Source organism: Streptomyces sp. NBC_01142 (genome assembly GCF_026341125.1).
Taxonomy (GTDB): Bacteria; Actinomycetota; Actinomycetes; order Streptomycetales; family Streptomycetaceae; genus Streptomyces.
The window spans coordinates 915,176-972,846 of record NZ_JAPEOR010000002.1 but is presented as its reverse complement, the minus strand read 5'-3'; the positions used below and the strand labels follow the sequence as shown (position 1 = coordinate 972,846).

Sequence of the window (57,671 nt, the reverse complement as noted above, 5' to 3'; positions counted from 1 at the left end):
AGCGGGTCAGTTCGCACAGCCCGAAGGGGTCGCTCAGCCGCAGTTGCAGCGGCCCGAGCGGATAGCGCCCGCGCAGATCGGAACGGACCCGGTACGACACCTCGCGCCGCCCGCCCGCCTCCACCCGGTCCAGGACGAACCGGGGCCGCGGCCCCAGCACGTACGGCACATGGTCCTGGAGCATCAGCAGTCCGGTGGGCAGCCGCGAGACGTTGTCCATACGCAGATGCACCCGTGCCTCGGACCCGGCGGGCACCCGCGAGGGCGACAGACGACGGCTGCCGGCGACCCGGTAGCGGGTGCGGTACAGCACGGCCACACAGGCCAGCGGCAGTACGGCGAGGAGCAGCCCGACCCGGAGCAGGTCACCCTGCCCCAGGACGTACGCGCACACCGCCGCCGCCACTCCGGCGGCCAGGAACGAACGGCCGCGTGTGGTCAGCCCGCCCAGGGCCGCCCGCACCCCGCTCGCGTCCTTGCCTTCCGCGGCGGAGGGGCCCCCGGCGGACATCACAACCGCCGGGCGCCGGGCTGCTGGCCGTAGAGCGGCGGCTGCGCCGGCCGGCCCGGGACGTGGCCGCCGTCGGAGCTCCCGGTCGTGGGCACGGGCGTGCGCTGAATGATCTCCAGCACGACCTGCTCGGCCGTACGGCGGTTCAACTGCGCCTGCGCGGTGGGCAGCAGCCGGTGCGCGAGCACCTGCACCGCCAGGCCCTGGACATCGTCGGGCAGGGCGTAGTCACGACCGCTGAGCGCTGCCGAGGCCTTCGCGGCCCGCAGCAGATGCAGCGTGGCGCGCGGTGAGGCGCCGAGTCTGAGATCGGGGTGGCTGCGGGTGGCCGCCACCAGCTGCACCGCGTAGCGCCGTACGGACTCGGCGACATGGACCGTACGCACCGCGTCGATCAGCTTCACGATGTCGTGGGCGTGCGCCACCGGCTGGAGGTCGTCGAGCGGCGAGATGCCGCCGTGCACATCGAGCATCTGGAGCTCGGCCTCCGCGCTGGGGTAGCCGATCGACACCCGCGCCATGAAACGGTCGCGCTGCGCCTCGGGCAGCGGGTAGGTGCCCTCCATCTCCACCGGGTTCTGCGTCGCCACGACCATGAAGGGGCTGGGCAGTTCGTAGGTGTGCCCGTCGATGGTGACCTGGCGCTCCTCCATGGACTCGAGGAGCGCGGACTGCGTCTTGGGCGAAGCGCGGTTGATCTCGTCGCCGATCACGATCTGGGCGAAGATCGCGCCCGGCTTGAACTCGAAGTCACGCCGCTGCTGGTCGTAGATCGACACACCGGTGATGTCGGACGGCAGCAGGTCCGGCGTGAACTGGATACGCCGTACCGAACAGTCGATGGATTGCGCCAGTGCCTTGGCCAGCATTGTCTTGCCCACGCCCGGCACATCTTCGATGAGCAGATGCCCCTCGGCGAGTAGCACGGTCAGCGAAAGCCGTACGACCTCAGGCTTGCCCTCGATCACACCCTCCACCGACCTGCGGACACGCTCCGCTGTGGTGGTCAGATCTGTGAGGCTCGCTCGATCGTCATAGGTCGTCACCCGGCCCTCCTCGGCCCGTTCTACGGGCCGACGCTCTTCAGACGGCCCGGCCCACCCCAAAACACGAACACCGTCTCCGGAAGGTTCCGGAAGGGTGCCACACATGCATTCTTGTTGCCGTTACCGCTTCGTGTCACTCGCCTGTGGATAAAGGGGTGGGATATGGAGGTTTTGCCTTGTTTTCTCGGGCGTCCGACCGCTCATGCATGGGGCGTCCGACCGCTCATACAACCGGGTCGATCTCCCGCAGCAGACCCTGGGTGACATCGAAGACGAAGCCTCGGACATCGTCGGTGTGCGGCAGGAACGGCGAGGTGCGCACCCGCTGCATCGACTGCCGTACGTCCTGGTCGACATCCCGGAACGCCTCGACCGCCCAGGCGGGCCGCTGCCCGACCTCGTCCTCCAGCTCGTGCCGGAAGTCCTCGGTGATCTTCTCCAGACCGCAATTGGTGTGGTGGATCAGGATGACGGTTCGGGTCCCCAGCGCCCGCTGGCTGATGGTCAGCGACCGGATCACATCGTCCGTGACCACACCGCCGGCGTTCCGGATGGTGTGACAGTCGCCCAGCTCCAGGCCGAGCGCGTCGTGCAGGTCGAGCCGGGCGTCCATACAGGCCACCACGGCGACATGCAGTACGGGACGCGCGTCCATGCCCGGATCCCGGAAGCCGGCGGCATAGCGCAGGTTCGCCTCGACGAGACGATCGGTGACCGTGCCGCCGGAACGTGTTGCGTCGGCGGGGTGGTGCGCGGAAGTCGACATGAGGATGACGGTAATGGGCACAGGGAGTCCCGGCCTGCTGTGAGAGGGGACAAAGAACGTCAATGAGGCTTGTTGTGAGGTAACCCACACGCGTGCCAGGACGTCGCCCGTACGGGTGACGTGGCCGCTCCCGCGCCCCCTTCCCGGACGCCCCGTGCGACGCGCTGGCCGGTTGATTGACCGGAAGGGCCCGTGGACTAAAGTGACGCGAAGTCCGATGACGCGAAGTTCACGGACACAATCCTGAACATTTCCAGACTCCCCCCGCGTGTGCGGCGTACGTACGGCTCGGCCTCCTCCCGCTCGCCGGTCGGCCGACGCCACTTCCAAGGCGCCGGCGGACCACCTCCCCTTCTGAGCGGGCGGGGACCCGGCAGTACATACGCCCGCGCCGGACCTGAGAGGGCGCATGAGCGAGCGCAGCGAGCGAATCATCGGAAGCCGTGCGCACGGCGAATGGCGCCACGAGCCCTGCGAGGGGCGCGCATGAGCCAGAGCCGACACGTCCCGGTGATGCTCCAGCGGTGCCTGGACCTGCTGGCGCCGGCGCTGGAACGCCCCGGCGCCGTGGTCGTCGACTGCACCCTCGGTCTCGGCGGGCACAGCGAGGCACTGCTCACACGGTTTCCCGAGGCACACCTGGTCGCGCTCGACCGGGACAAGGAAGCGTTGCGGCTGTCCGGCGAGCGGCTCGCCCCGTTCGGCGAGCGGGCCACCCTGGTGCACGCCGTCTACGACGAGCTGCCCGAGGTCCTTCAGCGGCTGGGCATCCCGCGCGTCCAGGGCATCCTCTTCGACCTCGGTGTCTCCTCCATGCAGCTGGACGAGGCCGACCGCGGATTCGCGTACGCCCAGGACGCCCCGCTCGACATGCGCATGGACCAGACGACCGGCGTCAGCGCCGCCGAGGTCCTCAACACCTACCCGCCGGGCGAACTGGTGCGGATCCTGCGCGCGTACGGCGAGGAGAAGCAGGCCAAGCGGATCGTCTCGGCCGTCGTGCGGGAGCGGGAGAAGGAGCCCTTCTCCAACAGCGCCCGGCTCGTCGAGCTGATCCGGGACGCTCTGCCGCAGGCCGCCAAACGCACCGGCGGCAACCCCGCCAAGCGCACCTTCCAGGCGCTGCGCATCGAGGTGAACGGCGAGCTGACCGTCCTGGAGAGGGCGATCCCGGCCGCGGTGGCGGCACTCGCCGTCGGCGGGCGGATCGGTGTCCTTTCGTACCACTCGCTCGAGGACCGGCTGGTCAAACAGGTCTTCGCGGCCGGCGCCGCCAACACCGCGCCGCCCGGCCTGCCCGTCGTACCGGAGCAGTACCAGCCGCGGCTGAAGCTGCTGACCCGCGGCGCGGAACTCCCGACGGAGGAAGAGATCGCCGAGAACCGCCGCGCGGCGCCCGCGCGGTTCAGGGGAGCGCAGCGCATCCGGGAGGACGTGTGAGCACAGCGGCCAAGCAGCTGAAGGGCCGGGCCGCGCGGCTCGCGCGGCTGATGCCGTCCGGGCCGAGCACCGCCGCCCGTGCCCCCTTCGTCCTGCTGGTCGTGCTGCTCCTCGGCGGCGGGCTGATCACGCTGCTGCTGCTGAACTCCGCTCTCAACCAGGGCTCGTTCAAGCTGAGCGAGCTCAAGAAGCAGACCACCGAGCTCACCGACGAGGAGCAGGCGCTGCAGCGGGACGTGGACAGCTACTCCGCCCCCGGCGCACTGGAGCGGCGGGCCCGCGAGCTCGGCATGGTCCCCGGCGGCAGCCCCGCCTTCCTCGACCCGGACGGCAGAGTGCGGGGCGTCCCGGGACGGGTCACCACGCAGCTGTCCCGGGACCCGTCCCCGATGGCGGCCCGGCGGCCGGTGGCCCGGCCGCCCGCGGCCGCGCACGCGCCCTCGGCCGCGCACGCGCCCTCGGCCCCCGTCTCTGCCTCACCGTCGGCACAGGCCCGGCCCTCGGCCCCTTCCGCTCCGGCCCCCTCCGTACCCTCTCCGGCCGCTCCGGCCCCCTCCGTGTCGGCCCCGGCCTCCCCGGCCCCCCCGTCCGTTTCCGCGCGGCCGCAGCAGGCCGCGCCCCGGCCGCCCAGCACGCCCGTGCCCCCCAAGGCCCCGGCGCCCTCACGCACACCCGCGAAGCCGACCCCGACGACCCCCGGCAGGTGACGCAGTGCCCCCCAAGGAACCACCGCGCCGCCGAGTGCCAGGACCCGCCCGGCGGCTGTCCGCGCGTCCCGCCTCCCGTCGTCCGCGACCGGCGCCGCGCGCGACGGCGCGCCCGATCCGGCTGGGCAGCCCCCGGCCCCGGCTGCGGCTCATCAGCCTCGGTCTGACCCTGGTGATGCTGGCGTTCGTCGTCCGGCTGCTCCAGGTGCAGGCCGTCGATGCGAGCGCATACGCCGCCAAGGCCGAGAAGAATCGCTACCTCAGCCACAAGCTCACCGCGGAGCGCGGCGAGATCACCGACCGGGCCGGTATCGCCCTGGCCACCAGCGTCGACGCGCACGACATCACCGCCGACCCGAAGATGTTCACGCCGGAGGAGAGCAAGGCCCCCGACGCGCCGGAACAGGCGGCCGCGCTGCTCGCCCCGATCCTCGGCAAGGACGCCGCGGTGCTGGCCAAGCAGCTCAGGACACCCGAGTCGCGCTACACCGTGCTGGCCCGCCGCCAGACCCCGCAGGTCTGGAACCAGATCGAGGATCTCAAGAGCGTCTTCGCCGAGAAGGCCAGGGCCGACAAGCGCAAGGGCGGACCGGGCGCCAATGTGCTGTCCGGCGTCTTCCAGGAGCCGAGCAGCAAACGCGTGTACCCCAACGGCGATCTCGCCGCCGGGATACTGGGTTACGTCAACGCCGACGGCAGGGGAGGCGGTGGCGTGGAGTCCATGCTCGACAAGGACCTCGCCGGCCAGGACGGGCAGATCACCTACGCCCAGTCCGGCGGCCGGCGCGTCCCCACCGCGGGCTCCCGCGAGGTCCCGGCGGTCCCCGGGTCCGACATCGAGCTGACCATCGACCGGGACATCCAGTGGGCCGCCCAGCGGGCCATCAGCGACCAGGTGGAGAAGTCCAGGGCGGATCGCGGCTACGTGATAGTGCAGAACGCCCGCACCGGCGAGGTCCTCGCCATGGCCAACGCGCCCGGCTTCGACCCCAACGACCTCTCCGCGGCCAACTCGGCCGCCATGGGGAACGCCGCGCTTCAGGACGCGTACGAACCGGGCTCCACCGCCAAGGTGATGTCGATGGCCGCCGTGCTCGAGGAGAAGGCCGCCACGCCCGGCACCCATGTCGTCGTCCCCAACCGGCTGCACCGCGGCGACCGGCTCTTCAAGGACGACATCGACCACCCCACCTGGTACCTCACGCTCAACGGCGTACTGGCCAAGTCCAGCAACATCGGCACCATCCTGGCGACCGGCCAGCTCGGCAGGTCCCAGCGCGAGGCCAACCGGGTGCTCTACTCCTACCTGCGGAAATTCGGCCTGGGCAGCCCGACCGGGCTCGGGTATCCGGGCGAGACTCCCGGCATTCTCGCCAAGCCGCAGGCATGGTCCACCTCGCAGCAGTACACGATCCCCTTCGGCCAGGGCCTCTCGATCAACGCCATGCAGGCGGCCTCCGTCTACTCGACGATCGCCAACGGCGGCGTACGCATCGAACCCACCCTGATCCGCGGCACCAAGGGCCCCGACGGGCGCTTCACCGCGGCCCCCGCCCCCAGGAAGACCCGGGTGGTCGGCGAGCAGACCGCCAAGACCCTGGCCACCATGCTGGAGTCGGTCGTCGGCAACGAGGAGGGCACGGGCACCAAGGCCCGTATCCCCGGCTACCGCGTCGCGGGCAAGACCGGCACGGCCAACCGCGTCGACCCGGAGCTGGGCCGCTACAAGGGCTACACCGCCTCCTTCGCCGGCTTCGCGCCCGCCGACAAACCGGAGATCACCGTCTACTGCGCCATCCAGAACCCCACCAGTGGCAGCTACTTCGGCGGCCAGATCTGCGGCCCGATCTACCAGAAGGTCATGGAGTTCTCCCTCAAGACCCTGCAGGTAGCACCGACCGGCAGCGAGCCCGCCCGGCTGCCCGTCTCCTTCACATCCGGCGAGTGACCCCGGAGGAACCACCAGTGACATCCATCACCTCCGATTCCGGGAACCGGCCGGAGAACCCCGCCGCCGCGGCCCCCTCTCCCTCCCCTCTCCCACCACCACCGTTGCCGGACCGCGCTGTGCCCAAGGCCCCCTCATTTAGCCCCGGGCCGGGTACGCCCGGTACGCTCACCGCCGTGTCACACGCTGATCAGTACCGAACCACCCAGAAGGACGCCCCCGCGAATCACCCGGGTGCGCCCCGTCCGGAACGGCCCCGCCCGACCTCGCTCGGGGAACTGGCCGCACGGCTGGGTGCGAAGACCCCCGGTCCCGACGGGGTCGCTGGTGAAATCACGGGCATCACCCACGACTCGCGGGCGGTACGCCCCGGTGACGTGTACGCGGCCCTGCCGGGTGCGCGCTTCCACGGTGCCGACTTCGCCGCGCAGGCCGCGGACCTCGGGGCGGCCGCGATCCTCACCGACCCGGCGGGCGCCGAGCGCGCCGCCGCGACCGGCGTGCCGGTCCTGGTCACCGAGAACCCGCGCGGCCGCATGGGCGAGCTCGCCACGGAGATCTACGGACACCCCGGCGCCGACCTGCTCCAGATCGGCATCACCGGCACCTCCGGCAAGACCACCACGGCGTACCTCATCGAGGGCGGGCTGCGGGCGGCCGGCCGCGCGACCGGGCTGATCGGCACGGTCGAGATGCGGATCGGCGACGAGCGCATCAAGTCCGAGCGCACCACCCCCGAAGCCACCGACCTCCAGGCCCTGTTCGCCGTCATGCGTGAGCGCGGTGTCGAGGCGGTCGCCATGGAGGTCTCCAGCCACGCCCTCGTGCTCGGCCGGGTCGACGGCTGCGTCTTCGACGTCGCGGTCTTCAACAACCTCAGCCCCGAGCACATGGAATTCCACTCCGGCATGGAGGACTACTTCCAGGCGAAGGCGCAGTTGTTCACCCCGAAGCGCAGCAAGGTCGGGGTCGTCAACTTCGACGACGAGTACGGCCGCAGGCTGGTCAAGGAGGCGTCCGTCCCGGTCACCACCTTCTCCGCCGAGGGCCACCCGGACGCCGACTGGCGGGCCGAGGAGGTCGAAGTCGGCTCCCACGGCTCCACATTCACCGCGGTCGGCCCGAACGGCGAGCGGATCCGTGCCGAGGCCCCGCTGCCGGGCCCCTTCAACGTCGCCAACACCCTGGCCGCCGTCGTCACCCTCGCCGTGGCCGGCCTCGACCCGCAGACCGCGGCCGACGGCGTCGCCGCCGTCCCCGGAGTACCTGGCCGCCTGGAGCGCGTGGAGGCGGGCCAGCCGTACCTCGCCGTCGTCGACTACGCCCACAAGACGGACGCCGTCGAATCGGTCCTGCGCTCCCTGCGCAAGGTCACCGAGGGCAAGGTGCACATCGTGCTCGGCTGCGGCGGCGACCGCGACGAGAGCAAGCGCGGCCCGATGGGCGCCGCTGCCGCACGCCTCGCCGACACTGCCGTACTGACCTCCGACAACCCCCGCTCCGAGGACCCCCTCGCGATCCTCGCCGCGATGCTCGCGGGCGCCGCCGAGGTGCCGATCCACGAGCGCGGCGACGTCCTGGTCGAAGCCGACCGGGCGGCGGCCATCGCCGCGGTGGTCGCCCGCGCACAGCCCGGTGACACTGTGCTGATCGCCGGCAAGGGCCATGAGCAGGGCCAGGACATCGCCGGAGTGGTCCGCCCCTTCGACGACCGTCAGGTCCTTCGCGCAGCAATCCAGAACAGTCAGGGATGACCAAGTGATCGCCCTCTCCCTCGCCGAGATCGCCGAAATCGTCGGCGGGCAGTCGTACGACATACCGGATCCCGCCGTACGGGTCACCGGTGACGTCGTGATCGACTCCCGCGCCGTACGGCCCGGCTCTCTCTTCGCCGCCTTCGCGGGCGAACACGTCGACGGCCACGACTACGCAGAGCGCGCCGTGGCCGCGGGAGCGGCAGCGGTACTGGCAGCCCGCCCCGTCGGTGTCCCCGCGATCGTCGTGCCCGACGTCACCGCCGCGCTCGGCGCCCTGGCGCGCTCCGTCGTCGAACGGCTCGGCACCACCACCGTCGCGCTCACCGGTTCGGCCGGCAAGACGAGCACCAAGGACCTGATCGCCCAGCTCCTCGAGCGCAAGGGACCCACGGTCTACCCGGCGGGCAACCTCAACAACGAGATCGGACTGCCGCTGACCGCGCTGCGCGCCGGCGACGACACCGAGCACCTCGTCCTCGAAATGGGCGCCCGCTACATCGGCGACATCCGCTACCTCACCGGCCTCGTCCCGCCGAAGGTCGGTCTCGTACTGAACGTCGGCACCGCCCACATCGGCGAGTTCGGCGGCCGTGAGCAGATCGCCGAGGCCAAGGGCGAGATGGTGGAGTGTCTGCCGCCGGCCGAAGCGGGCGGTGTGGCCGTGCTCAACGCCGACGACCCTCTCGTACGCGCCATGTCCACCCGTACCAAGGCCCGGGTTGTCCTGTTCGGAGAGGCCAAGGACGCCGGCGTACGTGCCGAGAATGTCCGCCTCACCGGCCTGGGGCAGCCCGCGTTCACGCTCCACACACCCACCGGGTGCAGTGACGTGACCATGCGGCTGTACGGTGAGCACCACGTGTCGAACGCGCTCGCCGCGGCCGCCGTCGCCCATGAGCTGGGCATGTCCGTCGACGAGATCGCCCGTGCGCTCTCCGAGGCGGGCACCCTCTCCCGCTGGCGCATGGAGGTCACCGAGCGTCCGGACGGCGTGACGATCGTCAACGACGCCTACAACGCGAACCCCGAGTCCATGAGAGCAGCGCTGCGTGCGCTGGCCGCCATGGGCAGCGCCTCACGGGCACAGGGGGGAAGGACGTGGGCGGTGCTCGGCCAGATGGCCGAGCTCGGCGACGAAGCGCTCGCCGAGCACGACGCTGTCGGACGGCTCGCCGTCCGGCTCAACGTCAGCAAGCTCGTCGCAGTCGGGGGCAGGGAAGCGTCCTGGTTGCAACTGGGCGCATATAACGAGGGTTCGTGGGGTGAGGAGTCGGTGCACGTGTCCGACGCGCAGGCGGCGGTCGACCTGTTGCGCAGTGAACTGCGTCCGGGAGACGTCGTGCTGGTGAAGGCATCCAGGTCGGTCGGGCTCGAGCGGGTCGCCCAGGCGCTGCTCGAGAGCACGGCAGCGTCCTCGGAAGGGCAGGTTGCCGGCCGATGAGGCAGATCCTCTTCGCGGGGGCCATCGGGCTCTTCCTGACCCTGGTCGGTACCCCGCTGCTGATCAAGCTCCTGGCCCGCAAGGGATACGGGCAGTTCATCCGGGACGACGGTCCGCGCAGCCACGGCAGCAAGCAGGGCACGCCCACCATGGGCGGCATCTCCTTCATCCTGGCCACTCTTGTCGCGTACGCGCTCGCCAAGGTCATCACCGGTGAGGACCCGACCTTCTCGGGTGTGCTGGTGCTCTTCCTGATGGCGGGCATGGGCCTGGTCGGCTTCCTGGACGACTACATCAAGATCGTCAAGCAGCGTTCGCTCGGCCTGCGGGCCAAGGCGAAGATGGCCGGCCAGCTGATCGTCGGCATCGCCTTCGCGGTGCTCTCGCTGCAGTTCGCCGACAAACGCGACAACACCCCCGCCTCCACCAAGCTGTCGTTCATCACGGACTTCGGCTGGTCGATCGGCCCGGTGCTGTTCGTCGTCTGGGCGCTGTTCATGATTCTCGCCATGTCGAACGGCGTGAACCTGACGGACGGTCTGGACGGCCTGGCCACCGGCGCGTCGGTGATGGTCTTCGGCGCGTACACCTTCATCGGGCTCTGGCAGTTCCAGGAGTCCTGCGCCAACGCGGTGACGCTGACCAACCCCAACGCCTGCTTCGAGGTACGCGATCCACTCGACCTCGCGGTCGTCGCCTCCGCGCTGATGGGCGCCTGCTTCGGCTTCCTGTGGTGGAACACCTCACCCGCCAAGATCTTCATGGGTGACACCGGTTCACTCGCCCTCGGCGGCGCGCTCGCGGGTCTGGCGATCTGCTCCCGTACAGAGCTCCTGCTGGCCCTCCTCGGCGGCCTCTTCGTGATGATCACCATGTCGGTGGTCATCCAGGTCGGCTCGTTCAAGATGACCGGTAAGCGCGTCTTCCGGATGGCGCCCCTCCAGCACCACTTCGAACTCAAGGGGTGGTCCGAAGTCCTTGTGGTGGTCCGCTTCTGGATCATCCAGGGCATGTGCGTGATCGTGGGTCTGGGCCTCTTCTACGCGGGATGGGCAGCCGACAAGTGAGCACCTGGCAGGGCAAGAAGGTCACCGTCGCGGGGCTCGGGGTCTCCGGGATCCCGGCGGCCCGGGTGCTGCACGGCCTGGGCGCCGTCGTCACGGTCGTCAACGACGGGGACGACGAGCGTTCCCGTACGCAGGCCGCCGAGCTGGAGGCGCAGGGGATCACCGTGCGCCTCGGCGACGGGGCCACCTTGCCCGCCGGTACCGAGCTCATCGTCACCACGCCCGGCTGGAAGCCGGACAAGCCGCTCTTCCTGGCCGCCGCCGAGGCGGGCGTCCCCGTGTGGGGCGATGTCGAACTGGCGTGGCGGCTGCGCGGGCGGGACGGCAGGAAAGCGGCGCCCTGGCTCGCGGTCACCGGCACCAACGGCAAGACCACGACCGTACGGATGCTCGCCTCGATCCTCGAGGCCGCGGGCCTGCGCACGGCGGCCGTCGGCAACATCGGGGTCTCGCTGCTCGACGCGGTCCTCGGCGACGAGACGTATGACGTCCTCGCCGTCGAACTCTCCAGCTACCAGCTGCACTGGGCGCCCTCACTGCGCGCCCACTCCGCGGCCGTGCTCAACCTGGCGCCGGACCATCTCGACTGGCACGGCTCCATGGAGGCGTACGTCGCCGACAAGGGCCATATCTACGAAGGCAATCAGATCGCCTGCGTCTACAACGCCGCCGACAAGGCGACCGAGGACCTGGTGCGCGGGGCCGACGTGGAGGAGGGCTGCCGGGCGATCGGCTTCACCCTCGGAACGCCGGGACCCTCCCAACTCGGAATCGTCGAGGGAATCCTGGTCGACCGCGCCTTCGTGGACAACCGGGACAAGCAGGCCCAGGAGCTCGCCGAGGTCGCCGACGTCAACCCGCCGGCTCCGCACAACATCGCCAACGCCCTCGCGGCGGCCGCGCTGGCCCGTGCCTTCGGTGTACCGCCCGTCGCCGTACGCGACGGACTGCGCAACTTCCGCCCCGACGCCCACCGCATCGAGCATGTCCTGGACGTGGCGGGCGTCGCGTACATCGACGACTCCAAGGCCACCAACACACATGCGACGGAGGCCTCACTGGCCGCCTACGACCCCATCGTGTGGATCGCCGGGGGCCTCGCCAAGGGTGCGACCTTCGACGAACTCGTCGAGAAGTCGGCAAAGCGACTGCGCGGAGCCGTACTGATCGGTGCGGACCGCGCCCTGATCCGGGAAGCCCTCGCGCGACACGCCCCCGAGGTACCGGTCGTCGACCTCGACCGGACCGACACTGGGGCGATGTCGGCGGCGGTCCACGAAGCAGCCCGACTCGCCAGGCCGGGAGACACGGTTCTGCTGGCCCCGGCCTGCGCCTCGATGGACATGTACGCCAACTACAACAAGCGAGGCGAGGCGTTCGCGGACGCGGTCCGCGCACTCGCCGCCGAGGGCGCCTGACCGGCCCGACCCCCGCGCCGTGCCGGCGACCCCGGGGCCGCCCCGGGATCCCGGCAGCCGCGCCAGGCACGAGTGGAGGGGACAGCGAACATGCCGGCCGATGACACCGCCCCCGCACCGGGGGGCTCCGTCCCCACACCCTCCGTCCTCGATCACCGGACGGGCTGGATCTTCCAGCCCGGCCGATTGAGGCGCGGGATCCGGGGCGGTGCCCCGGTCGGCATCGCGCTGCGCAACCGGGCCGGGGACGCCGTACGCCGGCCACCCGCCGCGCGCGGCACCGCCGGCGGGCCCAGCGCGCCGCGCCGGCCCCGTGGCGGCGGCGTGCGGCGGATGTACGAGCAGGCGCGGCGGGCCTGGGACCGCCCGCTGACCGCGTACTACCTGATCCTCGGCAGCAGCCTCCTCATCACCGTGCTCGGCCTGGTGATGGTGTACTCCGCGTCGATGATCAAGGCGCTGGAGCTCTCGCTCCCGGCGTCGTACTTCTTCCGCAAGCAGTTCCTCGCCGCGGCCATCGGCACCGGTCTGCTGCTGCTCGCCTCCCGGATGCCCGGCAAGCTCCACCGGGCCCTGTCCTACCCGCTCCTGGTGGGCGCCGTCTTTCTGATGACGCTCGTGCAGATCCCGGGGATAGGGCACGAGGTCAACGGCAACCAGAACTGGATCTACCTGGGCGGCCCGTTCCAGCTCCAGCCCAGTGAGTTCGGCAAACTGGCACTGATCCTGTGGGGCGCGGACCTCCTCGCCCGCAAACAGGACAGGCGGCTGCTGACCCAGTGGAAGCACATGCTGGTGCCGCTCGTCCCCGTCGCCTTCCTGCTGCTCGGCCTGATCATGCTCGGCGGCGACATGGGTACGGCGATTATTCTCACCGCGATCCTCTTCGGGCTGCTGTGGCTGGCCGGCGCCCCCACCCGGCTCTTCGCGGGCGTCCTCGCCGTGGCCGGCCTCGTCGGCTTTGTGCTCATCAAGACCAACGAGAACCGGATGTCCCGGCTCTCCTGTATCGGTGCGATCGACCTGGGACCCCAAGGCGAGTGCTGGCAGGCCGTCCACGGCATCTATGCTCTTGCCTCCGGCGGATGGTTCGGTTCCGGCCTCGGTGCAAGTGTGGAAAAATGGGGTCAACTCCCCGAACCGCACACCGATTTCATCTTCGCCATCGCCGGTGAGGAACTGGGCCTTGCAGGGACGCTGTCGGTGCTCGCCCTCTTCGCGGCTCTAGGCTATGCGGGTATCCGCGTGGCCGGACGCACGGAGGACCCCTTCGTGAGGTACGCAGCGGGAGGTGTGACCACGTGGATCACGGCCCAGGCCGTGGTCAACATCGGTGCGGTGCTCGGCCTGCTGCCGATCGCCGGTGTCCCGCTCCCGCTGTTCTCCTACGGAGGATCGGCCCTGCTGCCGACCATGTTCGCTATCGGGCTGCTGATCGCCTTTGCGCGAGAGGATCCCGCCGCGAGAGCGGCCCTGGCCATGCGGAGGCCCGGGGTGAGATGGAAGACGATGAGACGGCGCGTCAAGAAGCGTCCGTCCGGAGAGCGGTGAATTTCGGTGCATGTCGTACTCGCCGGTGGGGGGACCGCCGGCCACATCGAGCCCGCGCTCGCCCTCGCGGACGCCCTGCGCAGGCAGGACCCGAGCGTGGGAATCACGGCCCTCGGCACGGAGAAGGGGCTCGAGACCAGGCTCGTGCCCGAGCGGGGCTACGAGTTGGCGCTCATCCCCGCCGTTCCACTGCCGCGCAGGCCCACCCCTGAGCTGATCACCGTCCCCGGGCGGCTGCGCGGGACCATCAAGGCCGCCGAGCAGATCCTGGAGCGCACGAGGGCGGACTGTGTCGTCGGCTTCGGCGGCTATGTCGCGCTGCCCGGCTATCTGGCCGCCAAGCGGCTCGGGGTGCCGATCATCGTCCACGAGGCCAATGCCCGCCCCGGCCTGGCCAACAAGATCGGTTCGCGGTACGCCGCCGGGGTGGCCGTCGCCACGCCCGACAGCAAGCTGCGCAACTCCCGCTACATCGGCATCCCGCTGCGCCACACCATCGCCACCCTCGACCGTGCGCGGGTACGGCCCGAGGCGCGTGCTGCCTTCGGCCTGGACCCCAATCTGCCGACGCTGCTGGTCTCCGGAGGCTCGCAGGGCGCCCGCCGCCTCAACGAGGTGATCCAGCAGATCGCGCCGGTGCTGCAGCGCTCCGGCATCCAGATCCTGCACGCGGTCGGTCCGAAGAACGAACTGCCGCGCGTGGACAACATGCCCGGTATGCCGCCCTACATCCCGGTACCGTACGTGGACCGGATGGATCTCGCGTACGCCGCGGCCGACATGATGCTCTGCCGCGCGGGCGCGATGACCGTCGCCGAACTCTCCGCCGTGGGCCTGCCCGCCGCGTACGTACCGCTGCCGATCGGCAACGGCGAACAGCGGCTCAACGCCCAGCCGGTGGTGAAGGCCGGCGGCGGACTGCTGGTCGACGACGCCGAACTGACCCCCGAATGGGTCCAGGGCAATGTCCTTCCGGTGCTCGCCGATCCGCACCGGCTGTACGAGATGTCCCGTGCGGCCGCCGAGTTCGGTCGCAGGGATGCCGACGACCTGCTCGTCGGCATGGTGTACGAGGCGATTGCCGCGCGCCGCCAGGCGTGAGGCTGTGCCGTCCCGGGGGCAGCCCCGGGACCCAGCCGGAAGGAGACCGGGAGCGTGGCCGGACCGACCACCGCCGACCGGGGGCCCCGCACCCCTGGCCGACCCGCCGGGCCCGGCGGGTCGGCCCGCCCGTCCCGCCCGGGCTCCCCGGCCCGCCGTCGGCGGCTCCCCGGCCGTCGCGCCCTGCTGATCGCCCTTGCCGCGATCGTGATCCTCGTGTGCGGAATCTGGGTGTTCTACGGCTCCGAATGGCTGCGCGTGGAGCGCGTGACAACCACCGGGACCGAGGTTCTGACGCCGGGTGAGGTGGACGCGGCGGCGGACGTCCCGATCGGGTCGCCGCTGATTTCCGTCGATACGGATGCCATTGAGGCCCGGCTGAGGCATAAGCTGCCCCGTATCGACGCGGTGGATGTGGAGCGGTCATGGCCGGACGGGATCGGTCTGAAAGTGACCGAGCGAAAGCCGGTCCTGCTTATCGAAAAGGGCGCAAAGTTCATCGAAGTGGACGCGAAGGGCGTCCGGTTCGCCACGGTGAACAAGGCACCCCGGGGTGTTCCCCTGCTGGAATTGACCGCGGAGCGGTCTCCGAGTCTGCGACGATTCGGCGAGGGACGGCTCCTTGTGGAGGCGGTCCGGGTCAGGGGTGCACTCCCCGGGAAAGTCGCGGCGGACACCAGAGTCGTCACCGTGAGCTCGTACGACTTCATCTCTTTGGAGTTGAGCGGGGACCGCACGGTGGTCTGGGGCAGTGGTGAGGACGGAGAGGCGAAGGCGCGCGCACTCACCGCACTGATGAAAGCCGCGCCAAAGGCCCGGCACTTCGATGTGAGCGCACCCACCGCGCCTGCCTCGTCAGGGAGTTGACGCGCATTTGTGCTGGCCAGCACCCTGGTTGGTCATCGCTATGGGTGATCACATAGGGTGAAAAGAAAAACGGGAGGTTCGGCGTGTTCGTTGAACGTGCGCCACTTGTCGACTTAGTGTCCTGTTCGGAGAGTCCAAGAAGCAGACACACTGGTAACCCTGAACTTCAACGTTAGGGTTTGGGTCGGCGTTCGGACCGTCCCATCGGCATCCGTCGTCGCGACGCGGCAACCGCGAAGCGACGACACGTAACTCGAGGCGAGAGGCCTTCGACGTGGCAGCACCGCAGAACTACCTCGCAGTCATCAAGGTCATCGGTGTCGGCGGCGGTGGTGTCAATGCCATCAACCGAATGATCGAGGTCGGTCTCAAGGGCGTCGAGTTCATCGCGATCAACACTGATGCGCAAGCCCTGTTGATGAGCGACGCCGACGTCAAGCTCGACGTCGGTCGTGAACTCACCCGCGGCCTGGGGGCCGGAGCCAACCCCGCAGTCGGTCGCAAAGCGGCAGAGGACCACCGTGAGGAGATCGAGGAGGTCCTCAAGGGGGCCGACATGGTCTTCGTCACCGCCGGAGAGGGCGGCGGCACCGGCACCGGCGGCGCACCCGTCGTCGCCAACATCGCGCGCTCGCTCGGCGCCCTGACGATCGGTGTGGTCACCCGGCCATTCACCTTCGAGGGCCGCCGTCGCGCCAACCAGGCGGAGGACGGCATTGCCGAGCTCCGCGAAGAGGTCGACACCCTCATCGTCATCCCGAACGACCGCCTGCTGTCCATCTCGGACCGTCAGGTCAGCGTGCTGGACGCGTTCAAGTCCGCGGACCAGGTACTGCTGTCGGGTGTCCAGGGCATCACCGACCTCATCACCACCCCCGGCCTGATCAACCTCGACTTCGCCGACGTCAAGTCTGTGATGTCCGAGGCAGGGTCGGCGCTCATGGGTATCGGCTCGGCGCGCGGCGACGACCGCGCGGTGGCCGCCGCCGAGATGGCGATCTCCTCGCCGCTCCTGGAGGCGTCGATCGATGGCGCCCGCGGTGTGCTGCTCTCCATCTCCGGCGGTTCGGATCTCGGCCTGTTCGAGATCAACGAGGCCGCCCAGCTGGTGAGCGAGGCCGCCCACCCCGAGGCCAACATCATCTTCGGTGCGGTCATCGACGACGCCCTGGGCGACGAGGTGCGGGTCACGGTCATCGCGGCCGGCTTCGACGGCGGCCAGCCGCCGACCCGCCGGGAGAACGTGATCGGCTCCAGCTCCGCCAAGCGCGAGGAGCAGCCGGCCACCCCGTCGCGGTCCACGGAGACCTCGCGTCCGTCCGGCGGACTCGGCACCGTACCTACGCGCGACGAGCCCTCGGCGGCCCCGGTCGAACCCGCTCCGGTCGCCAACGACCTGGGCGGATCCGCACAGGTCCCGCCGGCCCGTCCGTACCAGGACAGCCAGGCCGAAGAGCTGGATGTCCCGGACTTCTTGAAGTGACCGTGCAGCACGACGCGATACACGAGAGCGGCGCGCACTTCGCCTTCACCGACCGGTGGGGCGGGGTGAGCGCCGTTCCGTACGAGCAGCTCAACCTCGGCGGAGCGGTCGGCGACGACGCCGGGGCCGTACTGGCCAACCGGGCGATTGCCGCGAAGGAACTGGGGCTCGACCCGGACGCGGTCGTCTGGATGAACCAGGTCCACGGCAAGGATGTGGCCGAGGTGACGGGGCCGTGGGCCGACGGGCCGGTCCCGCAGGTGGACGCCGTGGTCACCGCGCGGCGCGGACTCGCCCTCGCCGTACTCACCGCGGACTGCACTCCCGTACTGCTGGCCGACCCGGTCGCGGGCGTCGTGGCCGCCGCGCACGCCGGCCGGCCGGGGATGATCGCGGGGATCGTGCCCGCCGCCGTCGAGGTGATGAAGTCGCTCGGCGCGCAGCCGGCCCGCATCGTCGCCCGTACCGGACCCGCCGTCTGCGGACGCTGCTACGAGGTTCCCGAGCAGATGCGGGCGGAGGTGGCCGCGGTCGAACCGGCGGCCTGGGCCGAGACCAGTTGGGGCACCCCGGCCGTCGATGTCACGGCCGGGGTCCATGCCCAGCTCGAAGCGCTCGGGGTACGGGACCGGCAGGCTTCGCCGGTCTGCACCCTTGAATCACGCGACCACTACTCGTACCGCCGCGACCGCATCACTGGGCGGCTCGCCGGATATGTCTGGCTTGGGGTACCTTCCGGCCGAAGGCTGGAGGAGGACGGCAATGTCTGACCGTGGAACCGAACTCGCCCGCAACCTGGCGACGGTGAAGGAACGTATCGCCTCCGCCTGCGCGGCCGCCGGCCGCAAGCAGGAGGAGGTGACCCTGATCGTGGTCACCAAGACCTATCCCGCCAGTGACGTCCGGCTGCTCCATGAGCTCGGCGTCCGTCATGTCGCCGAGAACCGGGACCAGGACGCGGCTCCGAAGGCCGCCGCCTGCTCGGATCTGGACCTCATCTGGCACTTCGTCGGACAGTTGCAGACCAACAAGGTCCGTTCTGTGGCGAGTTATGCCGGTGTAGTGCAGTCCGTCGACCGTCTCAAGCTCGTTTCCTCACTGTCCGCTGCCGCGGTGCGCGCGGAGCGTGAACTCGGGTGCCTGATCCAGGTCGCGCTCGACGCGGAGTCGGGCGAGCGCGGGGACCGGGGCGGCATCGCGCCGGACGGTATTGAGGAATTGGCCGCGGCGGTGGCCGGGGCGCCAGGGCTGCGGCTCGACGGACTGATGACCGTCGCGCCGCTCGCCGGCCCGTACGCGGGACGGCAACAGGAGGCGTTCGAGCGGCTGATGGAATTTTCATCCAGCCTGCGCGCCGGGCATCCGGCTGCGAACATGGTTTCAGCAGGGATGAGTGCGGACCTCGAACAGGCAGTGGCGGCGGGAGCGACACATGTACGCGTCGGCACTGCGGTACTCGGAGACCGACCCCGGCTCGGGTAACGTCGCGAAGCAAGTCGGACCACAGTAGAAAATATGGTCATTCCCGCACATAGCGGGACGGACCGAGTGGATCGCGGGCACTTGGTGACGAATGCCGATCCACCACAGAGCGGAGGACTCAGAGAATGGCCGGCGCGATGCGCAAGATGGCGGTCTACCTCGGCCTCGTGGAGGACGATGGGTACGACGGCCGGGGTTTCGATCCCGATGACGATTTCGAACCCGAGCCGGAGCCCGAGCGGGACCACCGGCGGCACCAGCCCCCGCACCAGGTGGAGCGGGAAGAGCCGGTGCGGGTGGTGCAGCCGCCCGCGCAGCGCGAGCCGGTTCCGCTTCCCGCTGAAAGCGGACGTCCGGCACGAATCGCCCCCGTGGCATCCATCACACCTGAACGTCCGAGCCTGGAGAAGAACGCACCGGTGATCATGCCCAAGGTTGTGTCCGAGCGGGAGCCCTACCGCATCACCACTCTGCACCCGCGGACCTACAACGAGGCCCGTACCATCGGGGAACACTTCCGTGAGGGCACCCCTGTGATCATGAATCTCACGGAGATGGACGACACCGATGCAAAGCGACTTGTCGACTTTGCCGCGGGACTTGTCTTCGGTCTGCATGGCAGCATTGAACGAGTGACGCAGAAGGTGTTCCTGTTGTCGCCTGCTAACGTCGATGTCACGGCGGAGGACAAGGCCCGCATCGCAGAGGGCGGATTCTTCAACCAGAGCTGAGAACACGACACCGGGAACAACCCGGCCGCGAGGCCGGATTCACGAGAGCCAGGGGAGAGGGAAGCGCGGGATGGGCGTAGCGCTACAGGTGGTCTACATCGCGCTGATGTGCTTCCTCATCGTGCTGATTTTCCGGCTGGTCATGGACTACGTCTTCCAGTTCGCCCGCTCATGGCAACCTGGCAAGGCGATGGTGGTCGTTCTGGAGGCCACCTACACTGTCACCGATCCACCGCTCAAGCTTCTGCGGCGGTTCATTCCGCCGCTGCGTCTCGGGGGCGTGGCACTCGACCTGTCCTTCTTCGTTCTGATGATCATCGTCTACATCCTGATCTCCATCGTGAACAGCTTTGCGAGCCGGATGTGAACGATACGGTCTTGCCGACTGCCGACGACTACGTAGAGGTGAAGAAGAGATGCCGCTGACCCCCGAGGACGTGCGGAACAAGCAGTTCACGACCGTCCGCCTCCGAGAAGGCTATGACGAGGACGAGGTCGATGCCTTCCTCGACGAGGTCGAGTCCGAGCTGACCCGCCTGCTCCGCGAGAACGAGGACCTGCGCGCCAAGCTCGCCGCAGCGACCCGTGCGGCCGCGCAGAACCAGCAGCAGCAGGGCATGCGCAAGCCGCCGGAGCAGCAGGACGGCCGAGGTCCCGGCGCGCCGGTGCCCGCCGCCATATCTGGTCCGCCGGTCCAGCAGCAGCAGCCCCCGCAGATGGGTCCGCCCCAGCTGCCCGGTGGCGCGCCGCAGCTGCCCGCCGGTCCCAGCCACGGCGGTCCGCAGGGTCCCGGTGGCCCGATGGGCCCGGGTCCGATGCAGGGCGGTCCCATGGGTGGTCCTATGGGCGGCCCCATGGGCGGTCACGGTCCGCAGATGCCGCAGCCCGGTCAGGGTCCCGGCGGCGACAGTGCCGCGCGTGTGCTCTCGCTTGCGCAGCAGACCGCCGACCAGGCGATCGCGGAGGCCCGTTCCGAGGCCAACAAGATCGTCGGCGAGGCGCGCAGCCGCGCCGAGGGCCTGGAGCGCGACGCGCGCGCCAAGGCGGACGCCCTTGAGCGGGACGCTCAGGAGAAGCACCGCGTAGCGATGGGCTCGCTGGAGTCCGCGCGCGCGACGCTGGAGCGCAAGGTCGAGGACCTGCGAGGCTTCGAGCGCGAGTACCGGACCCGTCTGAAGTCCTACCTGGAGAGTCAGCTGCGTCAGCTGGAGACCCAGGCGGACGACTCGCTGGCTCCGCCGCGTACCCCGTCCGCTCCGTCGCTGCCGTCGGCCCAGTCGATGGCTCCGGCCGGCGCGGGTGCGATGGGTCACACCATGGGCGGCAACCAGTCGATGGGTCAGTCCATGGGGCAGTCCATGGGCCAGCCCATGGGTGGCAACCAGTCCATGGGCGGCGCCCCGTCGTACGGCGGCCAGCAGCAGATGTCGCCGGCGATGACCCAGCCGATGGCGCCGGTGCGGCCGCAGGCTCCGCAGCCGATGCAGCAGGCACCGTCGCCGATGCGCGGCTTCCTGATCGACGAGGACGACAACTGACGGCGGCGGGTCGCGCGTACTGCGTGTAGCCGTCGGCAGGCTGAAGGGCCGGGCCCGGGACATCGCGTCCCGGGCCCGGCCCTTTGGTGTGGTGTCGGCCGGCTGCTCTCCGTAAGGGGAGGCAAGCCTCCGGATCCCGGAACGCCCCGCAGGCGTTGTCCTCAATCGCCGGACGGGTTTCCGGACGGGATTCCGGATCGGGCTGAAATTTCGAACAGGCTGGAATTCAGGGGTACGGGGTGGAGCGGCGGCCACACCCCCAAACCGAAGGGCCCGCCCGGCAGTGCCGGGCGGGCCCTTCGGTTTGGGGGTGTGCTACTGCTTGCGGAGGCGGAACGTCAGGGACAGGCCCTCGTCCGTGAACGGGTCGCCGAACGTCGTGTCCGCGGCGTCCGTCGTGAACGTGGTGGCCAGGACCTCGTCCGCGATCAGGGTCGCGTGCGCGGTCAGCGCCTCGTTCGTGGACTCGTCCGTCGAGGACCAGCTCACCGCGATGCGGTCCGCGACGTCCAGGCCGCTGTTCTTACGTGCCTCCTGGATCAGACGGATCGCGTCACGCGCCAGTCCCGCCAGGCGCAGCTCCGGGGTGATCTCCAGGTCCAGGGCGACCGTCGCGCCCGAGTCGGAGGCCACCGACCAGCCCTCGCGCGGGGTTTCGGTGATGATCACCTCGTCGGGGGTCAGGGTGATCGTCTCGCCGTTGACCTCCAGCGTGGCCTCGCCGTCGCGGAGGGCCAGGGAGAGTGCCGCGGCGTCCGCTGCCCCGACCGCCTTGGCGACATCCTGGACGCCCTTGCCGAACCGCTTGCCCAGCGCGCGGAAGTTCGCCTTCGCCGTTGTGTCGACGAGCGAGCCACCGACCTCGGAGAGCGAGGCGAGGGAGGTGACGTTCAGCTCCTCGGTGATCTGGGCGCGCAGCTCCTCGCCAAGGGACTCGAAACCGGCCGCCGCGACCAGCGCCCGGGAGAGCGGCTGGCGCGTCTTGACCCCGGACTCCGCGCGGGTGGCGCGGCCCAGTTCGACCAGGCGGCGGACCAGCGCCATCTGGGAGGACAGGGTGGGGTCGATGGCGGTGAGGTCGGCCTCGGGCCAGGTGGCGAGATGCACCGACTCCGGGGCGTCGGGCGTCACCGGGACGACCAGGTCCTGCCAGACCCGCTCCGTGATGAAGGGGGTGAGCGGGGCCATGAGGCGGGTCACCGTCTCGACGACGTCGTGCAGGGTGCGCAGCGCCGCCTTGTCGCCCTGCCAGAAGCGGCGGCGCGAGCGGCGTACGTACCAGTTGGACAGATCGTCGACGAAGGCCGACAGGAGCTTTCCGGCGCGCTGGGTGTCGTACGACTCCAGGGCCGAGGTGACCTGGTCGGTCAGGGCATGGAGCTCGGACAGCAGCCAGCGGTCCAGGACCGTGCGGTCGGCCGGGGCCGGATCCGCCGCGGACGGGGCCCAGTTGGACGTGCGGGCGTACAGGGCCTGGAAGGCCACCGTGTTCCAGTAGGTCAGCAGCGTCTTGCGTACGACCTCCTGGATCGTGCCGTGGCCGACCCGGCGCGCCGCCCACGGGGAGCCGCCGGCCGCCATGAACCAGCGGACCGCGTCGGCGCCGTGCTGGTCCATCAGCGGGATCGGCTGAAGGGTGTTCCCCAGGTGCTTGGACATCTTGCGGCCGTCCTCGGCGAGGATGTGGCCCAGGCAGACCACGTTCTCGTACGACGACTTGTCGAAGACCAGCGTGCCGACGGCCATCAGCGTGTAGAACCATCCACGCGTCTGGTCGATCGCCTCCGAGATGAACTGCGCGGGGTAGCGCTTCTCGAAGAGCTCCTTGTTCTGGTACGGATAGCCCCACTGTGCGAAGGGCATCGAACCCGAGTCGTACCAGGCGTCGATGACCTCCGGGACGCGCGTCGCGGTCTGCTCGCAGGTCGGGCAGGGGAAGGTGACGTCGTCGATGTACGGGCGGTGCGGGTCCAGGGCCGACTGGTCCGTGCCCGTCAGCTCGGTCAGCTCGGCGCGTGAGCCGACGACCGTGAGGTGGTTGTCCTCGCAGCGCCAGATCGGCAGCGGGGTGCCCCAGTAGCGGTTCCGCGACAGCGCCCAGTCGATGTTGTTGTTCAGCCAGTCGCCGAACCGGCCCTGCTTGACCGAGTCCGGGAACCAGTTGGTGTTCTCGTTCTCCTCGAGCAGCCGGTTCTTGATGGAGGTGGTGCGGATGTACCAGGACGGCTGCGCGTAGTAGAGCAGCGCGGTGTGGCAGCGCCAGCAGTGCGGATAGCTGTGCTCGTACGGGGTGTGCCGGAAGAGCAGACCACGAGCCTGGAGGTCCGCGGTCAGCGCCTCGTCGGCCTTCTTGAAGAAGACGCCGCCGACCAGCGGCACATCCTCCTCGAAGGTGCCGTCGGGGCGGACCGGGTTGACCACCGGCAGGCCGTACGCGCGGCAGACCTTGAGGTCGTCCTCACCGAAGGCGGGGGACTGGTGGACCAGACCCGTACCGTCCTCGGTGGTGACGTACTCGGCGTTGACGACGTAGTGGGCTTCGGAGGGGAACTCGACGAGCGAGAAGGGACGGTCGTACGTCCAGCGCTCCATCTCGCGGCCCGTGAAGCTCTGGCCGGTGGCCTCCCAGCCCTCGCCCAGCGCCTTCTCCAGCAGCGGCTGCGCGACCACCAGCTTCTCGTTGCCGTCGGTGGCCACGACGTACGTGACGTCGGGGTGGGTGGCGACGGCGGTGTTGGAGACCAGGGTCCAGGGAGTGGTCGTCCACACGAGGAGGGCCGCTTCGCCGGCCAGCGGGCCGCTCGTCAGCGGGAAGCGCACGAAGACCGACGGGTCCACGACCGTCTCGTATCCCTGCGCCAGCTCGTGGTCCGAGAGCCCGGTTCCGCAGCGCGGGCACCAGGGGGCGACACGGTGGTCCTGGACCAGCAGGCCCTTGTTGAAGATCTCCTTCAGCGACCACCAGACGGACTCGATGTACGACGGGTCCATCGTGCGGTACGCGTCGTCGAGGTCGGTCCAGTACCCCATGCGGGTCGTCAGCTCGGCGAACGCGTCCGTGTGACGGGTCACCGACTCACGGCACTTGGCGTTGAACTCGGCGATGCCGTACGCCTCGATGTCCTTCTTGCCGGCGAAGCCGAGTTCCTTCTCGACAGCCAGCTCGACCGGCAGACCGTGGCAGTCCCAGCCGGCCTTGCGGGCGACGTGGTAGCCGCGCATCGTGCGGAAGCGCGGGAAGACGTCCTTGAAGACCCGCGCCTCGATGTGGTGCGCGCCGGGCATGCCGTTGGCGGTCGGCGGGCCCTCGTAGAACACCCACTCGGGGCGGCCCTCGGACTGCTCGAGGCTCTTGGCGAAGACCTTGCTCTCGCGCCAGAAATCGAGCACGGCGTGCTCGAGCGCGGGCAGATCGACCTGGGCGGGCACCTGGCGGTACTGCGGTGGTGTCATCGACGAGCTCCTCCAACGGACAGTGTCTGTTCCGTCGGAGGGACGAGAGCACGGGCTCCCGCGGTACCACCCTCCTTGGCTCCGGGCACACAGCCCCGAGCCCCCTCATTGGGTCGCGACACCGGTTCTACTGGCCTTGCGGCGTTCTTCCGGCGGCTCCGGGGTGATGCTTCGCTTCGCGCTCGCCCCCGGGCTCTCACCGTCCCCGGGTCGCTCATGGCTGCGTACGACGCTACTCGTCCCCATCCAAGCCTTTCGCTGCGCCCAGTGTACGGGCCCGTACGGGGAGCGGCCGACAGGTTTTGCGGTGGATGCCGGATGGCCGTGCGGTTGACCCGAATGGCCACACAGCCTGCGGCGGAGTCCGGCTCCGCCCGGGGGGCGGATTACCGGGCGGGGAGCTGGGAACAACCGATGCAGGCCCGCCGTGTCGCAGCCCGGGGCGGGCCGAACCGGCGGCGTGCCCCGTTGCCGCGGGGCTGGGGTCGATTTATCGTCCCAGCACGATTCGCGAGCAAGATCACAATATGTGAAGGGGCCGCGGCCATGGTGGCGAAGAAGACCGCCGAGAAGACGGCGTCCGCACGTTCCACCGCCGCTGAGGCGGCGGCCAGGGATGCGAGCGGCAGGAAGAGCACCGTCGCGAAGAAGGCCGCGGCAGGGACCGGGAAGACCACGGTGAAGAAGGCGGTGGCGAAGCAGGCGGCGGAGCAGAAGGCGCCGACGGTGAAGACGACCGCGAGGAACGCGACTGCGAAGAAGGCGACGGCGAAGAACGCGATGGCAAAGAACGCGACGGCTGTGAAGGGGACGGGGGCAGCGGCGGCCGGGACGGCGCCGGTGAAGAAGGCATCCGCAAAGAAGGCCGCGGTCAAGAAGGCCTCGGCCAATAAGGCCGCAGTCGACAAGGCCGCGGTCGAGGAGGTCGTGGTCGAGAAGGCTGTGGCCAAGAAGGCCGTGGTCAAGACGGCACCTGCCAAGGCAACTGCCAAGGCGACCGCCAAGAAGGCTGCGAAGAAGGCCGCGTCCGCGGCCAAGGGGGCGGCCCAGGCCGCGAATCAGACAGGAGCCAGGACGGTGGGAGCGAAGAAGACCGCGGGCAGGACGTCGGCTGTCGGCAAGAGCGCGAGAGCGGTGCCCACGGCCCGTGCAGTGGCCGCGACACCGCCGGGGGAGCTGGCGGTACGGCCCGGTGAGGACCCATGGACTCCGGAAGAGGTCGCCGCGGCGAGGGCCGAGCTGGAGGGTGAGGTGACCCGGCTGAACGCCGAGCTGACCTCCTCGGAGGTGGCGCTGGTCGGACTGATGCGGGACTCCGGGGACGGCGCGGGCGACGACGACGCCGACACCGGGACCAAGAACATCACCCGCGAGCACGAGATGTCGCTCGCCGCCAACGCCAGAGAGATGCTGGAGCAGACCGAGCGGGCGCTGCAGCGGCTCGACGCGGGGACGTACGGGCTCTGCGAGATCTGCGGCAAACCGATCGGAAAGGCCCGTATGCAGGCGTTCCCGCGCGCCACCCTGTGCGTGGAGGACAAGCAGAAGCAGGAACGCCGGGGCTGAGGCTCCGTACGGGTGTGCCGTACCCTCATGCACAGTCAGGCACCTAGGTTGAGGGACTCACGTGGCAGAGGCGGAGCGCGTCATCGGTACGCCGGATGTGGACGACGAGGCTGCGGCGCCCGCCGAGCAGCCCAAGGGCAAGCGCAGGATCACCGTGCTCTTCGCCGTGGCGGTCGTGGCGTACTTGTTCGACCTCGTCAGCAAGATGATCGTGGTGGCCAAGCTGGAGCACCACGAGCCGATCAAGATCATCGGTGATCTGCTGAAGTTCGTGGCGGTACGGAACCCCGGCGCGGCCTTCGGTATGGGCGAGGCCTTCACCGTGATCTTCACCTGCATCGCGGCGACGGTGATCATCGTGATCGCCCGGCTCGCGCGCAAGCTCTACAGCACGCCCTGGGCGATCGCCCTGGGGCTGCTGCTCGGCGGTGCGCTCGGCAATCTCACCGACCGGATCTTCCGCTCGCCCGGCGTCTTCGAGGGCGCGGTCGTGGACTTCATCGCGCCCGCGCACTTCGCCGTCTTCAACCTCGCCGACTCCGCGATCGTCTGCGGCGGGATCCTGATTGTGATCCTGTCGTTCAGGGGCCTGGACCCCGACGGGACTGTCCACAAGGACTGACAAGGCATACTCGACGGGTGAGTACAGTTCCCGAGATCCGCACCCTGCCCGTACCCGATGGCCTTGAGGGCGAGCGTGTCGACGCCGCCATCTCCCGGATGTTCGGGTTTTCCCGTACGAAGGCGGCCGAGCTGGCAGCTGCCGGGAAGGTGCAGGTCGACGGCTCTGCCGTCGGAAAGTCCGAGCGTGTGCACGGCGGGGCCTGGCTCGAGGTCGAGATGCCCCAGGCGCCCGCGCCGGTCCAGATCGTGGCCGAGCCCGTCGAGGGCATGGAGATCGTGCACGACGACGACGACATCGTGGTGATCGTCAAGCCGGTCGGCGTGGCCGCGCACCCGAGCCCCGGCTGGACCGGGACGACCGTGATCGGCGGCCTGGCCGCTGCCGGGTACCGCATCTCGACGTCGGGTGCGGCGGAGCGGCAGGGCATCGTGCACCGGCTGGACGTCGGCACGTCCGGACTGATGGTCGTCGCCAAGTCGGAGCGGGCGTACACCATGCTGAAGGCGCAGTTCCGGGACCGGACCGTGGACAAGCGGTATCACGCGCTGGTCCAGGGGCACCCGGACCCGATGAGCGGCACCATCGACGCCCCGATCGGCCGGCACCCGAACCACGACTACAAGTGGGCGGTCACGGCGGAGGGCAAGCCGTCGGTCACCCACTACGACCTGATCGAGGCGTTCCGGGCGGCGTCACTGCTGGACATCAAGCTGGAGACGGGGCGTACGCACCAGATCCGGGTGCACATGGCCGCCCACCGGCACCCGTGCGTGGGCGATCTGACGTATGGCGCGGACCCGACCATGGCGAAGCGGCTGGGGCTGACGCGGCAGTGGCTGCACGCGGTGCGGCTCGGCTTCGAGCACCCCTCGGACGGGCAGTGGGTCGAGTACGCGAGCGGGTACCCGGAGGACCTGCAGCAGGCGCTGGACGCGATCCGGGCCGAGAGCGAGTGAGCGCGGGCCCGTACGAGGTCAGGGTCGCCGGGGACGAGGCGGACCGTGAGGCCTGCTTCCGGGTCCGCAAGGAAGTCTTCGTCGTCGAGCAGCGGGTGCCCGAGGACATCGAGTACGACGCGTACGACGAGCCCGGCGCGGACACCGTGCATGTGCTGGCGATCCGGACGGACGGGCTGCCGCTGGGCACGGGCCGACTGCTGTACGGCCCCGACGCGGCCGGCCGGACGGGCGGCGACCGGACGGTCGGCTCGCTGGGCCGGCTCGCGGTGAGCAAGGCGGCGCGGGGGCTCGGTGTCGGTGTGGCGCTGGTGCGGGGCATCGAGGAGGCCGCCCGGGAGCGCGGCCTGGCGGCGGTGGATCTGCACGCGCAGACGCACGCGCTGGGCTTCTACGAGCGACTCGGGTACGGAGCGTACGGAGCGGAGTTCTCCGACGCGGGAATGCCGCACCGAGCGATGCGCAAGATGCTCTAGATACGCAAGGTGCTCCAAGAGCTCCAGGAGCAAGCCGGGCTGTCGTCGGGCCGCGGTCCGTCTGAACGGCAGGCCCCGGCAGGCCCCGGCAGGCCACTCGCCGCTCGGCGGGGCGACCTGCAGAGCGAGTGGGCGGGAGCCGCGAGGGGCGGTCAAGGCCGTTGCGTGGCACGGGAGTCGGACGGCCGCGCGGCCCGGGGCGGGTTCGTGCCGGGGCCGGAAGCGGCCTCGCTCGACGCGCATGGTGATCTCGCCGGTCATGCCGTGGTCCACCCCCGGCCGAAGCGGAAGGCATCCCGCACCGTACTCATCCGATGACTGTTCAGTCCGGTGAAGCAGCGAGCTGTGCCGATGAGGGTGTTGGGATGGTTCGGCTGGGTTGCGTGGCAGGCTGGAAGCCTTGACCGTTGAGGTTTCGAGCCCCCGGAGGGCGCACCGTGGACCAATTGGCGCTGCTGTTCGCGCTGTTGCTCGGGGCGGTGGTGACGGTGCCGCTGGGGGAGCGTCTCGGTCTGCCCGCGCCTGTGCTGATGACCCTCGCCGGGATCGTTCTGGCTTTTCTTCCCTTTGTGCCGAGCGTCGACGTACCGCCGGAGTTCATCCTTCCGCTGTTGCTGCCGCCCTTGCTCTACGCCTCCGTGCAGCGCACCTCATGGCGGCAGTTCACGGTCAATATCCGGCCGATCCTGCTGCTCGCGGTCGCGCTGGTGTTTGTGACGACCGCGGCGGTCGCGGCCGTCGCCAACGCCGTGGTGCCCGGGCTCCCGATCGCTGCGGCGGTCGCGCTCGGCGCGCTGGTCGCGCCGCCCGACCCGGTCGCCGCGACCGCCGTCGCCGGTTCGCTCGGACTGCCGCGCCGGATGGTCTCCATCCTGGAGGGCGAAGGGCTCTTCAACGACGTCACGGCGATCGTGCTCTACCACGTGGCGATCGCCGCGGCGGTGAGCGGGACCTTCTCCTGGCCGGCCGCCGTAGGGGATCTGGTGCTGTCCGGCGTGGTGGCCGTGGCCGTGGGGCTCGCGCTGGGCTGGCTCTCCAACAAGCTGATGGGCCTGCTCGGTGACGCGACGCTGCAGATCGGCCTCTCGCTGATGGTGCCCTTCGTCAGCTATGTGCTGGCGGAAGAGCTGAAGGGGTCCGGGGTTCTCGCCGTCCTCACCACCGCGCTCTTCCTTGCCGAGCACACCGCCGACGCCGACGACGTGATGGGACGGCTGGCCGGGAACACCTTCTGGCAGATCGTCGACACGCTCGTCACCGGCGTCGCCTTCGGTCTCATCGGGCTCGAACTCCACAACGTCTTCGGCACGGCCGACGGGCGCGAGATGCAGATGGTGGGGTGGGGCGCCGCGATCGTCGCGGTCGTCGTGGGCGTACGGCTGATGTGGCTGCTGCCCGCGACCTGGCTCGCCAAGAGACTGCACACCCGACGGGACTACGACGAGGAAATCCCCGTGACCTGGCGGGAGACCGTCATCATGTGGTGGGCGGGCATGCGGGGTGTGGCCTCGGTGGCGCTGGCGCTGGCCATTCCGTTGAAGACGGACAGCGGGGCGGACTTTCCGGGCCGGGACGAGATCATCTTCATCGCGTTCGCGGTCGTCATGGCCACGCTCGTCCTCCAGGGGCTGACCCTGCCGTGGATGGTGCGGCGGCTCGGCGTCCGGGCCGACGCGGACGTGGAGCGCGAACTGGAGCGGCGCCTCGCGCTGCGCGCGACGAAGGCGGCCCGGCACCGGCTGAGGGAGATCGAGGCGGTGGAGGAGCTGCCGGAGGATGTCAGCGAGCGGCTGCTGCGCCGGGCGTACGACATGGGGGCGCGGATCAGCTCGGACATCATCGACGACGAGCGGCGTGACTGGTTCGCGAAGCGACAGGACCGCCTCAGGACGACGCAGCGGATCCAGCGGGAGATGCTGTCGGCCGCGCGCCACGAGGTGCTCTCGGCCCGCAGCGAACCGGGCGCCAACCCGGAGGTGGTGGACCGGGTCCTACGGCACCTGGACGTGCGCAGCATGCGGTGAGACGGAGTGGGCGGGTGCGGGTGCGGGTGCGCGGCGGGCGCGGTGGCGAGGGCGGGGCCGGGCCGGGCCGGGCCGGGCCGGGGGAGAGTGCCCGACTGCGGTGACTGCGCGGCGGGCGTCCGACAGGTCCCCGGGCAGGTCCCGGGGCAGGTCCCCGGCCGTGGCCCGGTCCGACTCGACCGGGCCACGGCCGGACCCGGCTCTGCATGCCCGTGCCGGACCGGCCGGCCTGCTGACCTTCTGGCCTGCGCCGGCCCTGATCCGGCTCTGATCCGGCCGGACCCGGCGTATCCAGAGCCGCAGGCCCGGGACCCCGGTCCGGTCTGACCCGAGCCGAGCCGGTCCGAGTCGACCCGATGTGCCCCGGCCTGGACCGAGGGCCCCGCCCTCAGCCGCCCGGGCTCCCGGATCCGCCGGCCCGCCCTGGCCGTCCAGGTTCAGCCGCGGCCCGTGCGGGGATGCTGCCCGTCAGGGCTGTTGTCCGTGGCGTGGGCATGGGCGGCGTCAGCGACGTCAGCGACGTCAGGGACGTCAGGGACGTTAACGGTGTGGACCTCCGCCGCAGGAGGCGGACCGTCCGCCCGGCCTCCCTCCGGCAGCGGCACCGCCGACATCGTGATCCGTGGCAGCGCGTACGGATGCTCCTCGTACAGCCAGGCGATCATCCGCTCCCGCACCGCGCACCGCGCCGTCCAGACATCGTCGGCGTCCTTCGCCGTGACCACCGCCCGCACCTCCATCGTGCTGGGGGTCGTGTCCGTGACCGCCAGGCTCCAGTCACGGCCGTCCCACGCCGCGCACTCCCGCAGAACGTCGTGCAGCTTCTCGCGCATCAGGCCCACCGGCGCCGAGTGGTCCAGATGGAAGAAGACCGTCCCGGTCATCTGGGCCCCGCCGCGCGACCAGTTCTCGAACGGCTTGCTGGTGAAGTACGACACCGGCATCGTGATGCGCCGCTCGTCCCACGTCCGTACGGCGAGGAAGGTGAGTGTGACCTCCTCGACCACGCCCCACTCCCCGTCCACCACCACCGTGTCGCCGATGCGCACCATGTCGCCGAAGGCGATCTGGAAGCCGGCGAAGAGATTGCCGAGCGTGGACTGGGCGGCGACACCGGCGACGATGCCGATCACGCCCGCGGAGGCGAGCAGCGAGGCGCCGAGCTTCTCCATGCCGGGGAAGGTCAGCAGCATCGCCGCGACCGCCACCACCACAACGATCGCCGTGGCGATCCGCATGATCAGCGTGACCTGTGTACGCACCCGCCGTACCCGGGCGGGATCGCGGGTCGAGGACGCGTAGCGGGCGTACGACGACTCCACGACCGCGGAGATGATCCGTATCACCAGCCAGGCCCCGGCGCCGATCAGCACCAGCGACAGCACCTGGCCGATGTCGGCCTCGTGCTTCTCGATGAGCCGCCACTGAGTCTCTTGGTAGGTCCCTCTCAGCAGCGCGGTGAGCAGCACAACCTGAAGGGGCAGCCGGCAGCGCCGCAGCAGCCCCCACAGGGGGGTCTCGGGGTGGCGGGCGTCCACGCGGCGGAGCAGCAGGTCGACAGCCCAGCCGCACAGCAGCGTGAGCACGACCGAGCCACCGACGACAATCAACGGGCGCAGTTCGTTCTCCATGTCTCCGAAGCTCACTAGCCAACTGGCAGGATGACCGAATGAACATCATGCTTTTTCATTCGGTTTACGGTCTGCGCCCGGCCGTACACGCGGCAGCCGACCGGCTGCGCGCCGCCGGGCACCAGGTTCGCGTGCCCGACCTCTTCGACGGTCAAACCGTCGAGACCGTCGAGGAGGGCAGGGCGCTCAAGGACAAGATCGGCAAGGAGGAGCTGCTGCGGCGCGCGATCCTGGCCGCCGCGCCGTACTCCGAAGAGGGACTGGTGTACGCCGGGTTCTCGCTCGGCGGCTCGATCGCGCAGAACCTCGCGCTGGGTGACCGGAAGGCGCGCGGCCTGCTGCTTCTGCACGGCACCTCCGACATCGCGGAGGGGGCGACCGTGGACGAGCTGCCCGTACAGCTGCATGTCGCGGACCCGGACCCCTTCGAGCCGCACGACTGGCTGAACTCCTGGTACCTCCAGATGCAGCGGACCGGCGCGGACGTGGAGATCTACCGCTACCCGGGCGCCGGACACCTGTACACCGACCCGGATCTGCCCGACTACGACGAGGCGTCGGCCGATCTGACCTGGCGGACCGCGCTGGGCTTCCTCGCGACGCTCTAGGACTGCTTCAGGGCCATGGTTCAGGGGCGGGTGCAGCGGCCGCTGGTGCCGCCGCCCGGGGCCGGGTTGCAGAGGTACTTGCTGTCGGACCCACGGTGGCTCAGAAAGCGGCCGAAGCACTCGTCCTTCGTACTCAGGCCGTTGGTACGACACCAGGAGACCGCGGCGGCGCCGTCGTCGAAGCCGGGGACGTAGAAATTCCAGTAGCCGGAGCGGAGTGAGGCGTACTCGCTGCTGTCGACGTACTGGACATTGCTGAGGCCCTGGTTGCGCAGGGCCTGCTCCTGGCGGTCCCGGGCCGCGGCGCCCGAAGACTTGCCCACGGAGGCGAGCTGGGCGACCCAGACGCCGGCCTCCGGGTTCCCTGTCGGGAGCGGCGGGCTCTGCGATTGCCCGGGCTTCGGCGTGGGGGTCGTCGTCGCTGTGGGGGAGCTGCCGCTGGAACCCGCCTTGTCCCCGGTGCTGTCGCCCGCCCGGTTGTCCGGGGCGCGCAGGTCGAACACCAGGGCCGCGCCCGCGGTGACCGCGACGGCCACCGCGATCACCGCCGCGACGACCGATATGCGGCGCCCGGCCCGCCCGGCCCGCTCCGGCCGCGCCACCGGCGGCTGGTACGGCGTCTGGCGCGGCGTCTGCGGCGCCGTACCGGATTCGACCTGCGCCAGCATCGCGTCCAGCGCGGCCGCGTCGGGCCGCGCCGCCGGGTCCCGTACCAGCAGCGCGCTCAGGACGGGTGCGAGCGGACCGGAGCGCACCGGCGGTGGCACCTCGTCGTCCAGTACGGCCGCCAGCGTGGCCAGCGTCGTACCGCGGCGCAGCGGGCTCACGCCCTCCACGCACACGTACAACAGAAGACCCAGCGACCAGAGGTCGGAGGCCGGGGCGTTGTCCCGCCCCCGGATCCGTTCGGGAGCGATGTATTCGGGCGAACCGATCAGATCGCCGGTTGCCGTCAGCGAGGTCGAACCCTTCAGGGCAGCGATGCCGAAGTCCGTGAGCACCGCACTGCCGTCAGCGCGCAGCAGCACATTGGCCGGCTTGACGTCCCGGTGCTGGATGCCCGCCGCGTGCGCGGCGCGCAGCGCGGAGAGCAACTCCCGGCCCGTCTTCGCGGCCTCCTGCGGGCTGACCGGCCCCTGGGCGAGCCGGTCCTGGAGCGTGGCGCCCGGGAGCAGCTCCATGACGATCCATGGATGCGGGCCCTCGTCGACGATGTGATGAATCGTCACCACATGGGGATGGCTGATTCTGGCCAGGGCCCTGGCCTCGCGCAGCACACGCTCTCGTAGTGTGCGCGAGGCCTGGGGGCGGGCGGCCGCCAGCGCGGGGTCGGGCGACCGGACCTCTTTCAGTGCCACCTCACGGTGCAGGACGGTGTCCCAGGCGCGCCACACCGTGCCCATGCCGCCGCTGCCGAGCCGCTCCCGCAGCTCGAAGCGTCCGTCGACGATCCTGCTGTGTGCGCTGTCTGCGCCGCCCGTGCCCCCGGTCATGCGGGTCAGCGTACGGGCTGGTCGACCCGCTCGACACGCTGGGTACCGGACCGGGTCCGGTAGGAGCGGGCCCACTTGGACGTCGCGTCGCGCTTCGTCTTGTCGGACAGGACGTAGTAGTCCATCTGCGAGCGCTCGGCGGTGACATCGAGGACGCCGTAGCCGTGCCCGTCCATGTCCAGCCACTTCACATGACGGTTGGCCGCCTTGACGGCCGTGGAGGCGACCAGCGAGAGCGTGCCCGGCGCGACATGGAGAAGGTCGTCCAGATTGTCGGAGCTCACCGATGTCACCACGAACTCGGTCGCGGCGGACTGTGAGAACGGATACGTCGCCGCCTTGACCGGTACGTCGTTCGCCCAGGCCATGTGGATGTCGCCGGTGAGGAAGACAGTGTTCTCGATCCCGCGCTGCGTCAGATGCCCGAGCAGCTCCTTGCGGTCGTCGGTGTAGCCGTCCCACTGGTCGACATTGATCGCGAGGCCCTCCTTGGGCAGCCCGAGCAACTCCGCGATCGGCCCCAGCAGATGGGCCGGTACGGAGCCGAAGGCGACCGGCGAGATCATCACGGAGGTGCCGACCAGCTTCCACGCGGCGTCGGACCCGGCAAGACCCGCCTTCAGCCAGTCCAGCTGCGCGCGGCCGGTGAGCGTACGCTCCGGGTCGTCCACGCTGCCGTTGCCGACCGTCGTCTGCTGCGAGCGGAAGGACCGCAGGTCCAGCAGATGCAGATCGGCGAGCTTGCCGAAGCGCAGCCGGCGGTAGACGGTGCCCTCGGTGGAGGTGCGTACGGGCATCCACTCGAAGTAGGCCTGACGGGCGGCCGCGGCCCGCGCAGCCCACTCGCCCTCGGCGCCCGGTGTGTGGTTCTCCGCGCCGCCCGACCAGGTGTCGTTCGCGAACTCGTGGTCGTCCCAGATCGCGATCACCGGGTGGGCGGCGTGCAGCGCCTGCAGGTCGGTGTCCGTCTTGTAGGTGGCATGCCGGGTGCGGTAGTCGGCGAGGGTGAGGATCTCGTGCTTCGGCTCGTGCTGCCGTACGACGTACTTCTCCTCCGGGTACCCGCCGGTCGCGTACTCGTAGATGTAGTCGCCGAGATGGAGGACCGCGTCGAGGTCGGCGCGGGCGGCCAGATGCCGGTACGCGGAGAAGTAGCCGGACTCCCAGTTGGCGCAGGAGACCACTCCGAAGCGGACACCGGGGGTGGTGGCGTCGGTGGCCGGGGTGGTGCGGGTTCGGCCGACGGGAGAGAGGGCCGTGCCGGCGGTGAAGCGGAAGTAATAGGCGGTCGCCTGGCGCAGGCCTCTTACGTCCACCTTGACGGTGTGGTCGGACGAGGCCTTCGAGGTGGTGGTGCCACTGGCGACGACCCGGGCAAAGCCCTTGTCCTCCGCGACCTCCCAACTCACCGCGGTGTCCGGACCCTTGCCCGAGCCCGGTACGGCGTCGGGGCCGGGGGTGAGACGCGTCCACAGCAGTACGCCGTCGGGCAGCGGGTCGCCGGAGGCTATGCCATGGAGAAAGGCCGGGCCCTGGCCGTCGGCGGAGGCGGTGGAGGAGGCGGCCGCGAGAACGGGCGCGGCGACAGCGGTGGCGGCAGCGGCCTTGACGACCGTGCGGCGGCTGGGAGTTGAGGAAAATCGACTGGTCACGGCCGATCAGACTACTGATCGGTAAGCCGAATGGGTGAGCGAACGGAGAAAGTTCGCCCGCCCATCTGTGGCGGTCCACCGTGACGTTCCCTGCCGGTCGGCCGGCGGGCAGGTCACCACTGTCGGTATCGGCTCGGCTCGGCCGGGAGGATCAGCCTCTCAATGCCCAACATCTGGAAGCTCAGCGTCCGACGCTGAGCCGGATGCTGTAGCCCTTGCCGCCGCCCTTGAAGGCCACGATGTCGAGTGCGGGACAGACGTCGTGGCCGAGCGGAACGGGGCCGTGGCGTTGCCAGTCGATGGCGCCGTTCGCCGGGACGTTCGGCAGGCCGTAGTCGATGTGTCCTCAACGGAAGGCGAGCCTGCGGAAGGCGTCGCGCACGTCTGTCAGGGCCCCTCGGTCACGGGTGTAGTAAAGCTTGTTCGTGAGCAACACCGCCCAGCGCTCTTGCGCGGGCGAGAGCCACATGCCGGTGCCCGTGAAGCCGTAGTGGACCCAGATGTCGTGCTCGGTCGGGACGGTGCCCGGAGCGGGGTGCCAGAACAGACCACGTGCAGGGGCGAGCTCGCCGGTGTGGATCTTGAGGGACTCCTTGACCCAGGTGGGGCCGAACCCAGGACGGTCGGCCGACTCGGTGTGACCGAGCATGTTGCGGAGGAACGACGTGAGGTCGTCGAGTACGGAGAAGGCGCCGGCGATGCCGCAAGTGCCGTTGAGGAGGCGGGCGGAGAAGTCGTGGGCGGTGCCCTTGAGGTGGGCGCCGGTGGTCTCGTCGAGCTCGGTGGGCGCACAACGTGCTGCGGCCTCTGTCGGCAATGGGCCGAAGCGAGTTTCCCTCATGCCGAGGGGCTGCCAGACGCGGGTGGTGGCGAACACGTGCAACGTCTGGCCGGACAGGTGCTCGGCAAGATAGCCGAGGATGAGGGCCGCGCGGTCGGTGTATTCGACGGCTTCGCCGGGTGGGCGGTGAAGGGCTTCGTGGAGGACGCCGTCGCGGATGTCCTGTGGGTCGGTGCCGTAGAGGGCTCTGAGGTTGGCGCGCAGAGGGACGCCGACTGTGTGCGTGAGCAGGTGATGGGCGGTGACCTGGCCCAGGGGATGGCCAGCGACCTCGGTCCAGAGGGTGCCCAGTGGGGCGTCGAGCTGGAGTTTGCCGTCTTCGACGAGGGTGCCGATGGTGGACCAGACAGCGAGGACCTTGGTCAAGCTGGCGACGTCGAAGATGGTGTCGAGCCGCATGGGTTCGTCGGGCCGAGTGGGATTGAGGAGCCCGACGGCGCCGCTGGCCTCCGTTCCACGAGCGTTGCCCATGGCCCAGACGGCGCCGGGGTAGACCTTGTTGTGAACGCCGTCCTGGAGGAGCTTTTCGATGCGGTCGGTGTCGAGCGTCATGGTCTCCCGATCGTTGCGGCGTGCGGTGTCCCGCTGGTCAGCGTAGTGACGCAGCCGGGCAGCTATCGGCTGCGCCACGGGCGGGTCAGGTGAGCTGGTTGCCGAGGTCGGTCAGTGCCGTCGCGGTAGCGGTGAGGGGGTACCGGACGGCGTTAGTCTCGCCCGCCGCTTGGAGGGCGGCGTACAGGCCGGGGGTGTTGCGGAGCCTGTCGAGGTCACGGACCAGAGCCGCGGGGTTGGTGAAGTCGGTGGCGAGGCCCGTGGTGGCCAGGGTTTCGTTGAGGCCGGGCACGGGTTGGTAGAGGACCGGCAGGCCGCATGCCTGGGCTTCGAGGGCCACCAAGCCCATGGCTTCGAGCGTGGTGGAGGGCAGGACGAGAGCGTCGTGGTCGGCGAAGGCTTTCCACAGTTGTGGGCGACGGAGCCAGCCGAGGTATCGGACGTGGACGCCTGGGCGGCGGAGCAGTGGGGCCAGGGTGTGGAGCTGGGGGAGTGGTGCGGCGATGCTCAGCTCGACGGCTTGGGCAAGCGGTAGTGCGTGGAGCAGGGCCTCGACGCCCTTCTCGGCGGTGAGACGTCCTGCGTAGAGCAGGCGGAGGTGGCTGTTCTGCCGGTGAGCGGGACGTGGGGGTGGAGTGGCGAGCAGGTGGTCGGGGATGCCCCAGGGGATCTTCTCGATCTTTCGCTGGCTCGTGTGGGGTGCGAGACGGAGGAGCCGGTCGGCCATGGCACCGGTGGGGACGACGATGGCGTCGGCGGCTCGCGCGGCCTGGCGGAGCACCTGGTGCTGGTCGCGGTGCATCTCGGCGAAGAGGAGATCGGTGCCGTGGACCAGGGCAATGCGTGGGTGCCGGGGAAGAGCGCGGAGGAGGGCCGGCGTGCCGCCGAAGGTGAGGTGTTGGAGGTGGAGGACGCTGATCCGGGACGGGTCCAGAGTGCTCGTGAGCGCGTGTCGCAAGGAGGCGACGTAGCGGTGAAAGGGCGGGCCGTTCAGGCACTTTCCGGCTCCGGGTAGCAGCTCCATCCCGGCGGGTGGACGGTGGTGCGGACCTGTCGGCCTCAGCATGAAGGCACGGGCGGGGATGAGGGGCTCGGTGCCGGTGTAAAGGTCGTGGAAGAGCTCGACGCTGCCGCCGGGGCTGCCGAAGGGCAGGTCGAGGACTGTGGCCACCACGTTGTTCATGACGGGCCTCCAGTGATCTCCTCGTACAGGCGTGACGTCTCGATGCCCGTGCTGGCCATGTACTTGAGGCCGTGCTGCTGGTAGCTGGCAGCGGCTCCGAAGGGCTGGATGAACGCCAACTTTCCGAAGGTCATGCGCGGATACACACGTACGGGCCGGGCGGCGCGGATCTCCAGCGTCCAGCGGATGGCGTGGCCCTGGTGGCCGAGCGGGGCGGAGACATGGACCCAGATACCTAGGCCGCCGATGGTGCGGTCACCGTTGAGGAATTGGGCGTACGTCTCCGAGCCCGTCTTCTCGTACGTAACACCGAGGTAGAGCACGCCCGCCTCCAGGACCAGTCCGATGGCGGGGACGGTGACCTCGGTGAACGCGGTGGGTGTGGCAGCGTCCAGGTCGCCGTCGCAGACGCGCAGTGTGTCGCCGAGGCGCCAGTCATAGGCGTTCGGTGAGAGGCGGATCGGATCGTACGGGTCGATGGTGATCTCGCCGGCGGTACGGGCGGCGGCGATCGCAGGACCGGTGAGGATCACAAGACCACCGCCCGGAGCGGAGCGACGTCACGCCAGTAGGCAGACGGCTGGGGGCCGGTGGCGGCCTGGTACTTGCCGGAGTACAGGTCCACCGGGCCGACAGAGACGAAGAACATGATCTGCCCGATCTTCATGCCCGCGTACACGCGCAGAGGCCGGACAGGCGACGGCATGAGGGTCCACTGGCCGTGGAAGCCGATGTCGCCGATGGGGGCGGTGATCTCGACGAAGAGGCCGAGTCGGCCGACGGAGGAGCGGCCGAAGAGAAGGGGGACGAAGGTGTCGGAGCCGACTTCTTCGAGGGTGTGGCCGAGGTAGAGCTCGCCGGGCTGAAGTACGAAGCCGGTGTCGTCGATCGTGGTTTCGCGGGTGGGGTTGGGGCGGTGCGCGTCGATGACGGGCGCGTTGTACGTCAGGAGTGTCGGACCGAGGCGGACGTTGTAGCTGTTCGGGTTCACCTGGGCCTGGTCGAACGGGGAGATGGACAGTCGGCCGTCGTGTGCGGCTGCGGTGATCTCGGGGCCGGTGAGGATCAACGCTCGGCTCCTTCGGTTAGGAGGTGCTGGAGGGCCTGGCCGAGGCGGAGTCCGGCCTGGTGGGTGCGGCCGTGCAGGCAGGTGTCGGCCAGGTATTCGGTGGTCAGCACGGTGGTGAGGCGCGGAGGCAGCGGGTCCGGAGCGCTGACCAGGGGGCCAGCCCGCTCGGTGAGGTGGGCGAGCAGCCTCTCGGGAGCGTCCTGAGCGGCGATGGGCACGCGGGCATGGACGAGCTGGTTGCCGAACGGCTCGATGGCGAGGAGATCGCCGAGCGTCAGATGGTCGCCGAGCGGGGTAGGGCGCAGGGCGGTCTCGTTCAGGACGAGTACGTCGGCGTCCAGCCCGCTGCGCAGGCGGACGGCGAGGTCGGTCAGAAGTTCGCGGCGGGTGGGGAGCCGGTTGCGGTACCGCTTCGCGATGCTTCCCAGGCGGGCCGACAACCTCCGCTCGACGTCCGTGATCTTGGCTCGTGCGGGGGCGAGCACGGGTGGGAAGGGCGTGGAGGTGCTGCTGGGGAAGTTCGCGCTGTGGCAGGCCCACGCGGTGGCCTCGCGTCGGGCAAGCGCGTAACCGGCCGTGAGTTCCTGTCCTTTCAGGACGGTGGTGTCGCCGATGTGGACCGGTCCGTGCTGCGGGCTGTGGCAATGTCCAGAGAAGATCACGCCCAGGAATGGGCACGCCGCGGCCAGGCCGAGGTCCTCGCTGAAGCCCGAGTGGCTGAGCAGAACCCAGTCGTCGACCTGGTGGTGATGCGACAGCATCAGCTCGCGCAGCGCCAGGACCGGATCAATGACGCGGTGCGAGGCCCGGTGCTCGATGGGTATCGCGTTGAACGCCTGAATGCCGATCACGGCGGTGATGCCGACCCGTCGGCCACCGATGACGGCGACGTGCAGCGGGTGGAAGAGCGGGCGGCCGGTGGTGGCGTCGACGGCGTTTGCACATACGGTCAGCCGGTGCAGTGCGGGCTCGAAGTGGTGGGCCCAGCCATGGTTGCCCGGTGCGACCACGTCGTATAGCCCGGTCAGGATCTCCCGCTCAATCTCGCCCTCGGCGAGCCGGTAATAGCCGCTGCCTTCGAAGAAGTCGCCACAGTCGACGACGAGCGAGTCCCGTCGCGCGACATGCAGGTAGGTCAGCATTGGGGCGGCGTTGCCGAAGGCGGAGTGGACGTCGGTGGTGGCGACGATCCGGTTCAGGACGCGGGTGGTCATGGCGTCACCTCGCAGATGTCCGCGCCCAGCGTGTGGAGTTTGCCGGGCAGGTCCGCGTGGCCCCGACGCAGCTGCTTGAGGCCGCCCAGAGTGGTGACGCCTCGGGCGGTGAGGCCGGCGATCAGCAGGGCCGAGCCTGTGCGGATGTCGGTTGCCTCCACGCCTGCTCCCGTGAGTCGCTGCGGGCCCGTCAGGCGGCAGTGGGTCGGGGAGATCTCGTCGATGACGGCTCCGAGCCGGCCGAGGTGGGGCAGCAGGTTGCCGTGGCGGCCCGGGTTGATCGTGTCGGCGAAGAAGTGCGTGCCGGGCAGCCCGAGGGCCAAGGCCATGAGGGGCGGCTCGAAGTCGGCGTCCAATCCGTCCGGGGAGAGCGAGGCGATGGCGCGCAGAGAGCGGCCCGTGAGTCGTGCGTCCTGCGCCTGAACGGTGAGACTGTCAGCCTCGGCGCTGGCGTGGATGCCGAGCGAGCGCAGCGCGGCGACCAGGGGCGCGATGTCCTCTGCCCGTACGCCGTCGATTCGACCGGCACCGCCGGTCGTGGCCATCGCGCACGCGAGCGTGCCCGCCTCGATCCTGTCGCCGGGCACAGTCCACGTCACCGGCTCGTGCGTCACGGTGGATGGCGGTGACAGGGCAAGGAGGCGGTCGCTGGCCCGGCTCTTCCAGTCGGCGGACCGCAGCGCCTCCAGGAGGCTGATGACCTCGGCGGAGAGGTTCGGCTGGCCGAGCCGTAAAGGCTGCCCCGCGATCATGGCACGCAGTACCGCAGCGACGGTGGCTCCGCGGGAGCGGAAGGGCAGCACGTGCGACACCGTCCCAGCGGCCGACTTCCTGGCCTCGACGGCGTATCCGCTGTCGTCGACGACTACCCGGTCGCCGAATGCCCCGTACACCCGGAAGTGCTGCTCCATTCCGCGCTCACCGATCTGGCACCCACCCGGCCAGGGAAGCCGGGCCCGTCCATAGCTGCCCAGGAGCGCGGGCACCAAGTAGTACGAGGCGCGGATACGGGCCGCCCCGTTGAGATCGGGAAGGGGCAGTGCGGTGTCACCAGGCAGGATGTCGACGCTTTCGGCCTCCCCGACCACGTGGTCCACCCGCCACCCTGCCTGGTGCATCAGGGTGATCATGGTCTGAACGTCTGTGCTCGACGGAACGTTCTGCAACCGTACCGGTCGGTGGAGCGCCGCAGCGGCGGCCAGCAGGGGCAGGGCGGCGTTCTTGGAACCGTCGACCTTCACGGCACCCGAAAGCGGCTGACCGGGCCGGACAGCGATCACTTCGGCGGGATGGGCAGCCAATTGGGTGTTGGTCATGGTCATCTCCTCTGGAGTGGGAGGTGCGCTCGGGGTGCGGGGCAGGCATCAGGGGCATGGGAGCCCGACGACTCGCGGCTGACTGTGATCTCGGCCCAGCAGCGCTTGCCCGACGGGGTCGGTTCGACTCCGCAGTGATCGGCGAGGGCTGCGACGATGAACAGTCCTCGCCCGCTCTCGTCGGCCGTGTCCGGCAGGCTTGGGCTCGGCAGCTTGCTGCTGGAGTCGCAGACCTCGATCCGAAGCGCCGTGCCGCTGAGCCGTGCAGCCACGGACACGGGACCGTCGCTCGCGTGCTGAACCGCGTTGGCGATCAACTCGCCGGCCACCAGCTCTGCGCTGTGCAGCGTGTCGGCATCGAAGCCCGTGTTCCAGCTCCGTATCTCAGCCGCGATCTGCCGCCGCGTTTCAGCGGCAGCCAGAGGCGTTCCGGATACGGAAATACTGAGTTCGTGCGCTTCCATGAGCGACCTCCTGGTCGGGATCGGCCACTCCAAGAAACCGGGTCGCGGTGGTCGGCAGCGAGGCTGCTTGCTGCCGCTGCATCGCTTATGCACGTCCTGCATCACTGCCAAGTGCGGTTCAATTACGCTCGGTTGAGCAGGCAGGATCGGCGACGGCAGGAGGAGCCGTGGCGCAGATGGCCGACGCACAGAGCGAAGCGAGACGGATGGGCGAGGCGATCCGCCGAGCGCGGGTGTTACAGAGGCGCTCACAGGCGGAGGTGGCCCGAGTGCTGGGCTATCACCAGTCGAAGGTGAGCCGCCTGGAGGGCGGCCGAGGAACCGAGGACGCCCGCGTGCTGCGCGAGGTCGCGCGCGTTCTCGACATTCCGTTGCACAGCCTGGGCCTCAGTACGGCCCCGGAGGCCAGTCCCACCGACACCGAGACCGAGAACATGCACCGCCGTACTTTCCTCGCCGCGGGTGTAGCCGCACTCGCGGTTCCGGCGGCACCTACCGCCGCTCAGCACGCACTTGTCCAGGCACTCCTCCCGGGACCCACCCTCGACGCCACCAGCCAGAGCATGGCCCCGGCAGAGCTACGAGACCGGGTCACCGCGGTGCGCCGGCTGTTCTGCACCTGCGACTACGCAGAACTCGTCGGCACCCTTCCGGGCCTGATCGCCGACCTCCGGCAGGCCGTCGGCTCCAGCCCCGGATCGGCAGACTTCTCCGGCCTCCTGGCTACGGCGTACCAGACCTCGGTGAGCCTGCTGCTCAAGCAGGGCGACCACGGCAACGCATGGCTTGCCGTCGGCCGCGCCATGGCCGAGGCCGAACGTTCCGACGACCCGGTGGTCCTCGCCTCCAGCGTCCGCGTCCACGCGCACGTCCTGGCCCGCGAGAAGCACACCGCCCAGGCGATCACCCTCGTCCGGCACACCGCCGACCAGCTCACCAGCGCATACGACCAACGCTCCCCGCGGTACCTCGCAGCACTCGGACTCCTTCTGCTGCGCGGCGTCACCGCCGCCAGCGGCGGCGGCAACAGGTCCGCCACCCAGGAATTCCTCTCGGAAGCCAAGGAAGTCGCGCGCTACGTCGCCCTCGACCGGCCGGACGCCTGGGCCAACTTCAGCCCCACCAACGTGGCGTTGCACGAGGTCAGTGCCGCTGTCGCCTTCGGCGACGCCGGCATCGCCCTGGAGGCCGCGCGTCCACTCATGCGCCGCCACATCCCCGTGCCCGAGCGACGCGCGGCGCTGTGGGTCGAGACCGCCCGCGCCTACAGCCAGCAAGGACGGCTGGCCGACGGGTACCAGGCTCTGCGCATCGCTGAGAGCTGCGCGTCCCAGGACATCCGCCGCCCCGCTGTCCGGGAGCTGGTCGCCGACATGGCCGCACGCGATCGTCGCCGTACCCTGCCTGAACTGCATCACTTCAGCCGTCAACTGGGAGTCCCCGCGTGAGCGATCAGCCCGACCAGCAGACCAAGAAGCCGTTCCTGTACGTCGTCGTCTGTGCGGCCGGAATCGCCGGCGACGTCGGCAAGCTGATCACGGCTGCCCAGGAGGCGAATTGGGACGTGGGCGTCATCGCCACCCCGCAGGGCCTGGGCTTCATAGACGCGGCGGCTGTCGAAGCCCAGACCGGCTACCCCATCCGCTCGACCTGGCGCTCACCCGGCGATCCTCGCCCGCTGCCGCCCGCCGACGCCATCGCGGTGGCCCCGGCCAGCTTCAACTCGATCAACAAGTGGGCCGCAGGAATCTCCGACACCCTTGCCTTGGGCATCCTGTGCGAGGCGTATGGATTCGGCATCCCTACCGCCGTCCTCCCGTACCTGAACTCGGCCCAGGCCGCCCACCCCGCATACCGCGAGAGCCTGCAGAGGCTGCGCGGGATGGGCGTCCTGGCTGGCTCGTACAAACCCCACAAGCCCAAGGCCGGCGGCGGGGCGGACCGCTTTCGCTGGGAGGAGGCCCTGGAACTGCTCACCCCCAGGCTGTCCGCGCAGACATGATCATCGCCGCCGCGCTTTAGACGCCTGCGGGAGCGGGACGGTTGCTGCCGCGTGGACCGGAGCAGCGGGGTGCTGTGCGGCGCTTCAGGCTTGTGCCGCGCGCGCTCGATTACTGGGCACCGGCCTTTGGGCGCGGTGCTGGATGCGCCAGGTGAGGCTGCCATGTGGAATCGATGCAGGTCGGGGCCACGCTTATGGCACGCGGCGTCGAAGTGGTCCAGACAACGCGCGAGGCCCAGGTCTCTGACCTGGGCCTCAACTATGGAGCAGGTGACGGGAATCGAACCCGCGCTCTGACCTCGGGAAGCTCAGCCCTTGAGGGCCTTGTCGATCGCGGCGTTGAACTGCTCGACCGTCATGGGCGCGTTCTTGCTGCCCGCCGCGACTATCTTCTTGCCGTCCATCTTGAGCGTCGGCGTGGCGCCGACCCCGCTGTCGTCGAACGCGTCCGACATCTTCATCGCCCAGCCGTCGAAGGTCCCGTCCTCGACGTTCTTCTTGAACTCGCTGTTGCTCTTGAGCGCGGCCACGGAGTCGGCGACCTCGAGGAGATAGGAGTCCTTGGAGAACTTGTCGTCGGTCTCCGCGGGGTGGAACTTCGTGGAGTACAGGGCGGCCTTGTACTCCATGAACGCCTCGGGGCTCACGTTCAGCGCCGCGCCGAGCGCGCTCAGCGCGTTCTTCGACCCCTCGCCGTTGATGGACTTCTCGCCGTCGATGAACGTGGCGCCGATGTACTTGATCTTGTACTTGCCGGCGTCGATGTCCTTCTTGACCGTCTCGCCCGCCGCCTGCTCGAAGGTCGCGCAGACCGGGCAGCGCGAGTCCTCGTACAGCTCGAGCGTCTTCTTGGCGGCCGGCTTGCCGATGACGACGGTCGTCCCGTTCTCGCCCTCGGTGTTCTTCGGCGCGGTGACGTTCTTCTTGCTGCTCACCGACTCCCAGTGGGTCGGCTTGTTGGCCTGCATGACGCCGTAGGCGACGCCGCCCGCCGCCGCGATGACCGCGACGGTCGAGCCGATGACGACGAGTTGCCGGCGGACCTTGTCCTTCTTGGCCTGACGCTCACGCTCCACGCGCAGTCGTTCGCGGGCCGCCGCCTTGTTGGCCTGGCTGTTGCGTGCACTCATGATCATTCACTCCGGTACGGGAAACGGGAAAGGGACTACGGGCTCAGGCGAAAACTGCTGCCGAGCGCGGAGGTCCCCTCCGTCCGACGAAGTGCACCAACAGACGGGTACGGGAGGTACGGGGTCGGCGCAGCGCGGGAAGCGCCGCACGGCGTACGGTCCGGTGCGCGGCCCCCACCGCGGCGACCGCGAGAAGCAGCGGCCGGAACGCGAAGGCGCCCACCGCCCGCACGAGTCCGGCCAGTGCTGCCTCACCGCGCCGCAGCCAGGCCGCGGCGAGCAGCCCGACCGACACATGGGCGGCGAGCAGCAGCCAGGGCAGGGCGGGGTCGGGGGAGTTCAGCAGGGCGGCCGCGCCGCCCTGGCCGGCGGGAGCAGACATGCCGGGCAGCGGCACACCGACGCCGGTGCTGCCGCCGCCGCACAGCACGTCGAAGCCGACCGAGCGCAGCGAACCGGTGACCGGTCCTCCGGCGGGGCCGTAACAGACATGCTGGCCGGTGGTGAAGACGGTGTCCGCGGCCAGTTCGAGGGGGACGAGCAGTCCCGCGATCCGCCAGAAGCCGCGCTCCCGGCCCGACAGTGCGAACGTGACGCCGAACACGGTCCCCGCGACGAGGGCGAGCGTGGTCAGCGGCAAGGGAACCCGGGACAGCAGCACATGGGAGGCGGCGGACAGCGTCACGACCAGTGCCGTGAAGATCGCCGCCCGCAGCCCCCTGAGCTGCATCCCGGATATGTCCATCACGTGGGAGTGTCCCATGTGTTCCTGTAAGGGGCTGCTAAGGATCCGGACGGCCTCGTCGTGACCCTCTCAACCGCACGATCTCATCCGCGACGCCCCTGGAGAGACGACGTGGAGAGACGACGTGGAGACGACGCGGAGACGACGCGGAGGGACGTCCTGGCGATCCGGTCGGCCCTAGAGACCCGGGATCCGGCCATTGCGGAACAGGTCCACGAAGGTCTGGTGGTCCGCCCGCGCCCGCGCGCCGTAGCTGTGCGCGAACTCCACCAGCAGCTCGCCGAATCCTTCCTCGTCGGCCGCGATCGCCGCGTCGATGGCGCGCTCCGTGGAGAACGGCACCAGCGAGTGGCCGCTTTCGTCGTCCGCCGCCGCATGCATCGTGGCCGTCGCCCGGCCCAGGTCCGCCACGACCGCGGCGATCTCCGCCGGGTCGTCGATGTCCGACCAGTCCAGGTCCACCGCGTACGGAGAGACCTCGGCCACCAGCTGGCCGGTGTTGTCCAGCTCGGTCCAGCCCAGCCACGGGTCGGCGTGGTCCTGGAGCGCGCGCTGCGAGATCACCGTGCGGTGGCCCTCGTGCTGGAAGTACGCGCGGACGGCCGCGTCGTCGATGTGCCGGGACACCGCGGGGGTCTGCGCCTGCTTCATATAGATCACGACGTCGTTCTCGAGGGCGTCACTGTTGCCCTCCAGCAGGATGTTGTACGAGGGCAGGCCGGCCGAACCGATGCCGATGCCGCGGCGCCCCACCACGTCCTTGACCCGGTACGAGTCGGGCCGGGTCAGGCTCGACTCGGGCAGTGTCTCCAGATAGCCGTCGAAGGCCGCAAGCACCTTGTAGCGGGTGGCCGCGTCCAGCTCGATGGAGCCCCCGCCGGGCGCGAAGCGGCGCTCGAAGTCGCGGATCTCGGTCATCGACTCCAGCAGCGAGAAGCGGGTCAGCGAGCGGGCCGCCCGCAGCACCCCCAGCAGCGGGCCCTCGGCCGTGTCCAGCGTGAAGGGCGGCACCTCGTCGTTCTTGGCTCCGGTGGCCAGGGCGTGGATGCGCTCGCGGTAGGCGGCGGCGTAGATCCGTACGAGCTCGGTGATCTGCTCGTCACTCAGCGCCTTGGTGTAGCCGATCAGCGCCAGCGAGGCGGACAGCCGCTTCAGGTCCCAGGTGAAGGGGCCGACGTACGCCTCGTCGAAGTCGTTGACGTTGAAGATCAGCCGGCCGTTGGCGTCCATGTACGTGCCGAAGTTCTCGGCGTGCAGATCGCCGTGGATCCACACCCGGCCGGTGCGGTCGTCCAGGAACGGGCCGCCGTGCTGCTCCTGCTCCAGGTCGTTGTAGAACAGGCACGCCGTGCCGCGGTAGAAGGCGAAGGCGGAGGCGGCCATCTTCCGGAACTTGACCCGGAAGGCCGCGGGGTCGGCGGCCAGCAGCTCGCCGAAGGCGGTGTCGAATACGGCGAGGATCTGCTCGCCGCGCTGCTCAGCGCTGGGCTGCGGTACCGACATCGCTGGGTGCCTCCTGGTGCGGGACATGCATGATGTGCATGGCAAATGGGACAGCTGTTCCGTCCCCTTCCAACGCACGAAGGTACCCGGGAGTGCCCGCCGGTTGTCGGTGCCAAGACGTAGACTTCCACGCTGTCCCCCCAGACTGTCCGCAGCGCCGGGGACCCGGGGTTTCCCCGGGAAAACACAGTGCTCAACGTTCTCCGGAGGCCTTCCGCCGTGACCAAGCCGCCTTTTACGCACCTTCACGTCCACACCCAGTACTCCCTGCTGGACGGTGCCGCGCGGCTCAAGGACATGTTCGACGCCTGCAACGAGATGGGTATGTCGCACATCGCCATGACCGACCATGGCAACCTCCACGGCGCGTACGACTTCTTCCACCAGGCCAAGAAGGCCGGTGTGACGCCGATCATCGGCATCGAGGCGTATGTGGCGCCGGAGTCCCGGCGGAACAAGCGCAAGATCCAGTGGGGCCAGCCGCACCAGAAGCGGGACGACGTCTCCGGCTCCGGCGGTTACACCCACAAGACGATCTGGGCGCACAACAGGACCGGTCTGCACAACATCTTCCGGCTCTCCTCCGACGCGTACGCCGAGGGCTGGCTGCAGAAGTGGCCGCGGATGGACAAGGAGACCATCGCCCAGTGGTCCGAGGGGCTGATCGCCTCCACCGGCTGCCCCTCCGGCGAGCTCCAGACCCGGCTGCGCCTCGGCCAGTTCGACGAGGCCCTCAAGGCCGCCTCCGAATACCAGGACATCTTCGGCAAGGACAAGTACTTCCTGGAGCTGATGGACCACGGCATCGAGATCGAGCGCCGGGTCCGCGACGGTCTGCTGGAGATCGGCAAGAAGCTCGGCATCCCGCCGATCGTCACCAACGACTCGCACTACACCTATGCGCACGAGGCGACGGCCCACGACGCCCTGCTGTGCATCCAGACCGGCAAGAACCTCTCGGACCCGGACCGCTTCCGCTTCGACGGCACCGGCTACTACCTGAAGTCCACCGACGAGATGTACGCCGTGGACTCCTCGGACGCCTGGCAGGAGGGCTGCGCCAACACCCTCCTGGTCGCCCAGCAGATCGACACCGAAGGCTGGTTCCAGGAGCGGAACCTGATGCCGAAGTTCGAGGTCCCCGAGGGCTACACCGAGGTGACCTGGTTCCGCGAGGAGACCATGCGCGGCATGGCCCGGCGCTACCCCGGCGGCATCCCGGACGACCGGCTCCAGCAGGCCGAGTACGAGATGGGCATCATCATCGACATGGGCTTCCCGGGGTACTTCCTCGTGGTCGCCGACTTCATCATGTGGGCCAAGAACAACGGCATCGCGGTGGGCCCGGGCCGAGGCTCCGCGGCCGGCTCGATCGTCTCGTACGCCATGGGCATCACCGACCTCGACCCGATCGAGCACGGTCTGATCTTCGAGCGGTTCCTCAACCCCGAGCGCATCTCCATGCCCGATGTCGACATCGACTTCGACGAGCGCCGGCGCGGTGAGGTGATCCGGTACGTCACCGAGAAGTACGGCGCCGACAAGGTCGCCATGATCGGTACGTACGGCAAGATCAAGGCGAAGAACGCCATCAAGGACTCCGCCCGGGTCCTCGGCTATCCGTACGCCATGGGCGACCGGCTCACCAAGGCGATGCCCGCCGATGTGCTCGGCAAGGGCATCGATCTCAACGGCATCACCGACCCGAAGCACCCGCGCTACAGCGAGGCGGGCGAGATCCGGGGGATGTACGAGAACGAGCCGGACGTGAAGAAGGTCATCGACACCGCCAAGGGCGTCGAGGGCCTGGTCCGTCAGATGGGTGTGCACGCGGCCGGCGTGATCATGTCCAGCGAGACCATCACCGACCACGTCCCGGTCTGGGTCAGGCACACCGACGGCGTGACCATCACGCAGTGGGACTACCCGAGCTGTGAGTCGCTCGGCCTGCTGAAGATGGACTTCCTGGGGCTGCGGAACCTGACCATCATGGACGACGCCGTCAAGATGGTGAAGGCGAACAAGGGCGTCGAGCTCGACCTGCTCGCCCTCCCGCTGGACGACCCCACGACGTACGAACTGCTCTGCCGCGGTGACACGCTCGGCGTGTTCCAGTTCGACGGCGGCCCGATGCGTTCGCTGCTGCGGCTGATGAAGCCCGACAACTTCGAGGACATTTCCGCCGTCTCGGCCCTGTACCGGCCGGGCCCGATGGGCATGAACTCCCATACGAACTACGCGCTGCGCAAGAACGGCCAGCAGGAGATCACGCCGATCCACCCCGAGCTGGAGGAGCCTCTCAAGGAGGTCCTCGGCCTCACCTACGGCCTGATCGTCTATCAGGAGCAGGTGCAGAAGGCCGCCCAGATCATCGCGGGCTACTCCCTCGGCGAGGCCGACATCCTCCGCCGCGTGATGGGCAAGAAGAAGGCCGACGAGCTGGCGAAGAACTTCGTCCTGTTCCAGGCCGGCGCCAAGAAGAACGGCTTCAGCGACCAGGCCATCCAGGCGCTGTGGGACGTGCTGGTCCCCTTCGCCGGGTACGCCTTCAACAAGGCGCACTCCTCCGCGTACGGTCTGGTCACGTACTGGACCGCGTATCTCAAGGCCAACTACCCGGCCGAGTACATGGCCGCGCTGCTCACCTCGGTCAAGGACGACAAGGACAAGTCCGCGGTCTATCTGAACGAGTGCCGTCGCATGGGCATCAAGGTGCTGCCGCCCAATGTGAACGAGTCGCAGTCCAACTTCGCCGCCCAGGGCGACGACGTGATCCTCTTCGGCCTCTCCGCCGTCCGCAACGTCGGCACGAACGTCGTCGACTCGATCATCCGCTGCCGCAAGTCCAAGGGGAAGTACGCCAGCTTCCCCGACTTCCTCGACAAGGTCGAGGCCGTCGTGTGCAACAAGCGGACGGTCGAATCACTCATCAAGGCAGGCGCCTTCGACGAGATGGGCCACACCCGCAAGGGCCTGGTCGCCCACCACGAGCCGATGATCGACAACGTGGTCGCGGTCAAGCGCAAGGAGGCCGAGGGCCAGTTCGACCTCTTCGGCGGGATGGGCGACGAGGAGACGAGCGAGCCGGGCTTCGGGCTCGACGTCGAGTTCTCCGACATCGAGTGGGACAAGTCGTATCTGCTCGCGCAGGAGCGCGAGATGCTCGGTCTGTACGTCTCCGACCATCCGCTCTTCGGTATCGAGCATGTGCTGTCCGACAAGACGGACGCCGCGATCTCGCAGCTGACCGGCGGGGAGCACTCGGACGGCGCGGTCGTGACCATCGGCGGCATCATCTCGGGTCTGCAGCGCAAGATGACCAAGCAGGGCAACGCCTGGGCGATCGCCACCGTCGAGGACCTGGCGGGCTCCATCGAGTGCATGTTCTTCCCCGCGACGTATCAGCTGGTCTCGACCCAACTGGTCGAGGACACCGTGGTGTTCGTCAAGGGACGGCTCGACAAGCGCGAGGACATCCCGCGGCTGGTCGCCATGGAACTGATGGTTCCCGACCTCTCCTCGGCCGGCACCAACGCGCCGGTGATCGTCACCATTCCGACGGTGAAGGTCACCCCGCCGATGGTCACCAGGCTCGGTGAGATCCTCAGCCACCACAAGGGCAACACCGAGGTACGGATCAAGCTTCAGGGTCCCCGCAAGACCACGGTGCTCCGGCTCGACCGGCACCGCGTCCAGCCGGATCCGGCCCTCTTCGGAGATCTGAAGGTGCTGCTCGGCGCATCCTGCCTGGCAGGCTGACTCCCCTACCCCGTACCCGTACTCCCCGACGCCGCAAGGGGCGCGCCCGTCGTCACGGGCGCGCCCCTTGCGCGGTCTGCCGGCGCGATCAGTTGTGGCCGAAGCGCCGCTGGTGCTTGCGCGCAACGTCCGCCGGGCTGCCCTGGGCCTGTGACTGGGGCCGAACCTGGGACTCGTAGGCGGTGGACTTGGCCTGCTCGCCGCCGCGTTCGGCGGCCGGCGAGCGGTCCTGCTGCTGTCCGCTCTGCTTGCGATTCTTGTTCTTGGCCATGGTGTGCCTCCTGTGGAGTTCTCGGGGCCAGGGCCGCGACCAGACTCACATATGCAGCCTACTGCCGCATTTCGGATCATTGCAGTGCGTAAGATGCCCATGTCACGCCATGCGTCGGGGCATCCGCCACGCCGATGATCGAGTTCCGGCCGTTAACCCTCGCGTGGTCGGGCAGACTCGAAGGAAACCCGGAACAATCCCCGAACCGGAACCTTCCCCGATCCCGAAGTTCCCGAAAGAGGGTGGAACGCGTGGACCGCTGCGTCGTCCTGGTGGACGCCGGATATCTGCTGGGCGCCGCCGCGAGCCTTCTCGCCGGAGAACCGGCGCGTTCCCGGATCACCGTCGACCACGCCGCCCTCATTCAGGGCCTGCGCGATCTCGCCGAAGCCGATACCGAACGCCCGCTGCTGCGCATCTACTGGTTCGACGGTGCCCCCGACCGCGTACCGCAGCCCGAGCACCGGCGGCTTCGCGTCATGCCGAGGGTGACGGTCCGGCTCGGTGCGCTGACGCGGAGCGACGGGCGTTGGGCGCAGAAGGGCGTGGATGCGGCCATGCACGCCGAACTCACCGAACTGGCCAGAAACCGGGCCTGTTCGGACGTGGTGCTGGTGACCGGCGACGGGGATCTGCTGCCCGGACTGATGTCCGCCAAGGAGCACGGCGTCGCCGTGCACCTCTGGGCGGTGCAGGCCGCCGACGGCGACTACAACCAGTCCGAGGACCTGGTCGCCGAGGCCGACGAGCGCCGCGTGCTCGACCGGGCCTGGATCACCCGTGCCGTACGGGCCAAGGAACTCTCCGGTATCTGTGCCCCACCGCCCGTGCCCCGCCCCGAAATCGCGGCGATCCTCTCCGCGCCGCTGCCCGAGTCCGCGCTCGCCGCGTCACAGGAACGGGCCGCCGAAGCGGTACGCAACGGCACGCGGACGGCCCCCTCGGAGAACGGTGCCGAGGCGGCCCCCGCGCCCGCCACCCCGAAGGGGGTCCCCACCCCCAAGGATCTGGCGGGCCTGCGCGCCCCGGGCCAGAACGCCGCCCCACTGCACCCTGCCACCGCCACCCTGCGCTGGTCCTCCGACAAGGGCTGGGTCGAACGCCCCGGTGGCGCAGGAGCGCTCGGCGAGCCGCCGGAGACCGCCTCGCTGCCGACGCTCGCCCAGCTCACCAGCGCGGAGCAGCGCTGGGCCGACCGCGAGGAGGACATCACCACGGTCGGCGGCGACCCCTTCGAGGTCGGCCAGGTCTTCGCGCGCCGCTGGATGGAACGGCTGCCCGATGCCGGCCATGTACAGAAGCTGTCCACCATGTACCCGCGCATCCCGCACCGCATCGACGGCGAACTGCTGCGGTACGCCGCGCGCTTCGGGCTCCTCGCGCACAAGGACGACCAGATCGACGAGCACGACCGCTACGCGATCCGGGCCGGATTCTGGCGCGAGATCGACGTACGGGCGGCCGCCGAGCATGCGCCTGCCGGGGAGCAGGCGGGGCCCGAGGGCATTCGGGGCGGTCGGACCCCGTAGTCTCGTATCTCGTGAGTACGGTGTGCGTGGTGCGGGAGCTGGTCAAGACGTACCCCGCCGCGCGCGGCAGGCGGGGCACGCCCGGGACACCCGAGGTGCGTGCCACCGACGGGATCAGTCTCGTGGTCCGGCGCGGCGAGATCTTCGGGCTGCTCGGACCCAACGGCGCCGGCAAGTCGACCCTCGTACGACAGCTCACCGGACTGATGCGGCCCGACGCGGGAAGCGTCGAGGTGCTCGGTCACGATCTCGTACGCCATCCGGAGCGGGCCTCCCGGCTCATCGGCTACCTCGGGCAGGAGTCCACCGCGCTCGACGAACTGACCGTCGCGCTCGCCGCCGAGACCACCGGACGGCTGCGCGGACTCTCCGTACGCGAGGCACGGGCCGAGCGGGACGCCGTGCTGGAGGAGCTGGGACTGACCGGGCTCGCCACGCGCCCCATGAAGAAGCTGTCCGGCGGGCAGCGGCGGCTGGCCTGCTTCGCGGCGACGCTGGTGGGGGAGCGGCCGGTGCTGGTACTGGACGAGCCGACCACCGGCATGGACCCCGTCGCGCGGCGCGCGGTGTGGGCCGCGGTCGACCGGAGGCGGGCCGAGAACGGAGCGACCGTGCTGCTCGTCACCCACAACGTCATCGAGGCCGAGACCGTCCTCGACCGGGTCGCCGTACTGGAACGCGGGCGTGTCATCGCCTGCGACAGCCCGGCCGGGCTGAAGGAACGCGTCGCGGGCGAGGTGCGGGTCGAGCTGGTGTGGCGTGAGCGGGCACCGCTGGACGTGCCCGAGGTGGCCGCGCTGCGCGGATCCGCGCAGGAGTCGGGACGCCGATGGGTGCTCAGGCTCGCGCCGGACGAGGCGCGGGCGGCGGTCGCGGCGGTGACGGGCGGCGCGGCGTTCTCGGCGCTCGACGACTTCACACTGGCCACGCCCAGCCTGGAGGACGTGTACTTGGCACTCGGCGGGAACGCGACGAAGGGGCTGGTCAAGGCGTGAGCACCGTGCCCGCGGAGGCAGTGACCGGACAGGCGGGACAGGCGGGACAGGCGGCAGAGACAGGGCAGGCGGGGCAGGCAGGGCAGGTCGGGGTGGAGAGTGCGACGGCGGTGCAGGCCGCCCCCGCGCAGCTCGCGCCACGGGCCCGGCTGCTGCCCGCGCTCGGCGCCGTGTACCGCGCGCAGCTGTCGCGGGCTCGGGTCGCCCGGATCCCGCTGCTCTTCGTGGCGACCTTCCAGTCCATCGGGATCATGGTCCTGATGCGCGGGGTCGTCGACGGGGGTGACGAGGCGCGGGCCGTCGTCGCCGGATCGAGCGTCCTCGTCGTGGCCTTCGTCGCGCTCAATCTGCTCGCGCAGTACTTCGGGCAGCTACGGGCCAGCGGCGGCCTCGACCACTACGCGACGCTGCCGGTGCCGCCGGCGGCGGTGGTGCTCGGCGCGGCCGGGGCGTACGCCTCCTTCACGGTGCCCGGCACGGTGGTCACTGCCGTCGTGGGCAGCGTCCTGTTCCAGCTTCCGCTGACACATCTTTGGGTGCTCGCCGCGGTGGTCCCGCTCGCCGGAGCGGCCCTCGCCGGGCTCGGCGCGGCGCTCGGGCTGCTCGCACCACGCCAGGAACTCGCCACGCTGCTGGGCCAGTTGGGCATGTCCGCGGCCCTGCTGCTGGGGGTGCTGCCGGCCGACCGGCTGCCCGGTCCTGTCGGGTACGCGCGTGATCTGCTGCCCTCCACGTACGGCGTCGAGGCACTCGCCCGGACGTTCGACGCCCATCCTGACTGGGCGGTCGTGGCGCTGGATCTTGCGGTCTGCGCGGCTGTCGGCGTGGTCTCGCTGACGGTGGCGACCTGGGCGTACCGGCGTGCGGCAGTCCGGTGAGGCACGGTTCGAGTACGCCTGGCACGATGGCGGGGTGACCGCACCTCTGACGCCGCCTCACCAGCCTCATCAGCCTCATCGGCCTCCGACGAACGACGACCCGTGGCAGTCGCCGCCGACAGGGCAGGGCTTCGCGTCCATGGATGCGAAGGACGCGGACCAGGACCCGGACCTGAAGACGGAGCTGCGGGACTCGGCCGTGGTGCTGGTGGCGGTGACGCTCCTCGGTGTGGCGCTGGGGCTGCTGTGGCTGTGGCTGGCGCCGCGGGTGCCGCTGATCTCCAACGGCAAGGCGGTCTTCCTGCAGGACACGGAGGGCGAGTCGGCGGTGGGCGCGGACGGCACGTTCGCGCTGCTGGCGCTCGGTTTCGGCGCGCTGAGCGCGGCGGCGGTCTTCTGGTTCCGCAGGCGCGGGGGCGTCGCCCTGGTCGTAGGGCTGGCACTGGGCGGCCTGCTCGGCTCGCTGCTGGCGTGGGGCATCGGGGTGTGGTTCGGCCCGTCGAACGATGTGGTGGCGCGTGCGAGGGAGGTCGGCGCGGGGGTTCCCTTCGACGCGTACCTCGAACTCAAGGCGACGGGTGTGGTGCTGGCCTGGCCGGTGGCGGCGATGGTGGTCCACCTGGCGCTGACGGCCCTGTTCGGCCCGAGGGACCCTGAGCCGGAGTGGCCGGCGCACTATGCCGCGCCGGAGCCCGCCCCTCGCCCGGGCCCGACCGACCCGGAGCCCACCGCCCCGGACCCGACCGACCAGGTCCCGCCGCCGGGAGACGGCACGCCGCCCCGGTGAGGGGAGCTTCTCCCCCACGCCTCGGGGCTTGAGGAACATCGGAACGGAAACTGGTGCTAAGCCCCGTCGGCCGCCCAGAGGGCTTTGACCTGGGGTTCCGTGGTGCCAGAACCTTCGGCAGTCGTATTGATCGACTGTTTGGAGGTCCGGGGTGCCGGTCGAGTCGGTGATCGGCGGCCTGGACGCGCTGAAGTACGGCCGGCTCTCCCACGTCGACCAGACCTACCTGCGGCTGGAGACCTACCCGGCCGCGAACGCCGCGCTGATCGGCGCCCAGGCGTCGAACCCGCTCGCGCAGACGTGGGGCGGGGCCTGGTCGCCTCGGTGGACGGGATGCGGTTCGTGGTGCCGGTGCCGTCGGTGGACGCGCGGCCGAACCCGAAGTACTTCGGCCGCCGGGGAGGGGCGACCTGGCTCAACATGATCAACGACCAGGCGGCCGGGCTCGGCGGCAAGGTAGTGGCCGGCACCCCGCGCGACTCGCTGTACGTGCTGGACGTCCTCTACGACCGCGAGGGCGGCAAGCGCCCGGAGATGTCCGTCACGGACACCGCGAGCGACAGCGACATCGTGTTCGGCCTGCTCACCCTCGCCGGAATCGCGTACGCGCCGCAGCTGGCCGACTTGCCCGACCAGAAGATGTGGCGCATCGACCGCGCCGCCGACTATGGCGCGTTCCAGGACGCGGCCCGCGGCCGGGTCGACCTCGCTCGTATCGAGCGCCATTGGGAGGACATCCTGCGGATCATCATCGGCTCCATCCATACCGGAGCCGTCCGCGCCTACGACGTCATCCGGATGCTGTCCCGTGACGGGCGGCCGACCCCGCTCGGGGACGCGATCGCGCACTAGGGGCGGATCGCCAAGACCCTGCACATCCTGCGCCTGGCGGACGAGCCCGGCTACCGGCGGCAGATCAAGGTGCAGGCCAACCTCCAGGAGGGCCGCCACGCACTCGCGGAAGATCTTCCACGGCAAGGCCGGACAGCTCTACCAGCGCTACGAGGACGGCATGGAGGACCAGATCGGCGCCCTCGGCTTGGTCCTCAACGCCCTCGTGCTGTTCAACACCCGCTACGTGGACGCCGCCGTCACCCAGCTCCGCGCGGACGGGTTCGAGGTCCGGGACGAGGACGTGGCCCGCCTCTCGCCGTTTGTACGCCATCACATCAACATGCTCGGCCGGTACTCCTTCCAGCTCCCGAACCTGCCTGGCGGCCTACGGCCCCTGCGCAATCCGGATTCCACCGACGAGGAGTGAAACGCTTGTTCTCGCCGGGACCATGAACGGGGTGATCTCTGGTCGTATCCGCCACGTCGCCGGCGGATGCCCCGTAGCGGGAAGGGGCGTGTGGGTCCGGTCCTCGCTGAACCTGTTCATGTATCTACGCGACAGCTTCCTGACGTTCGACGGTGGAAGTCAGGCCGTCGAGGAGCGCCTTGAGGCCGAATTCGAAGAGCGCGTCGAGACGCAGGTCGTAGCCGTCCTTGAAGGCTCCGACCACCTTGGTGAAGGTCGAGAAGCGGCCGGATTCCACCAGTTCTTGGAGGGCGGGGGCGCGGCTGTCCATCCACTGGTCTTCCGACTGGCCCGTGGCGGCTTCGGCGTGCGCTTCCATCTCCAGGTGCACCGCCAGGCCCTGGACATGGCTGTAGATCAGTACATGGATGTCGAACAGCGTCGTGGGGTCGAGGCCGTGGCCGTCGAGGGCGCCCAGCACCCACTCGCCGTGGACCATCAGATTGGGTACGAGCAACGGGCGCGTGAGGGAGCCGAGCTGGGCCAGCCACGGGTGCTTCCGGTACAGGCTCCACAGGGTCCGGGCGCCCAGCTCGACGCGGGTACGCCAACCCTCGGGGGCATCCGCACGGTAGGACTCCTCGCCGAACGCGGCGTCGGCCATGTGCAGGACGAGGTCTTCCTTGCTCGGGACGTACCGGTAGATCGACATCGCCGCGACGCCGAGCCGGGCCGCGACGCCGCGCATGGAGAGCGCCGAGAGCCCTTCGGCGTCAGCGATCTCGATGGCGGTACGGACGATCCGGTCGAGGCTCAGCTCCTGCTCGGGGTCCGGGGCGGGTGACGTGCGCCTGC

Annotated in this window: 48 protein-coding genes and 1 pseudogene (2 of these 49 running past the window's edge); 30 read left to right on the top strand and 19 right to left on the bottom strand. The window is 69.8% G+C overall.

Annotated features, from left to right (window positions below; all coding sequences use genetic code 11):
* The 3 genes from OG883_RS21845 to OG883_RS21835 form a co-directional block, all read right to left on the bottom strand.
* Positions 1 to 511 carry the start of a DUF58 domain-containing protein gene (locus tag OG883_RS21845; RefSeq protein WP_266543382.1) on the bottom strand. It extends 854 nt beyond the left edge of the window, so the window shows 511 of its 1,365 coding nt (coding positions 1-511); it begins with the start codon at positions 509 to 511; its stop codon lies beyond the left edge, outside the window.
* Positions 511 to 1,557 carry a MoxR family ATPase gene (locus OG883_RS21840; RefSeq protein ID WP_266543380.1) on the bottom strand — a complete coding sequence of 349 codons (1,047 nt, stop codon included), beginning with the start codon at positions 1,555 to 1,557 and terminating at the stop codon, positions 511 to 513. The genes OG883_RS21845 and OG883_RS21840 overlap by 1 nt, the downstream gene beginning before the upstream one ends.
* Before the next feature lie 223 nt (positions 1,558 to 1,780).
* Positions 1,781 to 2,323, bottom strand: a complete 543-nt coding sequence (locus OG883_RS21835; RefSeq protein WP_266543379.1) for a carbonic anhydrase — start codon at positions 2,321 to 2,323, stop codon at positions 1,781 to 1,783.
* Between the two features lie 486 nt (positions 2,324 to 2,809).
* Here OG883_RS21835 and rsmH point away from each other — a divergent pair, with 486 nt between their 5' ends.
* The 16 genes from rsmH (at position 2,810) to OG883_RS21755 (ending at position 20,854) form a co-directional block, all read left to right on the top strand.
* Entirely contained in the window at positions 2,810 to 3,763 is a 954-nt protein-coding gene (rsmH, locus tag OG883_RS21830; RefSeq protein ID WP_266543377.1) for a 16S rRNA (cytosine(1402)-N(4))-methyltransferase RsmH, read from the top strand.
* A 50-nt stretch (positions 3,764 to 3,813) separates the two neighbouring features.
* The gene (locus OG883_RS21825) at positions 3,814 to 4,470 is read left to right on the top strand and encodes a septum formation initiator family protein (RefSeq protein ID WP_266549300.1); all 657 of its coding nucleotides are present in this window, start codon (positions 3,814 to 3,816) and stop codon (positions 4,468 to 4,470) included.
* A 4-nt stretch (positions 4,471 to 4,474) separates the two neighbouring features.
* Positions 4,475 to 6,418, top strand: coding sequence for a penicillin-binding protein 2 (locus OG883_RS21820; protein WP_266543375.1), 1,944 nt, complete (start codon positions 4,475 to 4,477; stop codon positions 6,416 to 6,418).
* Between the two features lie 176 nt (positions 6,419 to 6,594).
* The gene (locus tag OG883_RS21815; protein ID WP_266543373.1) at positions 6,595 to 8,172 is read left to right on the top strand and encodes a UDP-N-acetylmuramoyl-L-alanyl-D-glutamate--2,6-diaminopimelate ligase; all 1,578 of its coding nucleotides are present in this window, start codon (positions 6,595 to 6,597) and stop codon (positions 8,170 to 8,172) included.
* Between the two features lie 4 nt (positions 8,173 to 8,176).
* Positions 8,177 to 9,616: a UDP-N-acetylmuramoyl-tripeptide--D-alanyl-D-alanine ligase gene (gene murF, locus OG883_RS21810; RefSeq protein ID WP_266543371.1), complete on the top strand. Its 1,440-nt coding sequence runs from the start codon at positions 8,177 to 8,179 to the stop codon at positions 9,614 to 9,616.
* Positions 9,613 to 10,683 (top strand): phospho-N-acetylmuramoyl-pentapeptide-transferase, encoded by a 1,071-nt coding sequence (gene mraY, locus OG883_RS21805; protein WP_266543369.1) that lies wholly within the window; start codon positions 9,613 to 9,615, stop codon positions 10,681 to 10,683. Before murF ends, mraY begins: the two co-directional genes overlap by 4 nt.
* Positions 10,665 to 12,101, top strand: a complete 1,437-nt coding sequence (gene murD, locus OG883_RS21800; protein ID WP_266543367.1) for a UDP-N-acetylmuramoyl-L-alanine--D-glutamate ligase — start codon at positions 10,665 to 10,667, stop codon at positions 12,099 to 12,101. Before mraY ends, murD begins: the two co-directional genes overlap by 19 nt.
* A 90-nt stretch (positions 12,102 to 12,191) precedes the next feature.
* Complete coding sequence (ftsW, locus tag OG883_RS21795; RefSeq protein WP_266543365.1) at positions 12,192 to 13,652, top strand: putative lipid II flippase FtsW; 1,461 nt, start codon at positions 12,192 to 12,194, stop codon at positions 13,650 to 13,652.
* A 6-nt stretch (positions 13,653 to 13,658) separates the two neighbouring features.
* The gene (gene murG, locus OG883_RS21790) at positions 13,659 to 14,753 is read left to right on the top strand and encodes an undecaprenyldiphospho-muramoylpentapeptide beta-N-acetylglucosaminyltransferase (RefSeq protein ID WP_266543363.1); all 1,095 of its coding nucleotides are present in this window, start codon (positions 13,659 to 13,661) and stop codon (positions 14,751 to 14,753) included.
* A 54-nt stretch (positions 14,754 to 14,807) separates the two neighbouring features.
* Positions 14,808 to 15,620: a cell division protein FtsQ/DivIB gene (locus OG883_RS21785; protein ID WP_266543361.1), complete on the top strand. Its 813-nt coding sequence runs from the start codon at positions 14,808 to 14,810 to the stop codon at positions 15,618 to 15,620.
* A 274-nt stretch (positions 15,621 to 15,894) separates the two neighbouring features.
* Positions 15,895 to 17,103: a cell division protein FtsZ gene (gene ftsZ / locus OG883_RS21780; RefSeq protein ID WP_266543360.1), complete on the top strand. Its 1,209-nt coding sequence runs from the start codon at positions 15,895 to 15,897 to the stop codon at positions 17,101 to 17,103.
* Positions 17,100 to 17,873, top strand: a complete 774-nt coding sequence (pgeF, locus tag OG883_RS21775) for a peptidoglycan editing factor PgeF (RefSeq protein ID WP_266543358.1) — start codon at positions 17,100 to 17,102, stop codon at positions 17,871 to 17,873. Before ftsZ ends, pgeF begins: the two co-directional genes overlap by 4 nt.
* Positions 17,866 to 18,585 (top strand): YggS family pyridoxal phosphate-dependent enzyme, encoded by a 720-nt coding sequence (locus OG883_RS21770; RefSeq protein WP_266543356.1) that lies wholly within the window; start codon positions 17,866 to 17,868, stop codon positions 18,583 to 18,585. Before pgeF ends, OG883_RS21770 begins: the two co-directional genes overlap by 8 nt.
* A 125-nt stretch (positions 18,586 to 18,710) precedes the next feature.
* Complete coding sequence (locus OG883_RS21765; protein ID WP_266543354.1) at positions 18,711 to 19,316, top strand: cell division protein SepF; 606 nt, start codon at positions 18,711 to 18,713, stop codon at positions 19,314 to 19,316.
* Between the two features lie 70 nt (positions 19,317 to 19,386).
* Positions 19,387 to 19,683, top strand: a complete 297-nt coding sequence (locus OG883_RS21760; protein ID WP_266543353.1) for a YggT family protein — start codon at positions 19,387 to 19,389, stop codon at positions 19,681 to 19,683.
* A 49-nt stretch (positions 19,684 to 19,732) separates the two neighbouring features.
* Positions 19,733 to 20,854 carry a DivIVA domain-containing protein gene (locus OG883_RS21755; RefSeq protein ID WP_266543352.1) on the top strand — a complete coding sequence of 374 codons (1,122 nt, stop codon included), beginning with the start codon at positions 19,733 to 19,735 and terminating at the stop codon, positions 20,852 to 20,854.
* Between the two features lie 315 nt (positions 20,855 to 21,169).
* Here OG883_RS21755 and ileS read toward each other — a convergent pair whose 3' ends face one another.
* Entirely contained in the window at positions 21,170 to 24,307 is a 3,138-nt protein-coding gene (gene ileS, locus OG883_RS21750) for an isoleucine--tRNA ligase (protein ID WP_266543351.1), read from the bottom strand.
* A gap of 546 nt (positions 24,308 to 24,853) precedes the next feature.
* Between ileS and OG883_RS21745 the strand changes: the two genes are divergently transcribed.
* The 5 genes from OG883_RS21745 (at position 24,854) to OG883_RS21725 (ending at position 29,954) form a co-directional block, all read left to right on the top strand.
* Positions 24,854 to 25,873 (top strand): TraR/DksA C4-type zinc finger protein, encoded by a 1,020-nt coding sequence (locus OG883_RS21745; protein WP_266543350.1) that lies wholly within the window; start codon positions 24,854 to 24,856, stop codon positions 25,871 to 25,873.
* Between the two features lie 61 nt (positions 25,874 to 25,934).
* Positions 25,935 to 26,495 carry a signal peptidase II gene (gene lspA / locus OG883_RS21740; protein WP_266543349.1) on the top strand — a complete coding sequence of 187 codons (561 nt, stop codon included), beginning with the start codon at positions 25,935 to 25,937 and terminating at the stop codon, positions 26,493 to 26,495.
* A gap of 17 nt (positions 26,496 to 26,512) precedes the next feature.
* Entirely contained in the window at positions 26,513 to 27,454 is a 942-nt protein-coding gene (locus OG883_RS21735) for an RluA family pseudouridine synthase (protein WP_266543348.1), read from the top strand.
* The gene (locus OG883_RS21730) at positions 27,451 to 27,930 is read left to right on the top strand and encodes a GNAT family N-acetyltransferase (protein ID WP_266543347.1); all 480 of its coding nucleotides are present in this window, start codon (positions 27,451 to 27,453) and stop codon (positions 27,928 to 27,930) included. The genes OG883_RS21735 and OG883_RS21730 overlap by 4 nt, the downstream gene beginning before the upstream one ends.
* A 437-nt stretch (positions 27,931 to 28,367) precedes the next feature.
* The gene (locus tag OG883_RS21725) at positions 28,368 to 29,954 is read left to right on the top strand and encodes a Na+/H+ antiporter (RefSeq protein ID WP_266543346.1); all 1,587 of its coding nucleotides are present in this window, start codon (positions 28,368 to 28,370) and stop codon (positions 29,952 to 29,954) included.
* 437 nt (positions 29,955 to 30,391) lie between these two features.
* Here OG883_RS21725 and OG883_RS21720 read toward each other — a convergent pair whose 3' ends face one another.
* Entirely contained in the window at positions 30,392 to 31,585 is a 1,194-nt protein-coding gene (locus OG883_RS21720; protein ID WP_266543345.1) for a mechanosensitive ion channel family protein, read from the bottom strand.
* Between the two features lie 38 nt (positions 31,586 to 31,623).
* Here OG883_RS21720 and OG883_RS21715 point away from each other — a divergent pair, with 38 nt between their 5' ends.
* Positions 31,624 to 32,193 (top strand): dienelactone hydrolase family protein, encoded by a 570-nt coding sequence (locus OG883_RS21715; protein ID WP_266543344.1) that lies wholly within the window; start codon positions 31,624 to 31,626, stop codon positions 32,191 to 32,193.
* A 20-nt stretch (positions 32,194 to 32,213) separates the two neighbouring features.
* On the opposite strand, the gene OG883_RS21710 is transcribed toward OG883_RS21715, so the two are convergent.
* From OG883_RS21710 to OG883_RS21670, 9 genes are all read right to left on the bottom strand, one after another.
* The gene (locus OG883_RS21710; RefSeq protein ID WP_266543343.1) at positions 32,214 to 33,686 is read right to left on the bottom strand and encodes a serine/threonine-protein kinase; all 1,473 of its coding nucleotides are present in this window, start codon (positions 33,684 to 33,686) and stop codon (positions 32,214 to 32,216) included.
* Between the two features lie 5 nt (positions 33,687 to 33,691).
* Positions 33,692 to 35,338: an alkaline phosphatase gene (locus tag OG883_RS21705; RefSeq protein ID WP_266543342.1), complete on the bottom strand. Its 1,647-nt coding sequence runs from the start codon at positions 35,336 to 35,338 to the stop codon at positions 33,692 to 33,694.
* Between the two features lie 346 nt (positions 35,339 to 35,684).
* The gene (locus OG883_RS21700; RefSeq protein ID WP_266543341.1) at positions 35,685 to 36,731 is read right to left on the bottom strand and encodes a serine hydrolase; all 1,047 of its coding nucleotides are present in this window, start codon (positions 36,729 to 36,731) and stop codon (positions 35,685 to 35,687) included.
* Between the two features lie 85 nt (positions 36,732 to 36,816).
* Complete coding sequence (locus OG883_RS21695; RefSeq protein ID WP_266543340.1) at positions 36,817 to 37,914, bottom strand: glycosyltransferase family 4 protein; 1,098 nt, start codon at positions 37,912 to 37,914, stop codon at positions 36,817 to 36,819.
* Entirely contained in the window at positions 37,911 to 38,447 is a 537-nt protein-coding gene (locus OG883_RS21690; RefSeq protein WP_266543339.1) for a deoxycytidine triphosphate deaminase, read from the bottom strand. Before OG883_RS21690 ends, OG883_RS21695 begins: the two co-directional genes overlap by 4 nt.
* The gene (gene dcd / locus OG883_RS21685) at positions 38,444 to 38,983 is read right to left on the bottom strand and encodes a dCTP deaminase (protein WP_266543338.1); all 540 of its coding nucleotides are present in this window, start codon (positions 38,981 to 38,983) and stop codon (positions 38,444 to 38,446) included. Before dcd ends, OG883_RS21690 begins: the two co-directional genes overlap by 4 nt.
* Positions 38,980 to 40,197, bottom strand: a complete 1,218-nt coding sequence (locus OG883_RS21680; protein WP_266543337.1) for a metallophosphoesterase — start codon at positions 40,195 to 40,197, stop codon at positions 38,980 to 38,982. The genes dcd and OG883_RS21680 overlap by 4 nt, the downstream gene beginning before the upstream one ends.
* Complete coding sequence (locus tag OG883_RS21675) at positions 40,194 to 41,513, bottom strand: UDP-N-acetylglucosamine 1-carboxyvinyltransferase (RefSeq protein WP_266543336.1); 1,320 nt, start codon at positions 41,511 to 41,513, stop codon at positions 40,194 to 40,196. Before OG883_RS21675 ends, OG883_RS21680 begins: the two co-directional genes overlap by 4 nt.
* A gap of 2 nt (positions 41,514 to 41,515) precedes the next feature.
* Positions 41,516 to 41,977 (bottom strand): ATP-binding protein, encoded by a 462-nt coding sequence (locus OG883_RS21670; RefSeq protein ID WP_266543335.1) that lies wholly within the window; start codon positions 41,975 to 41,977, stop codon positions 41,516 to 41,518.
* A gap of 176 nt (positions 41,978 to 42,153) precedes the next feature.
* Here OG883_RS21670 and OG883_RS21665 point away from each other — a divergent pair, with 176 nt between their 5' ends.
* Both OG883_RS21665 and OG883_RS21660 read left to right on the top strand, forming a co-directional pair.
* Positions 42,154 to 43,425, top strand: coding sequence for a helix-turn-helix domain-containing protein (locus OG883_RS21665; RefSeq protein ID WP_266543334.1), 1,272 nt, complete (start codon positions 42,154 to 42,156; stop codon positions 43,423 to 43,425).
* Positions 43,422 to 43,979, top strand: coding sequence for a flavoprotein (locus OG883_RS21660; protein WP_266543333.1), 558 nt, complete (start codon positions 43,422 to 43,424; stop codon positions 43,977 to 43,979). Before OG883_RS21665 ends, OG883_RS21660 begins: the two co-directional genes overlap by 4 nt.
* Before the next feature lie 308 nt (positions 43,980 to 44,287).
* Here OG883_RS21660 and OG883_RS21655 read toward each other — a convergent pair whose 3' ends face one another.
* The 3 genes from OG883_RS21655 to OG883_RS21645 form a co-directional block, all read right to left on the bottom strand.
* Entirely contained in the window at positions 44,288 to 45,109 is an 822-nt protein-coding gene (locus tag OG883_RS21655) for a DsbA family protein (protein WP_266543332.1), read from the bottom strand.
* Positions 45,110 to 45,152: 43 nt separating this feature from the next.
* On the bottom strand, positions 45,153 to 45,854 hold the full coding sequence (locus OG883_RS21650) for a hypothetical protein (protein ID WP_266549298.1): 702 nt from the start codon (positions 45,852 to 45,854) through the stop codon (positions 45,153 to 45,155).
* 177 nt (positions 45,855 to 46,031) lie between these two features.
* Positions 46,032 to 47,357 carry a DUF2252 domain-containing protein gene (locus OG883_RS21645; protein WP_266543331.1) on the bottom strand — a complete coding sequence of 442 codons (1,326 nt, stop codon included), beginning with the start codon at positions 47,355 to 47,357 and terminating at the stop codon, positions 46,032 to 46,034.
* A gap of 219 nt (positions 47,358 to 47,576) precedes the next feature.
* Between OG883_RS21645 and dnaE the strand changes: the two genes are divergently transcribed.
* A complete protein-coding gene (gene dnaE, locus OG883_RS21640; RefSeq protein ID WP_266543330.1) occupies positions 47,577 to 51,116 on the top strand; it encodes a DNA polymerase III subunit alpha in 3,540 nt (1,179 codons plus the stop codon).
* Between the two features lie 88 nt (positions 51,117 to 51,204).
* On the opposite strand, the gene OG883_RS21635 is transcribed toward dnaE, so the two are convergent.
* Entirely contained in the window at positions 51,205 to 51,387 is a 183-nt protein-coding gene (locus OG883_RS21635; RefSeq protein ID WP_266543329.1) for a hypothetical protein, read from the bottom strand.
* Between the two features lie 251 nt (positions 51,388 to 51,638).
* Between OG883_RS21635 and OG883_RS21630 the strand changes: the two genes are divergently transcribed.
* From OG883_RS21630 to OG883_RS21610, 5 genes and pseudogenes are all read left to right on the top strand, one after another.
* Positions 51,639 to 52,916, top strand: a complete 1,278-nt coding sequence (locus OG883_RS21630) for an NYN domain-containing protein (RefSeq protein ID WP_266543328.1) — start codon at positions 51,639 to 51,641, stop codon at positions 52,914 to 52,916.
* 20 nt (positions 52,917 to 52,936) lie between these two features.
* Positions 52,937 to 53,911 (top strand): ABC transporter ATP-binding protein, encoded by a 975-nt coding sequence (locus OG883_RS21625; RefSeq protein WP_266549296.1) that lies wholly within the window; start codon positions 52,937 to 52,939, stop codon positions 53,909 to 53,911.
* 92 nt (positions 53,912 to 54,003) lie between these two features.
* Entirely contained in the window at positions 54,004 to 54,789 is a 786-nt protein-coding gene (locus OG883_RS21620; protein WP_266549293.1) for an ABC transporter permease, read from the top strand.
* Between the two features lie 139 nt (positions 54,790 to 54,928).
* On the top strand, positions 54,929 to 55,576 hold the full coding sequence (locus OG883_RS21615; RefSeq protein ID WP_323180945.1) for an ABC transporter permease: 648 nt from the start codon (positions 54,929 to 54,931) through the stop codon (positions 55,574 to 55,576).
* A 199-nt stretch (positions 55,577 to 55,775) separates the two neighbouring features.
* A pseudogene (locus OG883_RS21610) lies at positions 55,776 to 56,837 on the top strand (transposase); the annotation flags it as partial.
* Positions 56,838 to 56,961: 124 nt separating this feature from the next.
* On the opposite strand, the gene OG883_RS21605 reads toward OG883_RS21610, so the two are convergent.
* Positions 56,962 to 57,671, bottom strand: the 3' portion of a protein-coding gene (locus tag OG883_RS21605) for a TetR/AcrR family transcriptional regulator C-terminal domain-containing protein (RefSeq protein WP_266543325.1). 253 nt of this gene lie beyond the right edge of the window; the window shows 710 of its 963 coding nt (coding positions 254-963); its start codon lies off the right edge, out of view; the stop codon is at positions 56,962 to 56,964.

Bases quoted from the DNA above. Each gene is read 5' to 3' on its own strand.
- OG883_RS21835 (WP_266543379.1), bottom strand. From the start codon at position 2,323: ATGTCGACTTCCGCGCACCACCCCGCCGACGCAACACGTTCCGGCGGC.
- rsmH (WP_266543377.1), top strand. From the start codon at position 2,810: ATGAGCCAGAGCCGACACGTCCCGGTGATGCTCCAGCGGTGCCTGGAC.
- OG883_RS21825 (WP_266549300.1), top strand. From the start codon at position 3,814: ATGCCGTCCGGGCCGAGCACCGCCGCCCGTGCCCCCTTCGTCCTGCTG.
- mraY (WP_266543369.1), top strand. From the start codon at position 9,613: ATGAGGCAGATCCTCTTCGCGGGGGCCATCGGGCTCTTCCTGACCCTG.
- murD (WP_266543367.1), top strand. From the start codon at position 10,665: ATGGGCAGCCGACAAGTGAGCACCTGGCAGGGCAAGAAGGTCACCGTC.
- ftsW (WP_266543365.1), top strand. From the start codon at position 12,192: ATGCCGGCCGATGACACCGCCCCCGCACCGGGGGGCTCCGTCCCCACA.
- OG883_RS21770 (WP_266543356.1), top strand. From the start codon at position 17,866: ATGTCTGACCGTGGAACCGAACTCGCCCGCAACCTGGCGACGGTGAAG.
- OG883_RS21765 (WP_266543354.1), top strand. From the start codon at position 18,711: ATGGCCGGCGCGATGCGCAAGATGGCGGTCTACCTCGGCCTCGTGGAG.
- OG883_RS21760 (WP_266543353.1), top strand. From the start codon at position 19,387: ATGGGCGTAGCGCTACAGGTGGTCTACATCGCGCTGATGTGCTTCCTC.
- OG883_RS21755 (WP_266543352.1), top strand. From the start codon at position 19,733: ATGCCGCTGACCCCCGAGGACGTGCGGAACAAGCAGTTCACGACCGTC.
- ileS (WP_266543351.1), bottom strand. From the start codon at position 24,307: ATGACACCACCGCAGTACCGCCAGGTGCCCGCCCAGGTCGATCTGCCC.
- OG883_RS21745 (WP_266543350.1), top strand. From the start codon at position 24,854: ATGGTGGCGAAGAAGACCGCCGAGAAGACGGCGTCCGCACGTTCCACC.
- OG883_RS21720 (WP_266543345.1), bottom strand. From the start codon at position 31,585: ATGGAGAACGAACTGCGCCCGTTGATTGTCGTCGGTGGCTCGGTCGTG.
- OG883_RS21715 (WP_266543344.1), top strand. From the start codon at position 31,624: ATGAACATCATGCTTTTTCATTCGGTTTACGGTCTGCGCCCGGCCGTA.
- OG883_RS21710 (WP_266543343.1), bottom strand. From the start codon at position 33,686: ATGACCGGGGGCACGGGCGGCGCAGACAGCGCACACAGCAGGATCGTC.
- OG883_RS21700 (WP_266543341.1), bottom strand. From the start codon at position 36,731: ATGACGCTCGACACCGACCGCATCGAAAAGCTCCTCCAGGACGGCGTT.
- OG883_RS21695 (WP_266543340.1), bottom strand. From the start codon at position 37,914: ATGAACAACGTGGTGGCCACAGTCCTCGACCTGCCCTTCGGCAGCCCC.
- OG883_RS21680 (WP_266543337.1), bottom strand. From the start codon at position 40,197: ATGACCACCCGCGTCCTGAACCGGATCGTCGCCACCACCGACGTCCAC.
- OG883_RS21675 (WP_266543336.1), bottom strand. From the start codon at position 41,513: ATGACCAACACCCAATTGGCTGCCCATCCCGCCGAAGTGATCGCTGTC.
- OG883_RS21670 (WP_266543335.1), bottom strand. From the start codon at position 41,977: ATGGAAGCGCACGAACTCAGTATTTCCGTATCCGGAACGCCTCTGGCT.
- OG883_RS21665 (WP_266543334.1), top strand. From the start codon at position 42,154: ATGGCCGACGCACAGAGCGAAGCGAGACGGATGGGCGAGGCGATCCGC.
- OG883_RS21655 (WP_266543332.1), bottom strand. From the start codon at position 45,109: ATGAGTGCACGCAACAGCCAGGCCAACAAGGCGGCGGCCCGCGAACGA.
- OG883_RS21650 (WP_266549298.1), bottom strand. From the start codon at position 45,854: ATGGACATATCCGGGATGCAGCTCAGGGGGCTGCGGGCGGCGATCTTC.
- OG883_RS21645 (WP_266543331.1), bottom strand. From the start codon at position 47,357: ATGTCGGTACCGCAGCCCAGCGCTGAGCAGCGCGGCGAGCAGATCCTC.
- OG883_RS21635 (WP_266543329.1), bottom strand. From the start codon at position 51,387: ATGGCCAAGAACAAGAATCGCAAGCAGAGCGGACAGCAGCAGGACCGC.
- OG883_RS21615 (WP_323180945.1), top strand. From the start codon at position 54,929: ATGGATGCGAAGGACGCGGACCAGGACCCGGACCTGAAGACGGAGCTG.